Raw genomic sequence first — 55,302 nt, 5'->3', positions numbered from 1 at the left:
CAGCAAATCCCGAGCCGATCAGAGCTCACCGACCGAACAGGAGGCCACCCCCGCGGCACTGACCGCCTGAACCATCACATCGAAGAATCACACGACGACGTCGTACACCACGCCCCTGGACTTGACCGCGCGGACTCACGGCCGGGGTCATGGCTGATCGAGTGATCATCACCATGGGAGTAGTGCACACCGACATCATCCCAATCGCACTGATGCTCACCCGCAAGGGCGGCACCTGCGTAGTGACCGGCATGACGCCGATAACGGAATTCTCGGTACCCATGTCGCTCGCCGAATTCGTCACATCACACAAGCAGCTCAAAGGTGTGTTGTACGGCGGACTGAACCCACGGGCGAGCATGCCAAAACTACTTTCGATGTATCAGTCGGGGTCGCTGATGCTCGACGAACTCGTGACGAAACGCTACCGGCTCGAGGACATAAACGACGCTATCGACGATCTGCGCAACAGCCGCAATATCCGCGGTGTGATCGAGTTTCCTGCGTCTTGATCGTCGCGTGCACGGTCAGGTCGACGGTGCGATCGACTCACGGATCGGCACACTGAGCGCCGCCGGGCTTCTCATCGCAGTCGTCACGAAGTGAGCGACGAGGCAGGCCATTTCATGCGCCTCGATCGAGCCGAAATAGTACAAGAACTGATCAGCACATACGCAGCGAATGACCTCCACGGGCGCGGTGAGAAGGACATTTTCATGCCGTGGCGGCTGACGAACACGCCGCGACTGCGCGCCGCAAGTACGGCCAGGCAATCTCAGGTGGCAAGCCGCCACACAATGGTGTGAGGTTCAGGATCTCGCCGTTGCGGATCCGCTCTGCGGCCTGTTCGCGCGTCAGGATCACATGGCTAGGGCTCGTGCGCAGTTCCTCGACCGTCGTCGCGGTGGAAATGTTTGCGGATGCCTCGTTGTCGGGATTCCACTCTGCGTACGCCATGGCGTCGTGCAGAAGATACTTGCCGATCTCTGCCCACGCCTCATCAACATCGTTTGCGACGAAGCAGACGGTGGCGGTTTGCCGATCGGGGCCCGAGAAGAATCCGGGTTGATGGCCGGCCGTACGACACGCTTCCTCGTAGGCGTCGCGCATCCCAGGCAGCACACCGTTCGCCAACATCCCAAGCCCGTACCTGCCGGCACGTCGCGCGGCAGCAAGGCTTGCGCCACCCCACATCATCGTGGGTCCTCCATCTCGATACGGCTGCGGCGTGACGGTCATTCGCCGACCGGCCCACTCCACGGTTTCGCCCGCCAACAGTCGTCGCAATACCTCGATCTTCTCGTCACACAACCGCCCACGGGCGGCGAGCTCCAGCCCGAAATGGGCGAATTCTTCAGCGCGATAGCCGATTCCGAAGACGTAGGTGGCACGCCCTTTGCTGACATGGTCGAGTACTGCCATGTCTTCTGCCAGCCGAGCCGGGTCGTAAAAAGGCAATATCACGGTGATGATAATCGGCACGGCGTGCGTCCGTGCTGCCAGCGCCGCACTGAGCACCAGCGGCGAAGGCAGGTAACCATCCTCGGCGCAATGATGCTCGCACACATACACACTGAGGCAACCGTGCGAATCTGACCACTCAGCCATCTCCATCGCGGCAGCGTAAAGTTCGGAGGCCGGCGCGCCGATGGAGGGCGCGCGCATGTCGAACCGCAGCGTGAACACGTGGTCTCCTCCTGTGTAGGATGGCGATTTTGATGCCTCTCAAAAACAACGAACTATCGTTCTCAACGAAACACTAGTGTGTTGCCGCGAGAGTGCGGCCGGTTTCGTCACTTCCATGCGGTGACGAGGACCAACTACGCCGGGCTGATGCCCGACAGAGTGAGGAGTTCTACGTGGGCACTAGGTTGGACGGCAAGGTCGCTCTCATCACCGGCGCAGCTCGCAGACAGGGACGTGCACATGCCGAGCGCATGGCCGACGCCGGCGCCGACATCATCGCCGTGGCCATCGCCCAGCCGATTGCGCCGTTCGTGCCCCACGCCCCAGCGAAGATTTCGACACTACAATTCGCTCAGTTAAGGCGAAGGGGCGCCGCATCATCGGCCGCACCGTCGACACTCGGGACTGTCAAGCACTTTCCGAAGCGGTCGCCGGTGAAGTCGACGAACTCGGGCGCCTCGACATTATCGTCGCCAACGCCGGAATCGCCGCGGTTCAGCCATGGAACGAGATCACCCCAGACAACTTCGGCGACACCATGGACATCAACGTGGCCAGCACGTGGAACACCGGCCTGAAGGCACAGCCGTTAATGGTGCACTACGTGACGAGCAAGCATGCGGTGAGCGGCATGGCGCGCGCCTTCGCCGCGGAACTCGGCGTTCACTCCATCAGGGTGAACAGCGTGCACCCTGGGCCGACGGCTACTGCCATGGCGTCGGGCGACATGACCGATGTCATCAATCGCACGCACGGGGCGCACCCCCATCTGACGGGTATGTTGTCAGGATTGCTGCCTGATTCGACGTGTCAGTCGCCCGACATCGCCGACGCCGTCCTGTGGCTCGCCGGCGATGAATCCCGATTCGTCACATCCGCCGCTGTCCCCGTCGACGCGGGCAACACCCAGTATTGACCGCCGACGGGCACAGTGTCCGCAGATCGGTGTGACCAAGAACGGAGCTCACATGGGTACGGCGTTGCTGCTCATGGATATTCAGCACGGTACGACGAGCCGGTACGGAGCGACGCCGGAGTACTTCGACCGGGTCGTGGCTGCACAAGCGAAGGCCGAAGACGCCAACATTCCGGTGATCCTTGTACGGGTCGGCTTTGATCCCGGCTATCCCGAAGTGTCGGACCGTAATAAGAGCTTCACTGCCGTGAAGAAGAGCGGAAACCTCGTGCTCGGCGAACCGTCGACGGAAGTCGAGCCCAGGCTGCTCCGGGGGAAGGGTGAGCTGGTGGTGACGAAGAAGCGCATCAGCGCGTTCGCCGGGAGCGATTTGCCGGAAGTGCTACGCGCCCGCGATGTTGACCATCTGGTGCTCGCCGGAATCGCCACTGGCGGGGTGGTGCTGTCGACCATCCGGCAGGCAGCCGATCTCGACTATCAGCTGACCGTGCTGAGCGATCTATGTCTGGACCTCGATGAAGAAGTCCATCGAGTCTTGATCGAGAAGGTGTTCCCGCGGCATGGCGATGTCGTGACGTCGGCAACATGGGCACCGTAGCCGCGACTTACGTACCGGACCAGCGCGGTGACCGTTTCTCGAAGAAGGCACCTACCCCTTCGACAAGGTCGTTTGAGGTGATCAGGCCGGCGTGAACCTCGTCCGAGAGTCGCCACAGATACGATTCGTCGCCCTTGGCCGCGTTCGCAACCTTGAGCGCGCCCTGAACCGCCAGCGGCGCATTCGCACAGATCTCCTCGGCCAGTGCGAGCGCGGCCTCTAGCACGCACCCAGGTTCAACGAGTCGGTTGACAAAGCCGAGACGTTCTGCGCGTTGCGCGTCGAGCGCCTTGGCCGTAAGCAACAATTCGCGACCAATGTTCGGTGGCAATGCGCGCATGATCCGGAATGCACCTCCGAAATCCGGCATCAGACCCCGCTTGACCTCAGGGAGGCCGAACTTCGCCGCCGTGCTGGCGACGACCAGGTCGCAGCTCAGGACGAGCTCGAGCCCACCACCCACCGCAAGCCCCTCAACCGCGGCGATGAGGGGCTTGCTGCGCTCGCGGGTGATCAAACCCGCTAAGCCACCGCGCGGGGTTGGTTCACCAACTCCCAGACCCAGATCGGCTCCTGCAGAGAAGATCTCTGGCCCGCCGTACAAGATCGCACACCATTGCCCAGGATCGTCTTCGTAAGCGTTGAACGCGCTGTCGAGCCCAGCAGTCACCGACGGATCGATCGCATTGCGTTTCGATTCCCTGCGGATGGTGATGACAGTGGTCTTGTTATGGATCTCAACGTCGACGTTATCCACCGCGTTCCTTCGTGTCCGTCGCAATTGCGAATCTGCAAGTGCTGCACCGGAAACATACGCCATACCGTGCAGCCGCGGGGCCACACGTGAGCGGACAAATACTTTGAGCTGAGCGAGTAGAGTCGATGTTCTTGAATATCGAAACAACGATTGCCAAGAGTGTCACAACGCGGTAGCCGGAGACTCGCGATCAGCAACCGACGCTCCCTGGCCCGTGACTAACACGGACAAGCATCATCGGACCCGCGGGACGGGAATGCGCGTCGCTGAACATCACCCGCCAGACGCCTACATTGAGGGCTTGATCCTCACAGAATCTACTCCACGCTAGTATTTGTTTGTGTCTATATAGATCAGGTGCAATACTGGCGAAATGGATGTTTTCGAGGCGATCGCCGAGCCGAATCGCCGGGTACTGCTGGACACACTGGCGACCGGCGATCGCACCGCCGGTGAACTCGTTGCGGCACTGCCGGATCTGACCCAGCCGTCGGTCTCACGGCACCTGCGCATCCTGCGTGAGGTCGGGCTCGTCGAGGTGCGCCCCGACGCCCAGCGCCGGATTTATGCGCTGCGCGCCGACGGTCTGGTCGCCATCGACAGCTGGATCGAGCGCTACCGCCAGTTCTGGACCGGCCACCTCGACGCCCTCGAGCGACACCTGAACAAGTCCAGGGAGGATTCATGACGAGCCGCGAGGGCCGGATCAGCGTCGAAAATGACCGCGCGATACTGACTTTCGAGCGCCGACTGCCGCACTCGGTCGACCGGGTGTGGGCTGCCATCACCGACCCGGCCGAACGCGGCCAGTGGATGGGCGACACCACCATCGATCCCCGCGAAGGCGGGACGATCGAGATGGTGCCCACCTCCCCGCCGATACCGGGCGACCAGAAACGGATGACCGGGCGGATCCTCGTGTGGGACCCACCTCACGTCTTCGAGCACGAATGGAGTCAGCGGATCGTCGAACCGGGCGTCGTGCGCTACGAGCTGCAGCCCGACGGCGACGGCACCCTGCTGAGGTTCAGCCACCGCGGCCTCGGGGTGCGTAGTGCCAACGGTTTTCGGCCGGGAACCCACGCCTACCTCGATCGTCTCGAAGCACATCTGTCCGGGGCCGAGATCCCCGACTGGCAACAGCGCTACCGCGAGGTGGCCGAGAGTGCATACGGAGGACAGCAATGGTGACACCGCAGATCGTGGTGGCCTATCACTCGGGCTTCGGCCACACCGCCGCCCTGGCCCACGCCGTGGCGCGCGGTGCCGAATCAACCGGTGCGACAGTGCGTCTGATCGCCGTCGATGCCGTCGGCGACGAGGATTGGGCCGAGCTCGACGCCGCTGACGCGATCATCTTCGGCTGCCCGACCTACATGGGCAACGTGTCCGCGGGCTTCCAGAGCTTCGCCGAACGCACCGGCAGGCGCTGCATGGAAGGCACCTGGCGCGACAAGGTCGCCGCCGGGTTCACCAACTCCGGTTCCAAGGCCGGCGACAAGCTGCAGACCCTCAGCGCGCTCACCATATTCGCCGCCCAGCATCATATGCACTGGGTCAACCTCGGCCTGCCGCCCGGGTGGAACACCAGCGGTGCAAGCGAATTCGAGCTCAACCGGCTCGGGTTCTGGCTGGGCGCGGGCGCGTCGACCGATGTCGACGCCGACGCTTCGGCGGTGCACGACGCGGACCTGCGCACCTGTGAACACCTCGGGGCGCGCGTCGCCACGGTCGCCGGGCAACTGCTTGCCGGGCGGGCATTTGCCACCTCTAGGTGAGCGGGGTCATCTCCTGCAGCATGGTCGGCACCAGTTCGCTGACCGTCGGGTGGATGTGCATGGTGCGCGAAATCGCGGTGTAGGGCTTCTTCGCGGACATGATGTCGAGGATGGAGTGGATCACCTCGTCACCGCCCACCCCGAGGATGGCTGCCCCGAGGATCTCCTCGGTGTCGGCGTCGACGACGACCTGCATGAAGCCTTGTGTCTCACCCTTTTCCACCGCCCGGCCGACCCTGGTCATCGGCCGCTTACCGACCAGCGCCCGCCGCCCGGAGGCGCGCACCTGAGCGACCGTCATCCCGGCCCGGCCCAGCGGTGGGTCGATGTAGAGGGCGTAGGTGGGCACCCGATCACTGACCCGGCGCGGGTCGTTGTCGAACAGATTGGCCGCCACGATCTCGTAGTCGTTCCAGGAGGTGTGGGTGAACGCGCCCTTGCCGTTGCAATCCCCCATCGCCCAGATGTGCTCGGCGCTGGTGCGCAGCTGATCGTCGACGACGATGTAGCCCCGGCCGTCGACCTCGACACCGGCCAGCTCCAGGCCCAGGTCGTCGGTGTTGGGCCGGCGGCCCACCGCCACCAGCAGGTGCGAGCCGGCTATAGGTTGCGCACCGGCGGACGGAATGACCTCGAAGCCGTTGTCCCGCTTGGTGAATCGCAGCCCATCGGCGCCGGTGATGACGGTGATGCCCTCTCCCGCGAGGATCTCCTCGATGGCCGCCGAGACATCCTCGTCCTCGCGTGGAGTCAGCCGCGGGCCGCGTTCGAGCACGGTGACCCGGGCACCGAACCGGCGATACATCTGGGCGAACTCCAGCCCGATGTAGCTACCGCCGATGATCACCAAGTGCTCGGGAACCGTGTCGAGCTCGAGAATGCCGACATTGGTCAGGTAGTCGATCTCGGACAGGCCGGGCAGGTCGGGCACCACCGCGCGGCCGCCGACATTGAGGAAGATCCGGTCGGCGGTCAAGACTTCGTCGCCGACGCGGATGGTGTGCGGATCCTCGAAGCGGGCGTGGCCACGGATCAGCGTTGCGCCGGGCATGCCCTCGATCCACGACTCGACTCCGCTGCGGTCGCCGGACACGATTCCGTCCTTGCGCGCCTTGACCTTTGCCATGTCGATGGACACCTCGCCGGTCAACACCCCGTAGTCGGCGCCGCGACGCGCGGCGTGGGCGGTGTGCGCGCTGGCCACCAGAGTCTTGGTCGGGATGCAGCCGGAGTTGACGCACGTTCCGCCGACGAGTTTGCGTTCGATCACCGCGACGGTCTGGCCCGCGTCGGTCAACCGCCCGGCCAACGGCGGTCCGGCCTGCCCGGCGCCGACGACGATCGCGTCGAGGTGTGTCACAGGACGCTGGTCAGATAGACGACGAGGAAGCCGCCGCCCACCGCGATCACGTCTTCGACCAGCGCGACGGGCAGATCACGGCCACCGTTGGCCTTGACCAGCCGCGACCGCGCCTCATAGCCGCCGAGGGTTCCCAGCACCGCGCCGATGACGCCGGCGCCGAGACCGCCGAGCGTGTAGCCCCACGCGGTTCCGATGGCCGCGCCGGCGAAGCCGCCGGTGATGAGGCGGGTGGCGAACTGCGCCGTCGTCTTGCGGCTCGGCGTCTTCGGCAGCTGGTCGGTGACCAACTCGACGACCAGCAGGATGGTCAGGACCGTCACGGTGATCCAGTTCCCCAGCCACGACACCCAGGTGTCGGACAGGTTGAGCCAGCCGAGGAATGCTCCCCACGCCACCACCGCGGGGGGTGTCAGAGCGCGCAGACCGGCAACCACACCGATCAGCAGAGCCAACAACAAAACGAGAACGTGTGTCATGGCGGTCCTTTAGGCCGGCGGCAACTAAAGGGACGCTAACATGCACCTGCGCCGTGCACCGGGCCAAGCTCAGAAGCGGCAGAACCTGATGTCGGAAGCCAGAATCGCCTTGGCCCCGATGGCCGCGAGCTCGTCCATGATCGCGTTGACCGCACGCCGCGGCACCAGTGCCCGCACCGCCACCCAGTCCGGGTCGGCCAGCGGCGCGATGGTCGGCGACTCCAGGCCGGGAGTGATCGCGGTGGCGCGGTCGAGCACCGAACGCGGGCAGTCGTAGTCGAGCATCAGGTACTGCTGACCGAAGACCACACCCTGCACGCGCGCCGCCAGCTGGTCGCGCGCGGCCCGGTTCTCGTCGTCGCCGTTGCCGGCCCGCTCGATCAATACCGCTTCCGAATCACACAGCGACTCACCGAAAGCCACCAGGTCGTGCAGTCGCAGGGTCCGTCCGGAACCCACCACGTCGGCGATCGCGTCGGCCACACCGAGCTGCACCGAGATCTCCACGGCACCGTCGAGCCGGATGACAGTCGCCTCGATTCCTCTGCTCGCCAAGTCTTTCCGGACCAGGTTCGGGTAGGCGGTGGCGATCCGCTTGCCGGCCAGGTCCGCGACCGTCCAGTCGCGTCCGGCCGGCGCGGCGTAACGGAACGTGGAGGATCCGAAGCCGAGCGCCAGCCGTTCGTCCACCGGGGCGTCGGATTCGGCGGCCAGGTCCCGGCCGGTGATGCCGAAGTCGAGCTGACCGGAGCCGACGTAGATCGCGATGTCCTTGGGTCGCAGGAAGAAGAATTCGACGCCGTTGGCCGGGTCGATGACGGTGAGGTCCTTCGGGTCGGTGCGCCGTCGGTAGCCGGCCTCCGACAGGATCTCGGCGGCGGACTCGGACAGTGCCCCCTTGTTGGGGACGGCAACGCGCAACATGTCAGCCACCTAGAGCTTGGAGTAGATGTCGTCGAGGGTCAGGCCGCGGGCGAGCATCAGCACCTGGGCCCAATAGAACAGCTGGCTGATCTCTTCGGCCAGCGCCTCGTCGGACTCGTGTTCGGCGGCCAGCCACACTTCGCCGGCCTCTTCGAGGATCTTCTTGCCGAGGGTGTGCACGCCGGCATCGAGCGCGGCGACGGTGGCGCTGCCCTCGGGGCGGGTGCGGGCACGCTCCCCCAGTTCAGCGAACAGTTCCTCGAAGGTCTTCACGGCCTGCGATTGTTCCATGCGGGCCGATGCGCCGTCACGGCGGTTTCCGCTCGGCTACTAGGCTGGCGTCTCGTGCGAGCATCCCGGACATCGACGGTCGTGACCGCGGCTGCCGTCGCGCTGACCGCCTGCTCGAACCCGATCGTCATCACCAACGACACTCCCCAGCAAACGGAATCGGCTACGGCTACCATAACTTCAGTGCGGCCCAGCAATGACAAATTGGTCAATGCTTTCGACTATTACCTCAGGATCGACGACATCCGCTCGGGCTACTACTTCACCAGCCCGAGCGGTAGCTGGCGCTGCGTGATCGTCCCCCGCACCTGGGCCGGCTGCCAGTCGAGCAGCGGAACCGGACGCATCGGCGTGACGGGTGCCCCGCAGACCGTGACCGATGACACCGGGCACACCGTCGTCCCCAATTCGATCGTGGTGCGCACCCAGGGTGACCCGCAGTTCGCCGCGGTGCCGGCCGATCAGGTCAAGCAGCCGACAGGAACGGCGAAGACCTTGCCGTTCAACAAGATCCTCGCGGCCGCAGGTTTCCGGTGCAATGCCCAGCAGGAGACCGGCATCTCCTGCCTGAGTGAGGAGACGGGCAAGGGCTTCACGTTCTCGAACACCGGGGTGAACTGGCAGTACACCGACGTCCCGTGATCAGGCGGGCTTGTCCTCGTGCAGAAGCTCGGCGTGCATGTCCTCCAGCGAGACGCCCTTGGTCTCCATGACCCACTTCCACACGAAGACGCCGGACAGCACGGCGCACAGTCCGTAAAAGCCGTAGGCAAGCCCCAGGTGCTCGCGCAGGCCCGGGAACGTGACGGTGATCAGCCAGTTCGCGGCCCACTGCCCGGCCGCGGCCAGACCCAGCGCGGCGGCGCGGATGCGGTTGGGGAACATCTCACCGAGCAGGACCCACACCACCGGACCCCAGGACATGCCGAACGCCACCACGAACAGGTTGGCGGCGATCAGCGCGATCACCCCGGACGCACCGGGAAGGTTGGGCTTGCCGTCGACCAGGGTGGCGTTGGCGAAGATGACCGCCATGGTGATCAGGGTGACCGCCATGCCGGACGAACCGATCAGCAGCAGCGGCTTACGGCCGATCTTGTCGATCAGGGCGATCGCGATCAGTGTCGTCGCCACGTTCACCACGGACGTGATCACGGTGTAGACAGCCGACTGGTCGGCATCGAATCCGACGGCCTGCCAGAGCACATTGGAGTAGTAGAAGATCACGTTGATGCCGACGAACTGCTGGAAGATCGACAGTCCCAGACCCACCCACACGATGCCGTAGAGACCGCCGGTCGGCGTGCGCAGATCCCGCCACGACGGCTTGTCCTCACGTTCCAGCGTCTGCTGGATCCGGCTGATGGTGATCTCCAGGTTCTTCTCCCCGAGCAGCATGGTCAGCACGCGACGGGCTTCGGGAATCTTGTGGCTGGCCACCAGATACCGGGGCGATTCCGGAATGGTGAACGCAAGCGCCCCGTACAGGACCGCGGGAGCCGCCATCGCCAGGAACATCCAGCGCCAGGCGTCGAGTCCCAGCCACAGTTCCTTGTTGGGGCCACCGGCTGCGTGCTGCAGAAGCCAGTTGATGGCAAAGGACAGGAAGATGCCGGACACGATGGCCAGCTGCTGCAGAGATCCCAACCGGCCCCGGATGCGTGGCGGCGACGTCTCGGCGATGTAGGCCGGCGCAATCACCGAGGCGATACCGACGCCGATGCCGCCGACGATCCGGAAGATGACGACCGTGGTGACATTGGGCGCCAACCCCGTGCCGATCGCGCTGACGAGGAAGAACACCGCGGCGATCTTCATGACCGAGATGCGGCCGATCCGGTCGGCGATCCGCCCAGCCGACATCGCACCGGCCGCGGCACCCAGCAACGCCGACGCGACGGCGAAACCGAGCTCGGCGTTACCGATGCCGAAGTCTTCCTGGATCGAATCGACTGCGCCGTTGATGACCGCGCTGTCATATCCGAAGAGCAAGCCGCCGAGCGCCGCCACCGAGGCGATCCGGACAGCCGTGCCGCCCGAATTGAACTCCGCGTCCTCGAGTCCGGTGGGTGAGTCGCTGGTAGGGCCTTGGCCGGCCATGAGGCGTCCTTTCCGCAGCACTGCGAAACCTGTTGGCAACTACGATCGCACAGTCAGCGATGCGACAGGGCGATATCGGCCAGCAGTTCAGGCCGAGCGTCCGTCGAGCTCGAGCTGCAGGTCGGCGTAGATCTGCCGCAGCTGGGGAATACCCAGTGCGGCCAGTGACGAAGCGCGGTGCCGGCGATGCGTGACGGGCACCTCGACCTCGTTGGGCACCACCAGCACTGGGCACCCGGCCGCTTCGGCGGCCGCGGTGCCGGTAACCGAATCCTCGATCGCCAGACAATCCCCCGCGTCGAGGCCGAGCAGTTCGGCGGCGCGCAGGTAGATGTCTGGAGCGGGTTTGCCCTCGGGCACCTCGTCACCGCATACCGTCACCGAAAAGTAGTGCCTGCCAATGCTATTGAGCGCATTCTCGGTCAATTCGCGGCGGGTGTTGGTCACCAGCGCCATCGGCACGTCGGCGGCCAACAGGGCATCGAGTAGTTCCCGTGCGCCCGGGCACCACGGCAGCCCGGTGGTGAACAGTTCCCCGACGTAGTCGTGCATCCAGTCGGCGACCTCGGCCATGTGCCCGGGATCGGGGTCCAGACCCAGATCGTCGAACACGATGCGGATCACACCGTCGGCCGAGCCGCCCACCGTCGCATCGCGGACCTCGGGCGCCAGCACCCGGCCACGACGGGTGTAGAGCTCATTGATCGCGACATCCCATAGCTTTTCAGAGTCGACGAGGGTGCCGTCCATATCCCACAAGACCGCTCGCACGCCCACGATTGTGCCATGCAGCCGGCCATGACTTCGAATCCACGCGAGCCCGAGCAAACAGGTCACTAGGGTGGCGACTATGCAACTCGGAATGGTCGGCTTGGGCCGAATGGGGGCGAACCTGGTTCGACGGCTGATGCGGGACGGACATCGTTGCGTGGTCTACGACGTCAACCCCGCGGCGGTCAGCGACCTCGAGGCCGACGGTGCGACCGGCGCTGCCGGCCTCGAAGACTTCGTGGCCAAACTGGACGTCCCGCGCGCCATCTGGCTGATGTTGCCCGCCGCGATCGTCGAGGAGACCCTCGATGCGCTCGTCCCGCTGCTCGCACCCGGGGACACCGTGATCGACGGCGGCAATTCGTACTACCGCGACGACATCACCCGGGCGCAGAAGCTCGCCGAGAAGGGATTGCACTACGTCGATTGCGGTACCAGTGGCGGCGTGTGGGGCCTGGACCGCGGCTACTGCCTGATGATCGGCGGGGAGTACGACGTGGTGGCTCGCCTCGATCCGATCTTCAAGACCATCGCCCCCGGGGTCGGCACCGCCGAACCCACCCCGAGCCGCCCGGCCGACGCCGTCGGCACCGCACCCGAGGGCTACCTGCACTGTGGTCCCAACGGCGCCGGGCACTTCGTGAAGATGGTGCACAACGGTGTCGAGTACGGGATGATGGCCGCCATCGCCGAAGGCTTGAGCATCATCAAGCACGCCAACGCCGGACAATCGGACCGCGCCAACAAAGAAGTCGACGCCGAAACCACTCCCCTGCGCGATCCGTGGGCTTACCAGTACGACATCAACGTCGGCGAGGTCGCCGAGGTCTGGCGCCGCGGATCGGTGGTGGGCTCCTGGCTGGTGGACCTCATCGCCGACGCCTTCGCCGCCTCGCCCGACCTCGACCAGTTCTCCGGGCGGGTGTCCGATTCCGGCGAAGGGCGATGGACAGTGCTGGCGGCCGTCGATGAGGGCATCCCCGCTCCCGTCATCACCACCGCGCTCTACGAGCGGTTCCAGTCACGGCAGCTCGGCGAGTTCACCGACCAGATCTGCTCGGCGATGCGCAGCGAGTTCGGCGGCCACGCGGAGAAGAAGTGAAGCCGGTGAGCGTTCAAAAACCTTCTCCCGCTGATGTTCTGGTGATCTTCGGCATCACCGGTGATCTGGCCAAGAAGATGACCTTCCGGTCGCTGTACCGCCTGGAGCGCCGCAAGCTGCTCGACTGCCCGATCGTCGGTGTGGCGATCGACGATTGGTCCGTCGACACCCTCCGCGAGCATGCCCGGGCCGCCATCGAGGGCACCGGTGAGCCGGTGGACGACGCCGTCTTCGCCCGATTCGCCGCCCGGCTGTCAATGGTGTCCGGCGATTTCGCCGACTCGGCGACCTACGACAAGGTGGCGGCAGCGATCAGCGGACGGGCGCATCCGGTGTTCTATCTGGAGATTCCGCCGTCGTTGTTCGGCCGCGTCGTGGATGGCCTGGCCGGCGCAGGCCTGACCGAGAACGCCCGGGTCGTGGTGGAAAAGCCGTTCGGACACGATCTTTCGTCGGCCAAGGCGCTCAACGATCAATTGAGTGCGCACCTGCAGGAGTGGCAGATCTACCGCATCGACCACTTCCTGGGCAAGGAACCGGCGATGGACATCCGCTACATCCGGTTCTCCAACTCGATCATCGAGCCGCTGTGGAATCGCGACCGGATCGAGGCTGTGCAGATCACGATGGCCGAGAACTTCGGCGTCGAGGACCGCGGCCACTTCTACGACCCGGTCGGGGCGCTGCGCGACGTCGTGCAGAACCATCTGCTGCAGTTGATCGGACTCATCGCCTCCGAACCGTCCAGCGGCGGGCCGGATGGTTTTCGGGACAAGCGGGTCGAACTGTTCAAGAGCATCCGTCCCGTCGACCCCAAGCACTACGTACGCGGCCAGTACGCCGGCTATCTGGATATCGACGGTGTCGCGCCCGGTTCGCAGACCGAAACCTTCACGGCGCTGAAGTTGCACATCGACAACTGGCGCTGGTCGGGTGTGCCGTTCTTCATCCGGGCGGGCAAGGCTCTTCCGGTGCGGGCCACCGAGATTCGGGTGATCTTCAAGCGTCCGCCGGCGTTGCCGTTCCTGCCGAAGATCGGCGAACAGAACGAGTTCATCTTCCGGATCGACCCCAACCCCGGCGTGGATTTCGTGCTGCAGGCCAAGGAATCCGGCGCCGACAAGACCCGGGCCGTCAACCTCTGCCTGGTGTTCAGCGACGAAATGGCCGAAGCGCCAGAACCTTACGAGCGCCTGCTCGGGGACGCCATGCGCGGCGACGCCAGCCAGTTCATCAGGGAGGACGGTGTCGAGGAGACCTGGCGGATCGTGCAGCCGCTGATCGAGGCACCGCCACCGGTCGAGGTGTACCAGCCGGGCTCGTGGGGACCCTCGGGCGCCAACGCGCTGGTGGCCGGATACCCGAGCTGGCGTCAGCCCTGGCTGCCAGCGCATCCGTGACCCGGCGGGCCCGTCAGTCCTCCGGGTTGTAGCCCAGGTTGGGAGCCAGCCAGCGCTCAGCCTCCTGCAGCGTCCAGCCCTTGCGCCTGGCGTAGTCGGCAACCTGATCCTGGGCCAGCCGGCCGACCACGAAGTACTGCGACTGCGGGTGCGAGAAGTACCAGCCGCTGACGGCGGCACCGGGCCACATCGCCATCGACTCGGTCAGCACGATACCGGTCCGCTCCTTGACGTCCATCAACGTCCAGAGCGTCGCCTTCTCGGTATGCTCCGGGCACGCCGGATAGCCTGGGGCCGGCCGGATTCCGACGTACTTCTCACCGATGAGGGCATCGTTGTCCAGCTGCTCGTCGGGCTGATATCCCCAGAACTCCTTGCGGACCCGTTGGTGCATCCGCTCGGCGAACGCCTCGGCGAGCCGATCAGCCAGTGACTCGAGCAAAATCGCGCTGTAGTCGTCGTGATCGGTCTTGAACTCGGCGATCTTCTCACCACTACCCAGCCCCGCGGTGACCGCGAACGCACCGACGTAGTCGGCCAGACCGGTGTCTTTCGGCGCGACGAAATCGCCGAGCGACCGGTTGGGGATGCCGTCGCGGTGCTCGCCCTGCTGACGCAGGTTGCGCAAGGTGGTGAGCACCTTGGTGCGGCTCTCGTCGGTGTAGACCTCGACATCGTCGCCGACGGCGTTGGCCGGGAAGAACCCGATCACCCCGTTGGCCGTCAGCCACTTCTCTTTGATGAGAGTGTCGAGCATCTCCTGGGCGTCGTCATACAGCTTGCGGGCGGCCTCGCCCGATGCGGGATTGTTGAGGATGTCGGGGAAGCGGCCCTTCATTTCCCAGGCGTTGAAAAACGGCTGCCAGTCGATGAATTCGCGTAGCTCGGCGAGGTCGTAGTCGCGAAACTCGCGCACGCCGAGGCCCTGCGCGGGCACCGGCGGTACGTAGCCGTCCCACTCGATCGGCGTCCGGTTGGCGCGGGCCTTCTCCAGTGTCAGCATCGGCCGCTCGTTCTTCTGGGCGTGCCGTTCCCGCAGGGATGCGTAGTCCTTCTCGGTGGCCTCGAGCAGGGCGGGCCGCTGCTTGTCGTCGAGCAGCGCGGCAGCCACCGGCACCGAGCGGGACGCATCCTTGACCCAGACCACCGGGCCGCTGCGTCGCGGCGAGATCTTCACGGCCGTGTGAGCGCGCGAGGTCGTCGCGCCACCGATCAGCAACGGGATCTCCAGCCCCTGACGCTCCATCTCGACCGCGAAGTTGGACATCTCGTCCAGCGACGGGGTGATCAGCCCGGACAGCCCGATGATGTCGGCGTCGTGCTCCTTGGCCGCGTCGAGGATCTTCTGGGCGGGCACCATCACACCGAGGTCGATCACTTCGAAGTTGTTGCACTGCAGCACAACTCCGACGATGTTCTTACCGATGTCGTGGACGTCGCCCTTCACCGTCGCCATGATGATCGTGCCGTTGGTGTCCTTGGAGCCGGCGGTGCCGTTCTCTTCCTTCTCGGCCTCGATGAACGGCAGCAGGTAGGCCACCGCCTTCTTCATCACCCGCGCCGATTTCACGACCTGGGGCAGGAACATCTTGCCGGAGCCGAAGAGGTCGCCGACGACGTTCATACCGTCCATCAGCGGGCCCTCGATCACCTCGATGGGGCGCCCGCCTGCCGCGGCGATCTCGGATCGCAATTCCTCGGTATCGGCGTCGACGTGCGCATCGATGCCTTTGACCAGGGCGTGTGTGATCCGCTCCCGGACCGGCAACGATCGCCACTCCGCAACCTGTGAGTCTTCGGGTCCGTCCGACTTGTTGAACCGTTCCGCGATCTCCAGCAGCCGCTCGGCCGCGTCCTCGCGTCGGTTCAGGACGACGTCCTCGATGCGGTCGCGCAACTCGGGGTCGATCGAGTCGTAGGGCACCAGCGCGCCGGCGTTGACGATGCCCATGTCCAGGCCGGCCTTGATGGCGTGGAACAGGAACACCGCGTGGATCGCCTCGCGAACGGGGTTGTTGCCCCGGAACGAGAACGACACGTTGGAGATACCGCCGGAGATGTGCACTCCCGGCAGGTTGGCCTTGATCCAGGCGCAGGCCTCGATGAAGTCGATGCCGTAGGTCGCATGCTCCTCGATACCGGTCGCCAGCGCGAAGCAGTTCGGGTCGAAGATGATGTCCTCGGCCGGAAAGCCGACCTGTTCGGTCAAGATCCGGTACGCACGCCCGCAGATCTCTTTGCGGCGCTCCAGGTTGTCGGCCTGCCCCTGCTCGTCGAAGGCCATCACGACGACCGCGGCGCCGAACTTGCGGCACAGCCGCGCCTCGCGGATGAACTTCTCCTCGCCCTCCTTCATGGAGATCGAGTTGACGATCGGCTTGCCTTGGACGTTCTTCAGGCCGGCCTCGATGACTTCCCATTTGGAGGAGTCGATCATCACCGGCACGCGGCTGATATCCGGCTCGGCCGCGATCAGCTTGGTGAATCGGTCCATCGCGGCGACGCCGTCGATCATGCCCTCGTCCATGTTGATGTCGATGACCTGCGCACCGACCTCGACCTGCTGCAGGGCTACCGACAACGCGGTGTCGTAATCCTGCGCCTTGATCAGGTTGCGGAAGCGGGCGGAGCCGGTGATGTTGGTGCGCTCACCGATGTTCACGAACAGGGAGTCCGCGGTGATGTTGAGCGGCTCCAGGCCCGAAAGTCGGGTGGCGACCTCGATCTGCGGGACCTCGCGCGGCGGCTTGCCCTCGACGACCTTGGCGATCTCGGCGATGTGTGCCGGCGTCGTTCCGCAGCATCCGCCGACCATGTTGACCAGACCGGCCTCGACGAAGTCGGCGACGTAGCCGGCCTGACGCTTCGGGGACTCGTCGTACTCGCCGAAGGCGTTGGGCAGACCGGCGTTCGGATAGCAGGACACGAAGATGTCCGCGATCCGGGACATCTCGGCGAGGTAGGGCCGCATCTCCGGCGCGCCCAGGGCACAGTTGAGACCCACTGCGATGGGCTTGGCGTGCCGGATCGAATTCCAGAACGCTTCGGTGACCTGACCGGACAACGTCCGCCCGGACGCGTCGGTGATGGTGCCCGAGATGATCACCGGCCAACGACGGCCTCGCTCCTCGAACAGTGTCTCGATGGCGAATATCGCGGCCTTGGCATTCAGCGTGTCGAAGATCGTCTCGACGATGAGGAGGTCGGCACCCCCGTCGACCAGGCCCTTGGCCGCGGTGAGGTAGGCGGCGACCAGCTGGTCGTAGGAGACATTGCGAGCACCGGGGTCGTTGACATCCGGCGAGATCGACGCGGTGCGCGTCGTCGGCCCCAGGGCACCGGCGACGTAGCGAGGCTTCTCCGGGGTGCTGAACTCGTCGCAAGCCGTGCGGGCCAGGGCGGCGCCCGCAAAGTTCAGCTCGTAACTGAACTCCTCCATGCCGTAGTCGGAGAGCGAGACCGCATTCGCATTGAACGTGTTGGTCTCGAGGATGTCGGCGCCCGCCTCGAGGTATTCGCGGTGGATGCCGGAGATGATGTGTGGCTGGGTGAGGGTGAGCAGGTCGTTGTTGCCGACGAGATCGCTCGGCCAGTCCCGGAACCGCTCACCGCGGTAGCCGGCCTCGTCGGGCCGGTCCCGCTGGATCGCGGTGCCCATGGCACCGTCGATGACCATGATCCGCCGGCCCAGTACTGCCGTCAGTGCGTCGGTGCAGTCAGGGCGGATGTTCGGCACGAATGTGTTCAACTCTGGGGAGCTCACGTACGTTCCTTCCATGACGGAAGGCGTCCTTAACTCTGCCGAGCGTGGCGGATTCCAGCAGGCCCAAGGCCCCCGGATAACCGTTGCAACGCCTCTCGACCGTGACAGTCTACGTGGTCAGCCGATCGACGTCTGGATGCCCGACCCGTCGCCTTAACCACGACGGTTAACGAGATTGCGGCCGAAGGTATTTCACTTCACGAACACCGGCCGCCGGGAACCCACGGGCCATAACACGACACACCACGCCCACGGTAGTCGGACCGACATGGCTCATTGGGGCGGAGCAGGCCTTACGCTGAACTTGTGACCCCGTCGAACTCCAGCGGCGCGAAAGGCCCGGATCTGCCCGAACTGCACAACACGATCATTGTTGCGGCTTTCGAAGGCTGGAACGACGCCGGTGATGCCGCCAGTGACGCGCTCGAGCACCTCGACGCGATCTGGGAAGCCGACACGATCATCGAGATCGACGACGAGGCCTACTACGACTACCAGGTGAATCGTCCGGTGATCCGACAGGTCGACGGCGTGACGCGCGAGCTGGTGTGGCCGTCGATGCGGATCTCGCACTGCCGGCCGCCCGGCTCGGACCGCGACATCGTGCTGATGCACGGGGTGGAACCCAACATGCGGTGGCGCACGTTCTGCGCCGAACTGCTGGCCATTGCCGACAAACTGAACGTCGACACCGTCGTGATCCTCGGCGCCCTGCTGGCCGACACCCCGCACACCCGGCCGGTACCGGTGTCCGGCGCTGCCTACTCCCCCGAGTCGGCCAAGTTCTTCGGGCTCGAAGAGACCCGCTACGAGGGGCCGACCGGCATCGCCGGCGTGTTCCAGGACGCCTGCGTGGCGGCGGGTATTCCGGCGGTGACATTCTGGGCCGCAGTGCCGCACTACGTGTCGCAGCCGCCCAACCCGAAGGCCACGGTCGCGCTGCTGCGCCGCGTCGAAGACGTGCTCGACATCGAGGTGCCACTGGCCGATCTGCCCGCCCAGGCCGAGGAATGGGAACAGGCCGTCACCGAGATGACCGCCGAGGACGAGGAGATCGCCGAGTACGTGGCCTCCCTCGAACAGCGCGGTGACGCCGACGTGGACATGAACGAGGCGCTGTCGAAGGTGGACGGCGACACGCTGGCAGCCGAGTTCGAGCGGTACCTGCGCAGGCGCGGTCCCGGCTTCCGGGGCTAGGCGGCGCCCGCGTCGTCTGCCGGCGGGTCCGTGTCGTTTTTCAGTAGTCGTTCTGGATGATGGAAGTCGTTGGTGCCACCGCGCAGCGGGACGTCGGGTGGTGGGCTCCAGTGGGTTTGACCGTCGGGGATTTGGTGGGTTTCCCAGCCGTGGTTTTCGACGAGGAGGTTGTCGCATTTGCAAGCCAGGGTGAGGTGGTCGATATCGGTGGTGCCGCCGTGTTTCCAGTCTGTGGTGGCGTGATGGACCTGGCTGTTGTAGCCGTTGACCGTGCAACCCGGTGCGGTGCAGCCCCGATATTTGGCCAGCAGCATGATCCGCTGATCAGCCGACGCCAAGCGTTTGGACCGGCCCAGCCACAGTGATTGCCCGGTGATGCCGTCGAACACCGCCAGATACTTGTTCGCCGGAGCGTTCATCCGGATCAGATCCGAGATCGGGATCAACGTCCCACCCGCGGTCACCGCGTGGCCGGCACCCTTCTGCAGGTCTTGCAGGGTCGTGGTCACAATCATCGTGACCGGTAACCCGTTGTGCTGACCGAGTTTCGGATCCCCCAGACGGTCACGCACCAGCCGCGACAGAGCATCATGCTGGCGTTGGCTGTGGCTGCGCAGGTCGTCGGGCTCGGGGGCGGCGAGTTTGGCGAACACGGCATCCAGCTCGGCGCGCAGCTGCGGGGTGGCCACCACCTTCCCCACACTCATCCCGTCGGGGCGCTGCCCCCCAGTCCACAAGAAGCCGCGCTTGCGGGCCCGGTCTTCCTCGGAGAACTTCCCGTCGGGGTTGAGGTGCGTCGCGAGTCGATCGGCGACTTTTTCCAACTGATCGGGTCGCATGGTCTGGGCGTGCTGGGCCAGGGTGCGTTCGGCCTTGTCCACCTCGACCGGCCCGACGTGATCGGGCAGGTCACGGAAGAACTTCTGAATCACCCGCACGTGCTCAGCGTCGAGAAGGCCGGCATTCCAGGCCTTCCCCGTCTCGGGCAGCAGCGGTGCCAGCGGCTCGCCGGTCAACGTGGCCCGCGGCGAGAGTTGTTCGGCATCCCGGATGCGGCGCTTGGCGGCCGTGCGGCTGATCCGCAACACGTCAGCCAGCACGAACGAAATCGGCGGGCAGCCCTCATAGCGCTCCAGGCGAGTGGTCTGGGCGTGGGACACCGCGACCTGGCGGCGCACCGCGCTTTCCAGCCGCTCGAGGGCCGCGAAGCGTTCCGGCGCCGGCAGCTCCTCGATATCCGCGGCAGCCACGAGTTCGACCGCGGCGTCGAGCGCATCTAACGCCACATTGATCGAACCCATACTTCGAACACTAGTGCGAACCACCGACAAGAATCGCCGTCAATGGGTGGTCCTGCCGACTGGTTGGTAGGGCTGCGCTAACGTGCAGTGGATACCGCCGAGTAACAACGAATTGAGGTTGCGCTCGTGAAACTGGCACTGAGCGACGAGGACGCGAAGTTCCGCGACGAGTTGCGCGAGTTCTTCACCACCCAGATTCCCGCCGACATCCGGGAACGGGCCCGCACCGACAGCCTGAACTTCCCGGATGACGCGATCACCACCCAACGCATCCTGAACAAGGCCGGCCTGGGCGTGCCAAACTGGCCCGTCGAATGGGGCGGCAAAGACTGGACGCCGCTGCAGCGCCAGATCTGGGCCGACGAGATGCGCCTGGCGTGCGTCCCCGAACCGCTGGCCTTCAACGCCAGCATGGTCGGACCGGTGATCGCCCACTTCGGGTCGCAGGAGATCAAAGAACGCTTCCTGCCCCCGACTGCCAACCTCGACATCTGGTGGTGCCAAGGCTTTTCCGAGCCCGAAGCCGGTTCGGACCTGGCATCGTTGCGGACCGTCGCGATTCGTGACGGCGACGAGTACGTGATCAACGGGCAGAAGACCTGGACGACACTCGGCCAGTTCGCCGACTGGATCTTCGTGCTGGCCCGCACCAATCCCGACGCGCCGAAGAAACAGGCCGGAATCTCGTTCATCCTCGTCGAGATGAACACCCCGGGCATCACCATCCGCCCGATCAAGCTGATCGACGGCAGCTACGAGGTCAACGAAGTCTTCTTCTCCGACGTCCGGGTGCCCGTCAACCAGCTTGTCGGCGAAGAGAACCAAGGCTGGACCTACGCCAAGTTCCTGCTGTCCAACGAGCGCACCGGTATTGCGCGGATCGGCACCACCAAGCTGTGGCTCGCCGACGTCAAGGAGCACGCCGCGCAGACCAAGGTCGGCGCGGGCAGTCTCCTCGAGGATCCGCTGTTCGCGGCCAAGGTCGCCGAGATCGAAAACGAGCTGCTGGCACTGGAACTCACCCAGTTGCGGGTCAGCGGTGACGAGGCGACCGGCAAGCCGAACCCGGCGTCGTCGATCCTGAAGCTGCGCGGTAGCCAACTGCAGCAGGCGATCACCGAGCTCGCCGTGGAGGTCGCGGGCCCGGATGCGCTGCCGTTCGACGGTGGCGCCGATATCGAATCGCCGCTCTGGGCACAGCACGCTGCGCCGAAGTACCTGAACTACCGCAAGACCTCGATCTACGGCGGAAGCAACGAGGTTCAGCGCACCATCATCTCGTCGACGATTCTGGGACTGTGACATGAATTTTGACCTGACCGACGAACAGGAACTCCTGCGCGACACCGCTCGCGAGGTGTTCTCCCGTACCTACGACATCGAGACCCGCAACAAGATCGTCGATTCCGAACTCGGCTGGAGCCGCGACGTGTGGCGCCAGCTGGCCGAAATCGGCATCCTGGGCCTCGGTTTCGAGCCCGAAGAGTCCGGCCAGATCGAGATCATGGTCGTGATGACCGAGCTCGGTCGACGGCTGGCACCCGAACCGGTCGCCACCGCCGCGCTGATCCCCGGCGGCCTGATCGCCGATCTCGGCTCCGATGAGCAGCGCGCACTGCTCGACGAGGTCGCCGAGGGCGAGAAGCTGCTCGCCTTGGCCCACTCCGAGAAAGGTCTGCGCGGACTGGACGAATTGTCAACCCGCGCAACCAAAGACAATGACAGCTGGACCATCACCGGACGTAAGAACCCGGTGCTGGCCGGCGGTAGTGCCGACGTCCTCGTCGTCACCGCAAGCCTGCCCGACGGCGGGGTCGGAGTCTTCCTCGTCGACGCCGCGGCGACCACCCGCCGTCCGTACCGGACCTTCGACGGGCACCGCGGCGCCGAGATCGACTTCACCGACGCGCCGGCACAGCAGCTCGGCGACGGTGATTCCAGTGAGCGCATCCATGCCGCCTTGATCCGCTATTCGTCGGCGCTGTGCGCCGAGGCTGTCGGCGCCATGGATGAATCGCTGCGCCTGACGACGGAGTACCTGAACGCCCGCAAGCAATTCGGCGTGCCGCTCAAGACCTTCCAGACGCTCACCCAGCGCGCCGCAGACATGTACGTCTCGCTGGAACTGGCCCGCAGCATGAACTACTACGCGGCGATGTGCATCACCGACGGCCGGCTGGACCCCGTGGTCGCGGCCCGGTCCAAGATGCAGATCGGACGTTCGGGGCGCCACATCTCACAGGAGTCGATCCAGATGCACGGCGGTATCGGTGTCACCGCGGAGTATCCGATAGCCCACTACGCCGCGCGGCTGACGGCCATCGACCAGACCCTGGGCTCGGCGACCGATCAGTTGCGATTCCTGTGCAAGCAGGTCGGCGCGTACGGCGTCGTCCAGCTGTAGGCCCTAGAGCGATACACCCAACAGAGCATCGACGGCGGCCGCCAGGGCGGCGGGGGCGGTGTCGTCGTGCCCGCCGTACTCCAGCGCGTCGGTGACCCAACCATCAATGGCGGCAAGCGCTTTGGGGGTGTCCAGATCGTCGGCCAGGTACTGGCGCAGCCGCCCGACGACGTCGGCGGCATCCGGTCCTGCCGACAGCGCGGCGGCCGAGCGCCAGCGATGTAACCGGGCATTGGCCTCGTCGAGCACCGCGTCGCTCCAGAACCGGTCGCTGCGGTAGTGCCCGGCCAGCAGTCCGAGCCGGATGGCTGCCGGGTCGACACCCTGGGCGCGCAAACCGGAGACCAGCACCAGATTGCCGCGACTCTTGGACATCTTGTGCCCGTCCCAGCCGATCATTCCCGCATGGACGTAATGCCGCGCGAATCTGCGCTCGCCCGTGACGCATTCGGCATGCGCAGCGGAGAATTCGTGGTGCGGGAAGATCAGGTCGCTGCCGCCGCCCTGAACATCGAACCCAAAGCCGATGCGGTTCAACGCAATCGCCGCACACTCGACATGCCAGCCGGGCCGGCCCGGACCGAACGGGGCGGGCCAGCTGGGCTCGTCGGGGCGAGCTGCGCGCCACAGCAGTGCGTCGAGCGGATCCGCCTTACCCGGGCGGTCGGGGTCGCCACCGCGCTCGGCGAACAGCCGCGTCATCGTGTCGCGGTCGTACCCCGACTCGTAGCCGAACTGCGTGGTGGCGTCGGCGCGGTAGTAGATGTCGGGGTACTCGGCATCATCGACCACGTAGGCCGCACCCGAGGCCAGCATCTTCTCGACCAGCTCGACGACCTCGCCGATGGTGTCGGTCGCCGCGACGTAATCGTGCGGCGGCAGCACCCGCAACGCCGTCATGTCCTCGCGGAACAGCTGGGTCTCCCTGGCACCGAGTTCCCGCCAGTCGATGCCGTCGCGATTGGCCCGCTCGAACAGCGGGTCGTCGACGTCGGTGATGTTCTGCACGTAGTGCACCTGGTGCCCGCCATCGAGCCAAACGCGGTACACCAGATCGAAGGCGAGGTAGGTCGCGGCATGGCCGAGGTGGGTCGCGTCGTACGGAGTGATCCCGCAGACGTACATCGTCGCGGTCTCCCCCGGCGAGGTGGGGCGGAGCTGGCGGTCGGCGGTGTCGTAGAGGCGTAGCGCCGGCCCCCTACCGGGCAACTGCGGGATATCGACGGCCGGCCACGACTGCATGGCCTCGACTCTAGGGGGTTCGCTGTTCACTGCACTCCAGTGGTGAGGGGGCCGGCCTTCTCGCCACACATTGACAACGGGGCGGCCCGTTTGATTCCCGGCTAGCTGGCCAGCCACATGGCGTCGAGCAGCAGATCGGCGACTTCCGGCCGGCACATCAGGAGATCCGGAAGGTAGGGGTCGGGCTGGTTGTAGCGCAGCGGCGACCCGTCGATCCGGGTGGCGTGCAGGCCCGCGGCCTGCACCACGCCTGCGGGTGCGGCCGAGTCCCACTCCCACTGGCCGCCGGCGTGGATGTAGGCGTCGGCGTCGCCACGGACGACGGCCATCGCCTTGGCACCCGCCGATCCGATCCGGAGAAACTCGATGTCGAGGCGGTCCCGCAGCCGCCACAGCACCGCGGGCGGGCGGTTGGAGCTGGCCGTGATGCGGATGGGACCGGGCCGCGGCGGCGGCGGCGCGGTCACGGTGTCCGACCGGAAGACCTCGCCCATCGCCGGAAGCGCCACCGCGGCGTCCGTGATCGAGCCATCGGGTCCGCCGGTCCGCTGCCACAGCGCGACGTGCACTGCCCAGTCCGGACGCCGCGGCATCGAGAACTCGCGGGTGCCATCGAGCGGATCGATGATCCACACCCGGTCGTTCTTGAGCCGTTTCAGGTCGTCGTAGGCCTCTTCGGAGAGCACCGCGTCGTTGGGTCGTTCGGCGCGCAGACGGCGCAGGATCTGCGCGTTGGCCCGCACGTCACCGGCATCACCGAGGGCGGGCGGGAAGTCGAAACCGACCTCTTCGCGAACCGCGAGCAGCAACCGGCCCGCCTCTTCGGCGAGGTCGGCGGCCAGCGCCGCGTCGGTCATGGACATCACGTCAGTATCACTGGTCAGAACGCCGGCCACGGAATCGGGCGGTGTCGATCGGGGCCGGGCATCACCGGCTCGCTCAGCAGCGTCCGGACCCGTTTGCGCAATGCGGCGACCTCGGCGGCGGTGATGTGTTCGCGCAACTCGTCGGCGAGCGGGCCCGCCAGCTTCTCGCCGAGGGCGGCGACCGACTCGAGCGACTGGTCGTCGACCGGCTTTCCGGCCCAGCCCCAGAGCACCGTGCGCAGCTTGTCCTGCGCGTGCAGCGACACCCCGTGGTCGACCCCGTACACCCGATTGTCCACGCCGCTCAAGATGTGGCCGCCCTTGCGGTCGGCATTGTTGACGATCACGTCGAAGATCGCCATCCGTCGCAGCCGCGGGTCGTCGGCGTGCACCAGCGTGACGTCATTGCCGGCGTAGTCGTAGGCGTGCAACACCGAAAGATAGCCCGGGGGAATCGATCCCGGCGGGCACAGGTCGACAAGGTCCGGGCCGGCCGGGCGGCTCTCGTCGCTGTCGCCGGGCTGGTCGACCCATAGCTGCAGCATGCCGGGTCCGGCTGGTCCGTCGCGAATGATGGTGTACGGCACGATGTTCCAGCCCAACGCCGTCGACACCAGGTAGGCGCCCAGCTCGCGGCCGGCCAGTGTGCCGTCCGGGAAATCCCACAGCGGCTGCTCACCGGCAACCGGCTTGTACACGCAATGCACAGCATGGCCTGACCAGGTCGCTTCGCAGAGGAAGGTGGCGTTACTCGCCGAGCGGATACGCCCGAGAAGAGTCAGTTCGCCGCAGCGCAACGCCTCGCGGGCCGACGCCTCGTCGCACCCCGTCACGACTCGAAATCGTCGTCGGTCTCGCCCCAGGCCCCACGCCGATATCCGTTGGTACGCACACAGATGTGGCCGTCGGGGTCGAGCGGCTCGTCGCAAAGCGGGCACGGCGGACGGCCGGCCGAGATGACGCGGGTGGACCGGGAGGCGAACTGGCGAGCCGACTCGGGCGTCAAGAAGACCCGCACGGCGTCAGGACCTTCCTCGGCGTCGTCGAGCACGACCGATGCGTCGAATTCGGTTTCGGAGACCGCGAGCAACTCGACCACGACGGTCTGCGCCTCGGCGTCCCAGCCCAGACCCATCGTGCCGACCCGGAACTCCGCGTCCACCGGTGTGACCAGCGGGCTGAGATCCTCGATATCGGTCTCCGGCGGCAGCGGCGTACCGAACCGGCGGTTGATCTCGACGAGCAGCGCGCCGATCCGCTCAGCCAGCACCGCGACCTGTTGTTTTTCCAAGATCACCGAGATCACCCGGCTGTCGTGGACCGCCTGTAGGTAGAAGGTCCGGTTTCCGGGCTGCCCGACAGTCCCGGCCACGAATCGGTCGGGTGTGCGGAAGACGTGAATTGCGCGGGGCATGTTGGTTCCAAAATACCGGCATCAGGAGCTGAGTCGTAATTCGGCGGCGTCGAGTCGACGATGCCGCCGAGGAACGAGGCGGAGGAGGAGCAAGACATCGGCGCTAGTCCGTCGACCCGCCCACGACGGCATCGCCAGCGGATTTGTCGTCGGCGGTGGGCGGCGGCGCAGACAGCGCCGACGCGAGTTCGGCGCCGGTGTGGTTGACATGCACCACAAATGGGCGCATCGGCGTGTAGCGGATCACACTCATCGACGCCGGGTCGGCGGTGATCCGCTGGAAACTGTCCAGATGCGCGCCGAGCGCATCGGCGACGACGGACTTGATCACGTCACCGTGCGTGCAGGCGATCCACAGCACGTCGTGGCCGTGCTCGTCGGCAAGTCGGCGGTCATGCTCGCGGACCGCCGTCACCGCGCGTGCCTGCACCTGCGCCAGTCCCTCACCGCCCGGGAAGACGGCCGCGCTCGGCTGCTGCTGCACCACCGACCACAGCGGCTCCTTCATCAGGTCCCCCAGCGCCAGCCCGGTCCACTGGCCGTAGTCCACCTCGGCGAGCCGATCGTCGATCACCGGCTCCACGCCGAGTTCGGCGGCCAGCGGCTCCACGGTGAGTCGGCAGCGTAGCAGCGGCGACCGCACGATGGCCCTGATCGGCAGACCCTTGACCCGCCCCACCAATGCTTGCGCCTGGTCCTGACCCTTCTCGTCGAGTTCGACGCCTTCGGTCCGGCCGGCCAGCGTATGCGCGGTGTTCGATGTCGAGCGGCCGTGCCGCAGCAGGATGACGGTCACGCGGCCGCCACCACGCCCGAGGCCAAGAGGCCCATCACGACCAGCGCGAGCACCACCCGGTAACCCACGAACCAGTACATGACGTGGTGCGCGACGAACCGCAACAGCCAGGTGATCGCCGCGAAACCGACGACGAAGGCGATGACGACGGAGACCAGCAGCTGCGGACCGGTAGCGCTCATCCCCTCGGTCACCGGGTGAAATGCGTCGGGCAGCGAAAACAGCCCGGAGGCCAACACCGCTGGAATGCCAAGCAGGAAACCGAATCTCGCTGACAACTCGCGGTCCAGACCCAAAAACAGGCCAGCACTGATCGTCGACCCGGAGCGCGACACTCCGGGCACCAGCGCCAGACACTGGGCAATGCCGACCAGCAGACCGTCCTTCCACGTCAATTGCTCGAGATGCCGGGTCTGCCTGCCGAAGTACTCGGCGGCTGCGATCACCCCGGAGAACAGCAGCATCGCGGTGGCGATCACCCAGAGATTACGGACCTCGCCACGGATCAGCTCCTTGAACGTCACGCCGAGGATCACGATCGGCACCGTGCCGATGAGGACGTACCAGCCCATCCGGTAATCGACGTTGTCACGGTGCGCCTTCACGAAGAGCCCGTTGAACCAGGCCTTCAGGATCCGCCAGATATCTTTCGCGAAGTAGATCAGGACCGCAGCCTCGGTGCCCAGCTGCGACACGGCGGTGAACGACGCTCCGGCATCCCCGGTGAAGAACACCCCGGACACGATCGCCAGGTGGCTCGATGACGAGATGGGCAGAAACTCGGTCAAACCCTGCACGACCGACAGTACGACGACCTGCAACCACGACATCGGCTCCACGGGCCGACCGTACTGGATGGATCTGGAAGATCAGCGCGCGGCGCGAGCGACGGGCTGGGCGGCCGCCACGGCATCACGCACGGCGGCCGTCAGGCTGCGCTCATCATCGATGTCGAAATCGGTGAGGCTGCGGGTCGCGGTAGCCACCACGTCCTCTTCATGGGGCACCGGACCGGCAAGCCGCGGGTGGTAGACCTCGACGAGTAGCTGACCACGGTGCACCCGGAACGAGAAGCTGCGACCATCGCCGAGGTGGCCAAATCCGTTGGCGAACACACCAGTGGAAATGTCCTCGATAGCAAACTCGCGTCTGTCGGACTGCGGTGTCACGGCCAAGGTCATCAAGACACCATAACGCGGGTTACGGCCCGAGAAAAGACAAAGTGGTCAATTTGTCTCCACCCGGCACCTCTAGAATTCCTGATCGACAGGAGGCGACTTGTTCGCCTGATCTTGAACACATCCGAGGGCTACCCGTTGCCAATGCGTGTAAACAGGGGCGGTTTGCGCAGGTCGACCGCCGTCTTGTTGGCGCTGGCGGCCCTCGCGACCGGATGTTCGGAGAATCCGCTCACCGCTCCGCCGCCGACGATCGAGCCCGCTGCTCCCGCGGTGTCCCCGCCGCCCGCAACGCGGCCGGCGGGTGAGTTGATGCCGCTCGGCGGCCGCCCGGAAGCGGCGATCTTTGACGAACGCAGCGGGTCACTGGCCGTCCTGGCCCCGGGACCCGACCCGCAGTCACCGGCGACGCTGACCCTGTTCGCCGTTTCCGGCGGTACCCGCGAGCTCACCTTGCCCGGCCCGGCGACGGCGCTCGCCGGTGACGGCAAGGGCTCGGCATACCTGGCGACCCGGGGCGGCTATTTCACCGTCGATCTGGCCGCGGGCGCGGCGACACCGGTGTCGATCGCCGAGGAGGCTGACACCGATTTCACCGCCATTGCCCGGCGTGCCGACGGCCGGCTGGTCCTCGGCAGCGCCGACGGCACCGCCTACACCCTCGGGTCGGAGACCACGGTGGCCGAAAAGGTGAAGATCTTTGCGCGGGTCGACGCGATCGTCACCGAGGGGAACAACGCCGTCGTGCTCGACCGCGGACAGACGTCGGTGACGGCACTGAACAGCGATGGGCGCACCCAGCAGGCGCTACGCGCCGGCGAAGGGGCCGCCACGATCGCGGCCGATCCCACGGGCCGGGTGCTGGTGGCCGACACCCGCGGTGGCCAGCTGTTGGTGTTCGGTGTCGACCCGCTGATCGAACGGCAGGCCTACCCGGTTCCGCAGGCGCCCTACGGCTTGGCCGGATCGCGCAATTTGGCGTGGGTTTCTCAGACCGCGGCCAATATGGTTGTTGGTTACGATCTGACGACTGGAATACCCGTGGAGAAGGTGCGTTACCCGACCGTGCAGCAACCGAACTCGCTGGCTTTCGACGACACGTCCGACACTCTGTATGTCGTGTCGGCGACGGGTGCCGGCGTACAGGTGATCCGCAACGCGGCCGGTGCCCGGTGAGCACGGCGCACCGAGGGCGGATGCCAGCGAGCTGGGAAAACGAACTGTCGGACGACTACGAGTGGATCCCGCTTCGGCTGCCGCCGGACGTGACCCGCATCAGCGCTTCGACGCGACTGTCCATCGAGGCCGAATACCGTGGCTGGGAGCTGACCAGAGTGCGCCTGTACACCGACGGAAGTCGACGAGTTCTGCTGCGGCGCAAGAAATCTCGACTCAACGGTCAGACCTCCGACCAGCCCGGGCTGTGATGTACGCAGCACTGCGGCGGGCATTCTTCCTGGTGCCGGCCGAACGTATCCACACCCTGGTGTTCGGCATGCTGCGCGCCGCGACGGCCACCGAGTTGACGCGCCGGCAGTTGCGCCGCCGACTGGCGCCACAGGATCCGGTACTGGCCAGCACGGTGTTCGGGGTGCGGTTCCCTGGACCGCTCGGGCTGGCCGCCGGTTTCGACAAGGACGGCCTCGGCCTGAACACCTGGGGCGCATTGGGATTCGGCTACGCCGAGGTAGGCACCGTGACCGCTCAGCCACAGCCGGGCAACCCCCAGCCGCGACTGTTCCGGCTGCCCGACGACCGCGGACTGCTCAACCGGATGGGATTCAACAACCACGGTGCCGGCCACCTCGCGCTGCAGCTGGCACGCAACCGTCCCAAGGCGCCCATCGGCGTGAATATCGGCAAATCCAAGATCACCCCGCCCGAACTCGCCGCCGACGATTACCGTTCCAGCGCAAGGCTTCTCGGCCCGCTGGCCGACTACCTGGTGGTCAATGTCAGCTCCCCCAACACTCCCGGGTTGCGTGACCTGCAAGCGGTCGAGTCGCTGCGGCCGATCCTGTCGGCCGTGCTGGAAGAGACCACGACTCCGGTACTGGTGAAGATCGCCCCCGACCTGTCCGATGACGACGTCGACGCAGTCGCGGACCTGGCCGTTGAACTGGGGCTGGCCGGGATCGTGGCCACCAACACCACGATCTCGCGGGCCGGCCTGCGCACACCCGGGGTCGACGACCTCGGGCCGGGTGGGATCTCCGGACCGCCTGTCGCACATCGATCCCTGGAGATCCTGCGCCGGCTGTATGCGCGGGTCGGCAGGGATGTCGTACTGATCAGTGTGGGCGGCATCGAAACCGCCGACGACGCATGGGAACGCATCACCGCCGGTGCGTCACTGCTGCAGGGCTACACCGGGTTCGTCTACGGCGGTGGCTTGTGGGCCAAAGAGATTCACGACGGCATCGCCACGCGGCTGCATGCGGGCGGCTTCGGTTCGCTCAGTGAGGCGGTCGGGTCGGCACGCTAGCTCCGGCGTCAACAACGAGAATCCTTCGGCGGCAAGGCGAGGTCGATCAGGTAGGCCGCCGCGTAATCGTCGACGCAGGCGTTGCCGTGAAACACGACAGTGTGTTGCGTGCCATCGAAGGTCAGCAACGCGCCCCCGAACTGCTCGGCCAGCTCGACACCGGCCCGGTACGGCGTAGCCGGATCGCGCGTAGTGGAGACCACCAACACCGGCGGGAGACCGGGCGCCGACACGGTATGCGGGCCGCTGGATGGCGGCACCGGCCAGAACGCGCAAACGTCCAGCGGCGCATTGCCGGTGAACTGCCCAAAAGTGGCGAAGGGCGCCACCTGTCGCAGCTGCCGGTCTTTGTCGACGGCCTTTGCCCGGTCGGTGTTGGCCGGCGCATCGACGCAAGTCACGGCGTTCTGGACATCGTTGATGTTCGTGTAGTGCCCGTCACTGTCGCGGGTGAAGTACGCGTCGGCCAGTTTCAGGAGCACGTCGCCGCGACCCTGGTCCAGCTCGGACAGCCCGTAGCGCAGAGTCGACCACATCTTCGGCGAGTACAGCGCCATGATCGTGCCCGTGATCGCGTCGCTGAAACCGAGTCCCCGGGGATCCTCGGTGTCAGCGGGCCTGGTCACCAGCGGGTCCACCAACTGGTGGTAGACGTCGACGGCTTTGGCCGGGTCGGTGCCGAGCGGGCACCCGGAGTCGTGGACGCAGTCGGCGACGAAGGCGTCGAAGGCCTTCTGGAATGCCGCCGCCTGGTTGATGCTGGCCTGGATCGGATCGGCGTTGCGATCGACAGCACCGTCGAGGATCATCGCCCGGACCCTGTCGGGATAGGCCTCGGCGTACGCCGAAGCGATTTCAGTGCCATACGAATAACCCAGGTAGTTCAGCTTCTCCTCGCCCAGCGCGACGCGGATCCGGTCGAGGTCCCGCGCGACGTTGACTGTCCCGACATTGGCCAGGAAGTCGGCACCCATTTTGTCCAGACAGCGCCCTGCGAACTGTTTCTCGATGTCCTCGATGTGGGCGACACCGGACGGGCTGTAGTCGACCTGAGGATCGGCACGATTGCGGTCATTGTCCGCATCGGAGTTGCACCACAGCGTCGGAATCGACGCGCCGACCCCGCGAGGGTCGAATCCGACGAAATCGAACTGCCGGCGAACGTCCGGCGGCAGCGCACCCACCAGCTTGACTGCCGCATCCACTCCTGACCCGCCCGGCCCGCCGGGGTTGACGACAAGTGAGCCGATCTTCTGGCCGGTCGCAGGAAACCGGATGAGCGCGAGACGGGCGACGTCGCCGCTGTCTTCGCCATAGTCCACGGGCACTTCGACCTCGCCGCACTCGGCACCGGCCGTGCGGCACGGCGACCACTTCACCGGCGCCGGAGGCCCCAGCGCAGGCGTCGTTGCCTCGGGCTTCCCGCCGACTGCCGTACTACAACCGGCGACCAGCGCGATGACGGCCAGCGCGCCGAGGAGCCTAATGTTGCTCGTACGTACCGTGAATGACCGCGCGCGCAATTGCGTTCATGAACAGGTTGAAGCCGAGGTAGGCCGGGCTGGCGTCCTCGGTGAGCTCCAGCTTCTCCACCTTGAGCGCGTGCACGGCGACGTAATAGCGGTGGTAGCCGTGACCCTGCGGGGGCGCGGCACCGAGGAAGCGGCGGATGCCCGCGTCGTTGACGAGGGTCAGGGCGTCGCCGGGCAATAGCGAGCCGTCACCGACGCCGGACGGCAGTTCGGTCACGGTGGCCGGCAGGTTGGCGACGGCCCAGTGCCAGAAGCCCGAGGCGGTCGGCGCGTCGGGGTCGTAGACGGTGACAGCGAAGCTGCGGGTCTCCTCCGGGAATCCCGACCAGCTCAGCTGCGGCGAGACGTCCTCACCGCCGGCCCCCATGATGCCGCTGACCTGAGCGTTCTTCCACGGCTGCCCGTCTTCGAAATCGGTACTGGTCAGCGTGAAGCTGGGCAGCTCGGGCAGGAACTCGTACGGGTTGTAGGGAAATGCCATGTGACGGGCTTCCTTTCGGTGTCAGCAGTTCTTCAAGAAGTGTTCGAGCACTTGTGTGCCGAAGTGCAGCGCATCGACCGGCACCCGTTCGTCGACGCCGTGGAACAGCGCCGCGAAATCCAGCTCCGGCGGAAGCCGCAGTGGGATGAATCCGAAACACCGGATACCAAGGCGGGCAAAAGCTTTCGCGTCGGTTCCGCCGGACAACATGTAGGGTACAGTCCGGGCTTCCGGGTCGACGGCCAGCAGTGCATCGTTCATCGCGTCGACCAGGTCACCGTCGAATGTTGTTTCGTAGGAGGGCAGGTCACGCTCCCAGGACCGGGTGACGTCGGGGCCGATGAGCTCGTCGATCTCGCGCTCGAAGGCCTCCTTGCGCCCCGGCAGCACCCGGCAGTCGATGACCGCCTCCGCGGTCTGCGGGATGACGTTGGCCTTGTAGCCGGCCTTGAGCATGGTCGGGTTGGCGGTGTCGCGGAGCGTCGCACCGACGATGCGGGCGATCCCGCCGAGTTTGGCGATCGTGCCGTCGAGATCCGGTGAGGCCGGGTCGAAGCTGTAGCCGGTCTCCTCGGCGACCGCGGTGAGGAACTGCTCGACGGAATCGGTGAGTACCAAAGGAAATTGGTGACGGCCGAGGCGGGCGACGGCCTCGGCGACGGCGGTGACGGCGTTGTCGTCGTGCACCATCGAGCCGTGGCCGGCCCGGCCGCGGGCGGTCAACCGCATCCAGGACAGCCCCTTTTCCGCGGTCTCGATCAGGTAGAGCCTGCGCTCGCCACCGTCCTTGTGCCGCACGGTGAGTGAGAAACCGCCCACCTCGCCGATGGCCTCGGTGATGCCCTCGAACAGGTCGGGCCGGTTGTCCACCAGCCACTGCGCTCCGTAGGTGCCGCCGTGTTCCTCGTCGGCGACGAAGGCGAAGACCAGGTCGCGGGGCGGGATGATGCCGGCCCGCTTGAAGTGCCTGGCGACGGCGATCATCATGCCGCACATGTCCTTCATGTCGACCGCGCCGCGGCCCCAGACATAGCCGTCGGCGACGGCGCCGGAGAAGGGGTGCACACTCCAGTCGGCCGGTTCGGCCGGGACGACGTCGAGATGGCCGTGGATCAGCAACGCGCCGCGGCTGCGGTCTGACCCGGGAAGGCGGGCGAAGACATTGCCCCGGCCCGGTGCGCCGGATTCGATGTACTCGGTTGCGTAGCCGACCGCACTGAGCTGCTCGGCAACCCAGAGGGCACACTCCGCTTCGCCCTTGGTGGTGGCCAGGTCACCGGTGTTGGAGGTGTCGAACCGGATCAGGGCGCTGACGAGCTCTACCACCTCGTCGACGGGTTGTGTCACAGTCCCCTTTCCTACCACTGGCGCGGCGAGGCCGTGGGTGCGGAGGTCGCGCATTATCACAAGATTCCCTCCAACCACTCGCGCAACACGCCGATATAGGGTTTGATTTACCGGGTGACCCCCCGTCTCCCCGCGATCGCGGCGCTGTTGTGCCTGTCGGTCAGCGGCTGCTCGGCGATCACGGCAGGTAACGCGATGCCCACTTCGCCGGCACCGCTGACCAGCCCGGACGCCCTGCCGACCCTGTTGTTGTCGGCTCCCGACGTGGGCGCGGCGCTCGCCAGCGACGATGTCGTCGTCACCACCGACGTCAGCAAGGCCTGGAACGACAGCGCCCACTTCGCCGACGTGAATTGCCTGGCCATCGCCGGTGCGGCTCAGCAGGGCGTGTACGCCGGCAGCGGGTCGACGGCCGTGCACGGCCAGGTGCTGCGCGATCCGCCGACCTCGCCGGAGTGGTCGCACTACGCCGTGCAGGCGGTGGTGTCGTTCCCGACCGCGCAGGCGGCCGCGGACTTCTTCGCCACATCGCAGCACGGCTGGGCGGCGTGCTCCAACCGGCAGCTGGACTACGCGCAGCCGATCGGTCCGCCGCAGGTCTGGTCGGTGGGCCAGACCAGCACCGACGACAACGTGCTCGCGGTGTCACGGGTGCAGCAGAGCCCGCAGCGCTGGGCCTGCCAGCGGGCGCTGACGGTGCACAGCAATGTCGCGGTGGACGTCGAGGCCTGCAGCCTGGACGGCCCGACCGCGGCGGCCAGTGCCATCGCCGGACAGATCGCCGGACGACTGCCCACGGCCTAGTTTTGGGCGCCGCCGCGTCGAACAGGCGCCAACCGTAGCCGGGCAATCGGGCCCATTTGGGGCTGGAGTGCTCAATCCGTTAGCCTTAAGCGCCCATTGCGGGTCCGAGTGGCGGAATGGCAGACGCGCTAGCTTGAGGTGCTAGTGCCCTATTAACGGGCGTGGGGGTTCAAGTCCCCCCTCGGACACTTTTTTCTTCATCGGGAGTCACGGGCTCGAGTCCCCTTCGCCTCATAAGATGTCTAAACGGCATTCGCCGCGAGGTCAGCCTGATGGCTCGGCTGATCGGCGAAGGCGATCTTCTATCGGCTGCGCAATCAGCGCACCTTGCGGGGTGAGATCCAGCCAGCAGAACCACGACCAGTGATCCGGATTATCGAAGTGATCGATGTAGGCGGTCCGGACGCGCTGCAAAGACTCCTGCCGGGACATTGACCACGGGACGAAGTAGGCGTTCTCACCAGTCAGGTCGCCAATGTCGAATAGACCTTCCCGAGTCAGTTCGTCGATCAGGTCCAAAGTCGATTGACGGACTCTCGGCAATGGACAGTCAGGGTGTACGTCGACAACCGCTTGGTGAACACGTTCGAGCGGGACCCAGTCAACGAGGCCGAGAAGCAAGACCTCATCGCGCGGCGGTCGAATCCCTGCAAAGCCACTAATCGACACACCATTGACCGTAGACCGACGCGCGACAACGCGAATGCCTTGATCGCCAACCCCGGCGGGCCAGGTCGGAGTCAGGCGCTCGAGTCCCTTAGATGGACCCCTAGCTTCACCTCATCGTTGCTTGCCGACATGTCGGGTATGACAGCGTGCGAGCCGCCGCGAACCGCTGGCTGTATCGACCGCCGCTATCCGCTTCTCGCCGATTATGAGCAGTTCTTCATGGGCACGGCATGGGCATGCGGACTGCGGGCGGCGCAACGCCCTATTGGCGAACCGATTTGATCAGGTTGGACCACAACGTATTCCGTAACAAGACGCATGCCAGGTTGTCGATCTACAACCCGGTTACGAATCGATGCCGCCAGCACGGGTGGTGGTGCCCCGGACGGCGGAGAGCGCATCCCCCAGCGTCCACACCGCGACACCGATCAGCGCGACGTCCTTGATCAGGAACTGACCGGTCGACGACAGCGCAGGAAAGCCGCCCGCCGATTCTTCCCAGACGCCAGGCGTGGTGAACAGGAAGCTGATCGTGGCGAGGAATAGGCCGGTGGCCATCACGCTGCCGAGCACCGACAGTTTCGGCGACCACGGTTTGACGGCGAGCAGTATGGCCGTCGCCAGTTCCACGACGCCCAGCACCGTCGAGAACGCATCCACCGACAAGATGCCGTAGATCCAGCTCATGAATGGGCTGTTGGCCACCAGCGGCTGAATACCCTGCGCCTCGTAGCTGGTGAACTTCAGCGCCCCGATCCAGCTGATGACGACCACCAGGCCGTAACGGGCGGCCAGCGCACCGACGTGCGAAACCGCGGAAGCTGTTGCGCCGACGGGCGTCGACAATTGAGTGGCTGCCATGGTGAAACCTTTCTGGAGTGAGTCCGTACGACCGATGGGTGCGCAGGAGCCCGCCATGCGTTACAGCCACCGCCCGGTGTAACGGTGCCGACCGGACACCCCACCACCAGATGGCACGACGAGGAGGAGACGCCAGATGAGCCAACCCGAACATGACTTCACCGGGCTGCGTGCACTGTTCATCAATTGCACGTTGAAACGTTCACCCGAGCCGAGCAATACCCAGGGTCTGATCGACATCAGCACGTCGATCATGGGCCGGCACGGCGTGGCAGTCGAAGTCCTGCGAGCCATCGACTTCGACATCGCCACCGGCGTGTGGCCCGACATGCGCGAGCACGGGTGGACCACCGACGACTGGCCGGACATATTCGAAAAGGTCCTCGCCGCAGACATCTTGGTCCTGGCCGGCCCGATCTGGCTCGGCGACAACAGTTCCGTGATGAAGCAGGTACACGAACGGCTGTACGGCGGATCGCATCTGCTCAACGACGCCGGCCAGTATCTGTACTACGGCCGCGTCGGCGGTTGTCTGATCACCGGCAATGAGGACGGGGTCAAGCATTGCGCGCAGAACGTCCTCTACACACTGCAGCACATCGGCTACACCATCCCGCCGCAGGCCGACGCCGGATGGATCGGCGAAGCCGGCCCTGGCCCGTCCTACCTCGACCCGGGCTCGGGAGGACCCGAGAACGACTTCACCAATCGCAACGCCACGTTCATGACATGGAATCTGATGCACCTGGCCCAGATGCTCCGACGTGCTGGTGGCCTGCCCGCATACGGCAACGTTCGATCGGGATGGGACGCCGGCTGTCGCTATGATTTCGCCAACCCGGAATACCGTTGAGCGGATAGTATTCCGTCCCGATGACCGGGACGGAGTTCGACGAGTCGACGTTGCTCGCGTCGTTGCGGGCCGGCGACGAAGCGGCGTTTGCCACCTTGGTGGACCGCCACACCCCGGCTTTGCTGCGGGTCGCACGGGGCTACGTCCGAACCAACGAGGCCGCCGAAGAGGTGGTCCAGGAGACCTGGATCGCGCTGATCAAGGGCATCGCGAAGTTCGAGGGCCGATCCTCGCTTCGCACTTGGCTTTTCACCGTGATGATCAATATCGCCAAGACCCGCGGCATCCGGGATCGCCGCATCGCCGATGCCGAGAGCTCGGCGTTCGGCGGCGGTACCGTCGACCCGACACGATTCCGGCCCGCAACCGACCCCGACTGGCCCGGCCATTGGCGGGACCGCAGTGCCCCGACCCCGTTCCCCGATACCCCCGAAGGGTCGGTACTCGCAGCGGAGCTGATCGCGCTGGCCCGTCGCGAACTCGACAAGCTGCCCGATCGTCAACGTACTGTCGTGACACTGCGTGACATGTTGGGATTCGACTCCGATGAGGTGTGCGAACTCCTCGATCTGTCCGTCGCGAATCAGCGGGTCCTGCTGCACCGCGGTCGCGCGGCGATCCGGCAAGCGCTCGAGGACTATCTCAAGGAGGCGCCGTGAGTACCGAACCGATGAGTTGCAACGAATTGGTGGAACTCGTCACGGCCTACCTCGACGGGTCGCTCGACCTACCGACCAGGGCCCGATTCGATATGCACCTGCTCGAGTGCGACGGATGCGGGTCCTACCTTCAACAATTTCGGGCCACCATCGACACGGTCGGCAAGATCGGCGGCGAGCATCTCGATCCCGAATTCCGGACCAAGCTGCTGGCCGCTTTCCGCGACTGGCGCTAAGTGATTCCCCGGCCGCGCGTAACGCCGCGCGGCGTGCCGGTCACTAAAAGTCGGACCATCGACAATAGGAGTCCGACGTGAAGATCCCCCTGACCGCCGCAGCGATCGGCCTGGCCGTCAGCGCGGCACTGGGTACGCCCGGCGTCGCCGCGGCCATTCCCACCAGCGACTCGGCCGCCGACGTCGTCGAGGCATTGCACAACCAGGGCTACAACGTGTTGTTCAACAGCCCGTCGACGATGCCGCTGCCCGGCTGCACCGTCAACGGTGTCCACGGGCTGACGGTCATGATGATCCCCGACGGGAGCTTGATGCTCCGGACCAACCCGGGTAACCCCGGTGTCGTCTACGTCGATCTCACCTGCCCGAACAAGAACGATTAGGTCAGCGGGGCGCGGCCCCGGGTCTTGGCCAGGCTGGCCACGGTGGTGACGAGCAGCACCACACCGATCACGCCGATCGACATGCCCGTCGAGATCTCCGGCACCCCAACGTGCTGACCGTTGTTGATGAACGGCAGGCTGTTTTCGTGCAGCGCGTGCAGCAGCAGCTTGACGCCGATGAACGCCAGAATCAGGGACAGCCCGTAGGACAGGTAGACCAGCCGGTCCAGCAGACCACCGATCAAAAAGTACAGCTGTCGCAGGCCCATCAACGCGAACGCGTTCGCGGTGAACACGATGTAGGGCTGCTCGGTCAGGCCGTAGATCGCCGGGATCGAGTCCAACGCGAACAGCAGATCGGTGAATCCGATTGCGATGAGCGCCAACAACATCGGCGTGACAACTCGTTTGCCGTCGAGCGTCGTGAGGAACTTGTCGCCGGCGTACTCCTCGGTCGTCGGGACGAACCGGCGGACCAGCGCGATGATCCGGCTGTCGCGCTTCTCTTCGACTTCCTTCTCGTGGCCGGCTTCCTTAGCAAGCTTGATTGCGGTGAGCACCAGGAAGATTCCGAAGAGGTAGAACACCCAGCTGAAGGTGCTGATGGCTGCGGCGCCGACGGCGATGAAACCCGCCCGCATCACCAGTGCCAGCACGATCCCGATCAGCAGCAGCTTCTGCTGGAACTGTCGTGGCACCGCGAACGTCGCCATGATGACCGTGAACACGAACAGGTTGTCGACGCTCAAAGCCTTCTCGGTGACGTACCCCGCGAAGTACTCACCGGCGTATGAGCCGCCCCACAACCACCACACGACGAAGCCGAACACCACCGCCAGGCCGATGTACACCGACGACCACGTCGCGGACTCTTTGAAGGTCGGTTCGTGCGGCACGCGCACGTGCGCGTAGAAGTCGAATACGAAGAGCCCGAGAATCACGGCGCACGTGACCACCCACACCATCAACGAAACGGTCATCACTCCATTATTCGGTATTAGCCAGGCTTGACGGCGAGCACAGGTTTTGGGCACTCCATCAGCAGTTGCTGCGCGACGCTGCCCAGGAGCAGTTTGCCGACGGGATTGCGGTGTTTGAGGCCGATGACCAACAGCTCGGCCTCGGGCCGCTCCATCGCTTCCAGCAGCGCGTCGGCGGCGTACACCCCGACCGGCTGCGAGAGCTCGTAACGCACGCCGGAGTTCTGCAGCCGTTCCTCGATGTGGCGCACCTGCCCCGGCTGGGCGAACGCGGCGTCGATATAGGAGTCCCCGGGTGTCGAGTTGACCACCAGCAGGTCGGTGTCCCGTCGAGTGGCTTCGGTGATACCGGCGTCCAGCGCCGCCATTCCGAACTGGTCGTTGGTGTATCCCACGACGATCATTTCTCCTCGCGCAAGCGCTCGTCGGTGATCATGTTGTCCGCGCCTTCTCTCTCTGGTCCTTGTCGTCCTCGACGATCAGCAGCGTCTCCTCATCGCGATGCAGCAGGCGCAGCACCAGCGGCACGGCGAGCAGCACCGCCATGCATACGTACGTCACAATGGCGACCGGCTCGGTGAAGAGGCTCGACCAATCGCCTCCGCCGAGCTGCAGGCTCTGGCGCAACTGGCGTTCGATCCGCGGGCCAAGGATGACGCCGATGATCAGCGGCAATACCGGAAGGCCGAACCGGCGCATCATCAGACCGAGCAGGCCGAACAACAGCAGCAGAGCGAGGTCGAGTGGCTGCACATTCACCGCGAACGCTCCGAGCGTGGCGAAGAACAGGATGCCGGCGTAGAGGTACGGCCGTGGCGTACGCAGCAGCTTGGCCCACAGCGGCGCCAACGGCAGGTTGAGCACCAACAACAGGAAGTTGCCGATGAACAGACTGGCGATCAGTGTCCAGATCAGCAGCGGCTCCTTGCTGAAAAGCGTTGGGCCGGGCTGTATTCCATAAGAGACGAAAGCGGTGAGCATGACCGCGGCGGTGGCATTGGTCGGCAGGCCCAGCGACAGCATCGGCACGAGAGTGCCTGCGGCCGAGGCGTTGTTGGCCGCCTCGGGGCCGGCCACCCCCTCAATGGCGCCACGCCCGAACTCCTCCGGATGCTTCGACAGCTTCTTCTCGGTGATGTAGCTCAAGAACGTGGGCAGTTCCGCCCCGCCTGCGGGTAGCGCACCGAACGGGAACCCGAAGGCGGTGCCGCGCAACCACGGCTTCCAGGACCGCCGCCAGTCGTCGCGACCCATCCACGGCCGGCCGACCGGGATCACATCGGCCGGGCGCCGGCGCAGGTGCACGGCCACCCAGAGCGCCTCTCCCACAGCGAAAATCGCGACAGCGATCACCACGATGTCGATACCGTCGGAAAGCTGCGGGATACCGAACGTGGCCCGTGGCTGGCCGGTGAGGAAGTCGATGCCCACGATGCCGATCGCCAGACCGAGCACCAGCGAGATGGCGCCGCGCAGCTTCGACGAGCCCAACACCGCGGTCACCGCCACCAGGGCGAAGAGCATGATCGCCAGATAGGACGGTGCGCCGAGGGTCACGGCGAACCGCGAGATCGCGGGCGCGAACGCCGCCAGCAGCACGGTGCCGATGGTGCCCGCGACGAACGAACCGATGGCCGCGGTAGCCAATGCCTGCGCGGCTCGGCCCGCTTTGGCCATCTTGTTGCCCTCGATGGCGGTGATCACCGACGACGACTCTCCCGGCGTGTTCAGCAGGATCGACGTGGTGGAACCGCCGTACATGCCACCGTAGAAGATGCCGGCGAACATGATGAATGCCGCACTGGGGCTGACGTTGTAGGTGATCGGAAGCAGCAACGCCACCGTCATGGCCGGTCCGATGCCGGGCAACACACCGACCGCCGTGCCCAGCAGCACCCCGATCACGGCGTACAGCAGGTTCATCGGGGTGGCTGCCTCGGCGAAACCCTGCAACAGCCAATTGAAGTTGTCCATCTAGAGAACCCCGTCCAAGATGCCTGCGGGCAGCGGGATTCCGAGCCCGGAGTAGAACGCGTAGAAGCTGGCCAGCGCCAGCACAACACCGATGACGACGTTCCGCACGTAATGCCTGCTGCCCAAAATCGTTGCCGCACCGGCGAAGAACAGTGCGCTGGTGATGACCCAGCCGAGCCAGTTGACCAGCAGGATCATCGCGACGAACAAGGCGATCAGCAGCCCGACGGTGCGCCAGTCCCCCGGCGCCTCCGGATCGATGTCCTCACCGGCGTCGGCTTCGCCCTTGCTGCCGCGCGGGATCGCAACGGCCAGGACCACCGCGAGTACCAGCGCCGCGGCGCCGATGATCGTCGGAAAAAACTTGGGCCCAACGGGATCCACCTTGGCGAAGCCTTCGTCCAAGGTCAGTCCGCTGTAGACCAGGAATCCGCCGACGAGCGCCAGCACAGCGACGACGATGTACTGCGCGTAGTCGGGCGTGCGGGCCTGCACCCGCGGGTTGTCAATGCTCACAGCAGCCCCAATTCGGTCAGGGTCGTCGAAACCCGGTTGTCCTGGTCGGTGAGGAACTGTTCGAACGCCGCACCGGTGACGAAGGCGTCTGTCCAGCCGTTCTTGACCAACGCCTCTTTCCACTCACTCGTGCCGTGCATCTCTTCGAGCGCTTTGACCATCTCGCGCTTGGCATTGTCCGAAATACCCGGTGGCGCAAGGACACCGCGCCAGTTGGCGAACGTGAGGTCGATGCCGGATTCCTTGAGCGTCGGCGCGTCGATACCCTCCACGCGTTCCTCGCTGGACACCGCCAGTACCCGCAGCTGGCCCGCTTCGATCTGGTCGATGAGCTCACCCGGGCTGGAGGTTCCCACGGTGATCTTCTTGCCGAGCAGTGCGGTCAGCAGGTCGCCACCGCCGTCATAGGTGATGAAATTGACCTGTTTCGGGTCGACGCCGACCTTCTTGGCGACCTCCATCGGGAAAAGGTGATCGGGGCCGCCCGGTGACGAGCCGCCGCCGATCGTGACCTTGCTCGGATCTGCCTTCCACGCCGCAACGAAGTCGGCCACTGTCTTGAACGGCGAATCGGCGGGAACGAAGATCGCCCCCGGGTCCTCGATCAACTTGGCGATGGCCGTCGCGTCGGAGGCCTTGATCTTAGACCCGTTGGTATAGGTGGCGCCGACGACGCCCAGACCCATCGTCATCATCAGGTCGTCGTTGCCCCGCTCGTTCATGAGCCGTGCCATCGCGACGGTGCCGCCCGCACCGAGCACGTTGAACACCTCCACGCGACCGGTGATGTCGCGGTCCTCCATGATCTTCACCGCGGTCCGTGCGGTCAGGTCGTAGCCGCCGCCGGGGCTGTTGGGCACCATCATCCGCAGCCTGTGCAGACCAGATGGATCGTCACCGCGCGTCACACCGCAGGCGGTGAGCACCACCGCGACGGCCAGCGCCAGGGCAGCCGCCCGAAAGAATGGTCGTCGACTAGGCCGCAACATCGTCGTCCCCTTCGCATTGATGTGATGCTCAGCAATACTGGCGGATAGGGTGATGCAGGTCACTCTTTGGGACGTAAAGGAAGTTGTGGTCGTTGTGGTCATCACTGGCGCGTAGCAGCCGAAGCTTGGCGGGCCAGTTCCTGGCCTTTCAGATGCTGGTGGTGGCGGTCGTGTTGATCGCGGTGGCCGCGGTGTCGATCACTCAGTCGACCAAGGAGTTCCGCGACGTCCGGGGGCAGCGGATGATCGCGGTCGCCGAGAACGTCGCCTCGACCCCGCTGGTCCGGGATCGCTACGCCGACCCGTTCGCCGCTCGCCTGCTGGCACCCGACGTTGACCGCGCGGTGGCACTGTCCGGCGCAGATATGGCCGAATTGATCGATCCGACCGGAGTCGTCCGGGTCTCGTCGGACCCCTCGCGGATCGGGCGGACCGTCGATTTCGGGCCCAGCCGGGTCGTCGAGGGCCGGGCCTGGTTCGGCGATCTGGACGTTGACGGCCACCACGCGCTGGTCGGCCAGGTTCCGATTCTGTCCACCGACGGTGCGGTGCTGTCGGTGGTGTCGGTGAGCGAACCGTATCCCTCGGTGTGGCAGCTGCTCAGCGGGGCGGGTGAGCGGTTGCTGGTCTACCTGGGCCTCGGCGCGGCACTGGGGTTGCTCGCCTCCTGGTTGCTGTCGCGGCGTATCAAACGCCATACCCGCGGACTGGAGGTCGCCGAGATCGCCGGACTGGCCGAGCATCGAGAAGCGTTGCTGCACAGCATTCGTGAGGGCGTGATCGGGGTGAACACCGACGGCGTGATCACCGTGGTCAACGACAGCGCCCAGGACCTGCTCGGGATCGGCGCCGAGGCCGTCAACCTACCGGTGCGCGACGCCGGCATCGATCCGGCCGTGGCGGCATTCCTGCTGTCCGGCGAGGACGGTCACGACGTCGTGATCGCGACACCCAGTCGGGTACTGGCACTCAACCGTCGGGCGGCCACCAGCCAAGGTCAACGTATCGGCACGGTCACCACGATGCGGGACAGCACCGAGTTGGCGTCGATGCAGGCCCAGCTGTCCTCGCACAAGAGTGTCACCGATACGCTGCGGGCCCAGACCCATGAGTTCGCCAACCAACTGCACACCATCTCCGGGCTGGTGCAGCTGGAGGAGTACGACTCGGTGCGCGATCTGGTCGGGGCGCTGACCCGGCGCCGCGCTGAGATCAGTGATGCTGTCACCCAACGTATTTCCGACCCCGCCGTCGCCGCCCTGCTGATCGCCAAGACGACGCTGGCAGCCGAGAGTGGTGTTTCCTTGGAGCTGGCCGACGACTCCCACCTGGCGGCACTCAGCCCCGCACTGGCCACCGACGTGATCACGGTGCTGGGCAACCTGATCGACAACGCCGTCGCCGTCTCGGAGGGCACGATCGACTCTCGGGTCACCGTACGTGTCGACGACGGCGACGGTCTCACCATCGAGGTCGCCGACTCGGGACCCGGTGTGCCGGAGGAACTTCGGACACAGATCTTCGCCCGTGGCGTCACGTCCAAGCCGGATGTTCCCGGTGGGCGCGGTATCGGCCTTGCCCTGGTCCGGCTGATCGCCGCACAGCACGGTGGCACGGCCGAAGTGCGCGACGCCGACGGTGGCGGTGCCCTGTTCGTCGCGCGATTGCCGCGGATCGAGTCGGTCAGCCATGCGTGAGGTACTGGTCGTCGATGACGACTTCATGGTCGCCGGGATTCACCGCCGCTTCGTCGACCGCATCGACGGTTTCCATACCGTCGACGTCGCCCATACCGGCGAGACCGCACTCGAAGCCGCGCACCGGCTTCGGCCCGACCTGATCCTGCTCGACGTCTACCTTCCCGACATGACCGGCCTACAGGTCCTGCAGACCTTGCGGGCCGAGGGCGACCCGGTTGGCGTCATCATGATCACCGCCGCACGGGAATTGGACACCGTGAGCGGCGCGCTCGACGGCGGCGCAGCCGACTACCTGATCAAGCCGTTCGAGTTCGACCAACTGCGGGCGAAATTGGCGTCATTCGCCGCCCGCGCGGACGCGCTGGGGACCGACCACGGCATCGACCAGAGCTTCGTCGATACGCTGTTCGGAAACTCTCCCGCGCCGGGTGAACAGGCTCGGATGCCCAAAGGACTCGGCGCCGAGACGGGGCGGATGGTGCTCGAGGCCGTGCGTGGCGCGGGTGAGGTGTCGGCGGCCGAATGCGCCGATCTGGTGGGGATTTCCAGGGTCAGCGCGCGTCGCTACCTCGAGTATTTCCTGAGCACCGGAGCGGTGGCGCTTCGGCTGCAGTACGGTGCCGGCCGGCCCGAACGGCGCTATCACACCGTGTGATCCTTCGGCGCGCGCCCGATCAGCCCGGCTGGCATGATCTGACGCTTATGACAGTGCACCACCTTCCGGCGACGGCCCAGACGGTGCACTGGGGTTATTTCGACCCGCGACAGCCGCCCGCACTGACCGTCGAATCCGGTGACCTGGTGGCCATCGAGACGCTCACCCACCACGCCGGTGACGCCCCCGACCTGTTGATGGATGAGCACATTTCGCAGGTGTTCGCCGAGGTCGACGAGCGTGGGCCCGGACCGCACATCCTCACCGGGCCGATCGCGGTGAGCGGGGCGCGACCGGGGGACGTGCTGCAGGTCGACATCCTGGAGGCCACCCCGCGGCTGCCGTACGGCTCCAACCTCGCGGGGCACTGGGGTCACCTGTACGACGAGATACCGGTGGAACGGGTCACCGTCTACGAGCTCGACGTCGACGCGCTGTTGGGACGAGCGCTGTTCGGCTACGACTGGACGGCCACCCCGCTGGCCGACCAACCCGGCACCATCGTCACCCCCGACCCCGCGCGCCGCGAACCCGCGCTGCCCGGCGTTGTCGTGCCGCTGCGCCCCCACTTCGGCACCATGGGCGTCGCGCCGGCCGATCCGGTGCGGGTCTCCTCGGTACCGCCCGGCGACCACGGCGGCAACGTCGACAACTGGCGCATCGGCGCCGGCGGCCGGATGTACTATCCCGTCCAGGTGCCCGGCGCACTGCTGTCGATCGGCGACCCGCACGTCTCACAGGGCGACGGCGAGGTCAGCGGCACCGCGTTGGAATCCTCACTGAACGGGTTGCTGCGCTTGACCATTCGCCGTGATCTGCCGTTCACCGTGCCGGTGCTGGAAACCGCGACCGAGCTGCTGGTGCACGGGTTCGGGGACAGTCTGGATGCCGCGATGAAATGCGCGGCGCTGCGCACGCTGGCGCTGTTGCAGCGACGCTTTGGGTTGTCTCGCGCCGACGCGTACTCGTTGATGTCGGTGGCAGTGGACTTCACCGTCACCCAGGTCGTCGATCAGCGTCAGGGTGTGCACGGCCGAATCGACAAGCGCTGCTTCCCGCACTGGCAGAATCCCGCTGCATGACGGGTATCCGGGCGTTCACCTTCACCCCGGCCGACGGCGTCCCGCCCGCGGTGGCGCCGTTCTCGCACGCGACCGCGGCCGGCCAGACCCTCTACGTCACCGGGCAGATGCCGACCGACCCCGCAGGCACGGTGGTCGGCGACGACGTGGCCACCCAGACCCGGCAGGTGCTGGCCAATCTGCTGCGGGTCACCGAGCTGTGCGGCGGCGGGCTCGCCGACGTGGTGTCGGTGCGGGCGTTTCTGCTCGACTGGAACGACTATGCCGCCTTCAACGGCGCGTACGCGCCGTGGTTTCCCGATCGGCTCCCGAGCCGGACCTGCGTCGGCACGACGGGACTGGCCGTCGGCGCGCTCGTCGAAATCGACTGGGTGTGCTGGCGCGCGGACGGGTGGGGTCAGGCCTGATCGCGGTAGCGGTTCAACCGTTCGCCGATCGCGATGGCAGACGAGCGAACCCGCTCGCCGAGCCGGGTGATCGCGGCCGAGTCCAAGGTGGCGAACGGTGCCGCGGTCACCGACATGATCACCGCACCGTCGGAATCGGTGATCGGCGCCGACACGGTGGCGATGCTGTGCGTGGCACCCTCGCCCAATTCGCTTGGCAGCACATCGATCACGCTGAGGTCGGCGAAGGCACGGGCCAACTGCGCGGTGATCGCGTCCACTTCGCCGTCGCCGGAGAGCGCCTGTAATGCCGAGTAGACGCGCAGATACTCGCGGGTGAGCCGCTCCACCACGAAGCCGCGGTCGCGGGTTTCGGCGAGGACAGCCGAGATTCGCGTCCGCAGCGCATCGCTGGGCTGACCGATCGCCTCGAGCCAGGCCTGCTGCGCTTCCGGATTCGACCACGCCACATAGTCGCGGCCGAACGGCGCGACGAAGGGCGTCTTGGTCCCCCGCCCGATCCGCGGTGCGGTCAGACTCTCCCCGGTGACGTCGATGATCACCAGGCTGTTGGCCTCGCGGCGGGCCAGATAGACCTGTGTACCGGTGGCCGCGGCCAGCTCCTCCAGCTCGCCGCGGAACAGGTCGGCGGGCTTGGCCAGGCTGGCGATCGCCGGGCCCCAGGCGTATCGGGCCGACCGCGGATCGCGGGTCACCCATTCGTGGGCGACCAACGTGGCCAGGATGGCGTGACCGGTGGCCCGGCTGATGTCGAGGCGCCGGGAGATCTCGGCCAGCGAGAACTGCCGCCCGGGGTCGGCGCCGAGCATTTCCATCACGGCGATCACCCGCCCGGTGGGTGGCGAGGACGCTTGACCCGCCGTCTTGGCAGGGTCTACGTTGAGCGTCATATTGCCGAACGGTACGTCGAATATTCGACAGGAACAAGACATGGCGACGCGGTCATCGATGGAGACCCTGAACCTCGACGACCTGACCGACCCCGTCCTGACCGACACCCAACGGCAGATCCTGGACTACACCGAGTCGCGGGAAGTCACCTTCGACCTCGACACGATGCTCGCCGACGCGGTGGATCAGGCCGGCGCCGACGACCTGGCCGACGACGACGGTTTCGCCGGCCGGCTCGCGGCGCACGTCGCGGCCATCGAGTCCGACACCGGCCTGCGCCAGCTCAGCCGAAGCACCCTGCGCGCCAGAGTGGTTCGCAAACTGCGTACCCGGCTGTCGCTGACCGATCTGCTCAAGCGCTACCCCGAGATCGAGGCGATCCCGATCGAGCGGCCGCTGATCGTGGTCGGCATGCCACGCTCGGGCACCACACACCTGGTGAACCTGATCGCGCAGGACCCGCGCCGCCGGGCCCTGCCCTACTGGGAGAGCGAGGATCCGATTCCCGCGCCCGGGCAGGGGCCTGACGTGTTCGGCGTCGACCCCCGCTACGCGCGGGTCAAGGCCGAGCACGAGGCGCTGATGGCCAGCACGCCGTATGTGGCCGCGATGCACGACCGCTTCCCGGAGGCCATCGAGGAAGAGGTGGAGCTGCTCGATCTCGACATGGCCGGTTACGTCCTCGAGTGGCATGCCCGGGTGCCGGGGTGGCGGGACTACTACCTCGGCCTGGACCACACCCGCCACTACGCCTACCTCAAGAGGGTCCTGCAGGCGCTGACGTTCCTGCGCGGCCCGCGGACCTGGGTGCTGAAGTCGCCGCAGCATGCCGAACAGCTCGGCCCGCTGATGACGACGTTCCCCGACGCCACCGTCGCGTTCACCCATCGCGATCCCGTCGCGGTCATCCAGTCGGCGATCACGATGATGGCGTACTCGGATCGCTTGCGCCGCAACAGCATCGACCCGGACTGGCTGGTCGGCTACTGGAGTGACCGGATCCACCGTCTGCTGAGTGCCTGTGTACGCGACCGCGGGCTCGTGCCTGCCGAGCGCAGTGTCGACATCGGGTTCCATCACTTGAACGGCAACGAGATGCCGGTGCTTTCGGACCTCTATCAGCGCGCGGGTGTCGACATTACCCCCAAGGTGGCCAAGCGATTTCAGGAATACATCGACAGCAACCGCCGCGGCGCCAAGGGCCGGATCCCGTATGACCTGAGAGGTCACTTCGGTGTCGAACCGCAGGAGTTGCGCTCTCGGTTCGCCTTCTACTTCGACCGTTTCGACGTCCGCCCCGAGATCTAGAGGTCGCCGTGCAACCCATCTACCGCAGCCGCCCCGGCGCCGACGCGATGGCACCGGCCTCGGCCGAACAGGCCGAACACGTCGCGCCGGGTATCTGGTGCTCACCGGGTCTGACCAATTCCTACCTGGTGACGACGTCGGACGGCCGCGTCGTCGTCAACACCGGCATGGGATTCGAAGGGCCCGTGCACCGGGCCGTCTTCGACGCCGTCGACTCCTCGCCGGTGCGCTACATCTTCATCACCCAGGGCCACTACGATCACGTCGGCGGCCTGGACACCCTGCGCGATGCGGATACCAAGGTTGTGGCGCAAGCCCATTGGGAGTACTGGCGCGACGACAACGAGCGGCTACTGCCTTACCGCGCCAGCCGCAGCGCCTTCGCCTTCTCCGGCCGACTGGCTGACGGCATCGCGCACATCCAGCAGCGCTTCGGCAAGAAACTCCCCGCGCAGAGCAGCGCCACCGCCGACATCGTCGTCGAAGACCGATTGTCGCTGACGGTCGGCGACCGCCGCTTCGAACTGATCGCCACCCCGGGTGGGGAAACCACCGACTCGATGGTGATCTGGCTGCCCGACGAACGAGTCTGCCTGTGCAGCAATACGTTCGGGCCGGTCTTCGGCCACATTCCGAACCTGGTCACGGTTCGCGGCGATCGCTACCGCGATGCGCTGACCGTCATCGACACCATCGAACGGGTCCGCACCCTGCAACCCGAGGTGCTGCTCACCGGGCACTTCGACCCGATTCGCGGGGCGGACCTGATCGACGCCGAGCTGACCAGGCTGCGCGATGCCGTCCGGTACCTGCACGACCAGACCGTCGCAGGCATGAACGCGGGCAAGGACGTTCGCACCCTGATGCGCGAGATCACCCTGCCCGACCATCTCGAGGTCGGCCAGGGGTACGGCAAGCTCGCCTGGGACGTCCGCGCGATCTGGGAGAACTACTCCGGCTGGTTTCACCACAGGTCGACCACCGAGCTGTACCCGGTAGGGCCGGAGGCCGTCAGCGCCGACCTCGTGGAACTGGCCGGCGCCGACGCGCTGACCGAGCGCGCCCGTGCGCATCTGAGCGACGGCCGCCCGCTGGAGGCCATCCACCTCGCCGAGCTCGTCACCCAGACCACCCCGGAGCACGCGGACGCGCGGGCAGTGCTCAAGGCCGCCCACGAACACCTGCTGGCGGGCAGCGTCAACTTCTGGGAGACCGCGTGGCTGACCAAGCAGATCGAAAGGTACACATGACCGGCCAGCTCAGCTTCGATTTCACCGGCACCAGAGCGTTGGTCACCGGGGCGACCAGCGGGATCGGGCACGCCGTCGCCGTGCTGTTCCGCGATGCCGGCGCCGACGTCATCGTCACCGGCACCAAACCCGCTGCCGCCGACTACGACAGCGACCTGTCCGGGATGACGTACCGCCAACTCGTGCTCACCGACAATGCATCCATTGACAGCCTGGCCCAGGACATCGCCGAGCTCGACGTCCTGGTGAACAACGCCGGCGCCAACTTCCCCGGCGGCCTCGACGAGTCCACCCCCGACGGGTTCGCCGCCTCCGTCGCGCTGAACCTCACCGGGCCCTACCGGCTCACCGTCGCGCTGCGCCGGGCACTGAAGACCTCCACGGCCGTCGGCGGGGCCAGCGTGGTCAACCTCGCCTCGATGTCGGCGCTGCGTGCGGTCACCATGGTGCCCGGGTACGGGGCCGCAAAATCCGGCGTCATCAACATCACCCGCAACCTGGCGGTCAAATGGGCCAGACACGGGATCCGGGTCAACGCGGTGGCGCCGGGCACCATCGAGACCGCGATGACCGCTCCGATGCACGCCGTGCCGGAGATCGTCGAAGCAGAGATCGCGCACATCCCCGCCGGGCGGATGGGCACCGTCGGCGAGGTCGCGCCCGCCATCGCGTTCCTGTGCACGGCGGGCAGCAGCTACATCAACGGCGCGGTGCTCGTCGTCGACGGCGCCTCGGACTGCGTCTAACGGGCGTCCTGCCGTACCGTGTTCAGGTGCCCCGCCAGGTCCTGTTCATCTACAACGATCCGATCGCGCCCGAGGCTTTGCTCGGCGAGACGTTCACCGAACTCGGTTTCGACGTCGACACATTCGAGGTGGTGCCGGCGAAGCGCGCGTCCGACCCGGTCGTCCACGTCACTTTCCCCGACCCGACCCGCTACGACGTGATCGTGCCGCTGGGGTCGCGGTGGTCGGTCTACGACGAAACGCTGCCATGGGTGGCCGGTGAGATCGACACCGTGCGGCGTGCGGTCGACGCGGGCGTCGGCGTGCTCGGGGTGTGCTTCGGCGGCCAGCTGGTGGCCACCGCGCTCGGCGGTTCGGTGCAGCGGTCGCTTGCCCCGGAGGTCGGCTGGCACCGGGTCAACAGCAGCGACCCCGATCTGGTGCCGGACGACGGTCCATGGTTCCAGTGGCACTTCGACCGGTTCACTCCCCCACCGGATGCCGTTGAAATCGCCCGAAATAGCTGTGCCACACAGGCTTTCATCCACGGCAGCGCGATGGGCCTGCAGTTCCACCCCGAACTCGACCACAAACTGCTGGAGCTGTGGATCGACGACGACCGCAACCGCGGCGGCGGCGATCTGGTCAAGCTCGGGCTGCGCGCCGACGACCTTCGGGCCGATACCACCACCCACGTCGATGATGCCGCGCGCCGGCTCCGGCGACTGGTGCGCGGCTTCCTGGACAAGGTCGCCGGCTAGGCCGACATGGGCCCGATCCGGTCCGGCATCGCAGCCACACTGGCCGCGATGATGGTGCTGACCGCGTGCGGGCCGCCGCACAATCCGACGACGACCACCCCCACCACCTCACCGAAGGCCGACGCGATCGCGACGATCGTGCGCGAAACCATGACGCGGGCCCATCTCAGATCGGTGCTCGTGCGGGTCACGATCGATGGCAAGGAGGTGGTGACCCGCGCCGACGGCGAATCGATGACCGGAGTTCCCGCCACCACCGCGATGCATTTCCGCAACGGGGCGGTGGCGATCTCGTACGTGGCCACCCTGCTGCTGCGGCTCGTCGACGAAAAGAAGGTCAGCCTCGACGACAAGCTCTCCCGATGGCTGCCCGACGTGCCCAACTCGGACCGGGTCACGCTGGGCCAGCTCGCACAGATGACGTCGGGCTACGTCGATTACGTGATCGGCAACGAACCGATGAACACCGCGCTCTACCGCGATCCGTTCCGGCAGTGGACAACCGACCAGCTGTTGACGTATGCCGTCGGAAAGCCCCTGCTCTACGAACCGGGCACGAACTGGAACTACGCCCACACCAACTACGTGCTGCTGGGCCTCGCGCTGGAGAAGGCGACCGGCCAGGACATGCCGACGCTGCTGAACCAGCAGGTGCTCGGGCCGCTGGGCCTGACCAACACGGCGAATTCGTTCACCCCCGATATCCCGGAGCCGGTGCTCCACGCCTTCAGCTCAGAACGCCGCCAGGCCCTTCACATCCCGGCCGGCACACCGTTCTACGAAGAGACCACGTTCTGGAATCCGTCATGGACCATCACCCACGGTGCGATCCAGACCACCGATATCTACGACCTGGCGGCGACGGCCGAAGGGATCGGCTCGGGCCGGCTGCTGTCCCGCGACTCGTATCGGGCGATGATCTCCACAGCGCTGCGCGGTAAGACCACCACACTGCCGGGCTGTACCACGTGTGCGGTCCTAAATGATTTCTACACTTACGGATTGGGCATCGTGATCTCCGGGAACTGGCTGCTGCAGAATCCGCTGTTCTCCGGGTACGCCGCCCTGGCGGCCTACCTGCCCAGCCGCCGCATCGCCATCGCCGTTGCCGTCACCTACGACCAGGACGCCTTCGACGGGCAGGGCGACTACGCCAACGAGGCCGACACGCTGTTCCGGCAGATCGGTGCAGAACTGGCCCCCGACGACGCACCGCCGGTGCGCCCCGCGAAGTAGGGCCGATTCAGCCGGCCCTTTACCCGCACCCAACCGTTCACCTACTCGCAACTTGAGATGACTAGCGTTCCCGCCATGTCCGCCGCCGCGCAACAACTGGACCGGTTACAGAGCGAAGTCGACGCTCTGCTGTCCACCCTTGCTGATGCCGAGGCCAGATGGCGGCCATGGACGGCTCCGGTCGACACCGAAAATCATTGCAGTGCAATTAATTTGGTGCACTATTGGGCGTTGCGCCAGGCCGACCTCCGCGATCTTCAGGAACGGCTGACCGGTTTCGGGCTGTCTTCGCTGGGTCGCAGTGAGGCCCACGTGCAGGCGACCCTGCAATTGGTGTCAGCCGCGATCGCAGCGATGCGCGGCCACGGCTGGGCGCCGGCCGAAGGTCCTTGCGTGGCTGTCACCCAGGGCACACAGCTGCTTCAGCGCAATGCCGTCGAACTGCTCGGCCCGACCGCCGAAGACCGGGCGGCGCGGATCATGGTCACCCTGCCTTCGGAGGCCGCCGCCGATGCCGCCCTGGTGGCCACGCTCGTCGATGCCGGGATGCGGATCGCCCGGATCAACTGCGCGCACGACGACCCGACGGCCTGGAAAGCCATGGCCGCCAACGTCCGTTCGGCCGCCGCGGCCGCCGGACGCCCCTGCCTGGTGGCGATGGACCTGAGCGGGCCCAAGCTACGCACCGGCCCATTGGAACCGGGCCCGCAGGTGGTGCGCCTGCGGCCGACCCGCAACGCGCATGGTCAGGTGGTGGCGGCCGCCCGCGGATGGCTGACATCGGCGAAACGGCCGGGCCGTCCGCCTGAACCCGGCTTGATCACTCTTCCGGTCGACCCCGAGTGGCTGGCCCGCCGCACCGAGGGTGACGAGCTCGTACTGCGCGACACCCGCGGATCGAAGCGGCGGTTGCTGCTCGCCGCGGCCGCCCCCGGGGGCTTCGTCGTCACCACCGAGAAGACGACCTATGTGGGCACCGGAACCGTGGTGAAGGCCACCGGCGGCAAAGACACCACCGAGGTCGGTGAACTGCCCGCCGTCGAGCAGGCCATCCGGCTGGCCGCCGGTGACGTCGTGCGCGTGACCCGCGACTGCTCGCCGGCCCCGGTCGACGACGACCGGGCGCCCAGGATCGGATGCACGTTGCCCGAGGTCTTCGACAACGCCGAAGTCGGTGAACGGATCTTCTTCGACGACGGCAAGATCGGCGGGGAGGTGATCGACGTGGCCGCCGACAGCATCGATGTCCGCATCGACCATCCCCCGCACGGCACGGCAAAGCTGCGCTCCGGCAAGGGGATCAACGTACCGGATACCGATCTGCCCATCTCGGCACTGACCGACAAGGACCTGGCCGATCTGGCCATGGTGGTCGAGCTGGCCGACTTCGTCCAGTTCTCGTTCGTCCGGGAACCCGCCGACGTCATCCGTCTGTTCGATGAGCTGGACCGCCTCGGCGACCACGATCTCGGCGTGGTGCTCAAAATCGAAACCCGCCAGGCCTTCGAACATCTGCCGCAGTTGTTGCTCACCGCGATGCGCCGCCGCCGGATCGGAGTGATGATCGCCCGCGGGGATCTGGCGGTGGAGACGGGCTACGAGCGGATGGCCGAGCTGCAGGAGGAGACGCTGTGGCTGTGCGAGGCGGCCCACCTGCCGGTGATCTGGGCAACCCAGGTGCTCGAACAGCTGGCCACCACCGGGCGGCCGTCACGCGCCGAAATCAGTGATGCGGCAATGGCCGAACGCGCCGAGTGCGTGATGCTCAACAAGGGGCCGTACATCGCCGACGCGGTGGTCACCCTCGACGACATCCTGGGCCGGATGGCCGGCCACGAGTACAAGAAGAGCCCGCTGCTGCGCAGCCTGCACTCGTGGCGGGGGGCTGCGCAGATCAACCCGGGCTAGGAACCGTGGCCCAATTGGTGAGCCAGAGCCTCGGAGATCGTCGGCTGGCGGAATCGGTGTCCCAGGGTCTGCAGTTTGGTGGGCAGCACGCGCTGATCGGCCTCGGCCAATTCGCGGGCACCCTGTCTGCCGAGCAGGATTCGCGGGCCGATCGACGGCACGGGTATTACCGCAGGGCGGTGCAGCGTGGCCGCCAGCGCCTCGGTATATGCGTTGTTGCGCACCGGGTTTGGCGCAACGGCATTGACCGGCCCGGTGAGCCTGTCGTCGTAGGCCGCCCGGTAATA

General features: G+C 66.2%; 57 protein-coding genes, 1 tRNA gene and 2 pseudogenes (1 of these 60 running past the window's edge). 31 read left to right on the top strand and 29 right to left on the bottom strand.

Annotated elements, in window-relative coordinates:
* Positions 1–134 precede the first annotated feature (134 nt).
* Positions 135–512, top strand: a pseudogene (locus tag HPC46_RS19430) (alcohol dehydrogenase); the annotation flags it as partial.
* A gap of 202 nt (positions 513–714) precedes the next feature.
* On the opposite strand, the gene HPC46_RS19425 reads toward HPC46_RS19430, so the two are convergent.
* Positions 715–1,686, bottom strand: a complete 972-nt coding sequence (locus HPC46_RS19425) for an LLM class flavin-dependent oxidoreductase (RefSeq protein WP_179472838.1) — start codon at positions 1,684–1,686, stop codon at positions 715–717.
* A gap of 173 nt (positions 1,687–1,859) precedes the next feature.
* Between HPC46_RS19425 and HPC46_RS19420 the strand changes: the two are divergent.
* A pseudogene (locus HPC46_RS19420) lies at positions 1,860–2,602 on the top strand (SDR family NAD(P)-dependent oxidoreductase).
* A 52-nt stretch (positions 2,603–2,654) separates the two neighbouring features.
* On the top strand, positions 2,655–3,200 hold the full coding sequence (locus HPC46_RS19415) for a cysteine hydrolase family protein (RefSeq protein WP_179472836.1): 546 nt from the start codon (positions 2,655–2,657) through the stop codon (positions 3,198–3,200).
* A 7-nt stretch (positions 3,201–3,207) separates the two neighbouring features.
* Here HPC46_RS19415 and HPC46_RS19410 read toward each other — a convergent pair whose 3' ends face one another.
* Entirely contained in the window at positions 3,208–3,957 is a 750-nt protein-coding gene (locus tag HPC46_RS19410; protein ID WP_325096703.1) for an enoyl-CoA hydratase-related protein, read from the bottom strand.
* A 373-nt stretch (positions 3,958–4,330) separates the two neighbouring features.
* Between HPC46_RS19410 and HPC46_RS19405 the strand changes: the two genes are divergently transcribed.
* The 3 genes from HPC46_RS19405 to HPC46_RS19395 are packed head-to-tail and all read left to right on the top strand — an operon-like array spanning position 4,331 to position 5,735.
* Positions 4,331–4,645: an ArsR/SmtB family transcription factor gene (locus HPC46_RS19405; protein ID WP_179472832.1), complete on the top strand. Its 315-nt coding sequence runs from the start codon at positions 4,331–4,333 to the stop codon at positions 4,643–4,645.
* Entirely contained in the window at positions 4,642–5,148 is a 507-nt protein-coding gene (locus HPC46_RS19400) for an SRPBCC family protein (protein ID WP_179472830.1), read from the top strand. The genes HPC46_RS19405 and HPC46_RS19400 overlap by 4 nt, the downstream gene beginning before the upstream one ends.
* The gene (locus HPC46_RS19395; RefSeq protein ID WP_179472828.1) at positions 5,142–5,735 is read left to right on the top strand and encodes a flavodoxin family protein; all 594 of its coding nucleotides are present in this window, start codon (positions 5,142–5,144) and stop codon (positions 5,733–5,735) included. The genes HPC46_RS19400 and HPC46_RS19395 overlap by 7 nt, the downstream gene beginning before the upstream one ends.
* Here the strand turns inward: HPC46_RS19395 and HPC46_RS19390 are convergent.
* From HPC46_RS19390 to HPC46_RS19375, 4 genes are all read right to left on the bottom strand, one after another.
* Positions 5,728–7,095: an FAD-containing oxidoreductase gene (locus tag HPC46_RS19390; protein WP_179472826.1), complete on the bottom strand. Its 1,368-nt coding sequence runs from the start codon at positions 7,093–7,095 to the stop codon at positions 5,728–5,730. The two genes, HPC46_RS19395 and HPC46_RS19390, sit on opposite strands and share 8 nt — an antisense overlap.
* The gene (locus HPC46_RS19385) at positions 7,092–7,574 is read right to left on the bottom strand and encodes a DUF4126 family protein (RefSeq protein WP_179472824.1); all 483 of its coding nucleotides are present in this window, start codon (positions 7,572–7,574) and stop codon (positions 7,092–7,094) included. The genes HPC46_RS19390 and HPC46_RS19385 overlap by 4 nt, the downstream gene beginning before the upstream one ends.
* Before the next feature lie 69 nt (positions 7,575–7,643).
* The gene (hisG, locus tag HPC46_RS19380) at positions 7,644–8,498 is read right to left on the bottom strand and encodes an ATP phosphoribosyltransferase (protein WP_179472822.1); all 855 of its coding nucleotides are present in this window, start codon (positions 8,496–8,498) and stop codon (positions 7,644–7,646) included.
* Positions 8,499–8,507: 9 nt separating this feature from the next.
* Positions 8,508–8,789 (bottom strand): phosphoribosyl-ATP diphosphatase, encoded by a 282-nt coding sequence (locus tag HPC46_RS19375; protein ID WP_005144419.1) that lies wholly within the window; start codon positions 8,787–8,789, stop codon positions 8,508–8,510.
* Between the two features lie 183 nt (positions 8,790–8,972).
* On the opposite strand from HPC46_RS19375, the gene HPC46_RS19370 reads away from it, so the two are divergent.
* Positions 8,973–9,431 (top strand): hypothetical protein, encoded by a 459-nt coding sequence (locus tag HPC46_RS19370; RefSeq protein WP_325096702.1) that lies wholly within the window; start codon positions 8,973–8,975, stop codon positions 9,429–9,431.
* Here the strand turns inward: HPC46_RS19370 and HPC46_RS19365 are convergent, their stop codons facing one another.
* Both HPC46_RS19365 and HPC46_RS19360 read right to left on the bottom strand, forming a co-directional pair.
* Positions 9,432–10,889 (bottom strand): sugar porter family MFS transporter, encoded by a 1,458-nt coding sequence (locus tag HPC46_RS19365; protein WP_179472818.1) that lies wholly within the window; start codon positions 10,887–10,889, stop codon positions 9,432–9,434.
* Between the two features lie 87 nt (positions 10,890–10,976).
* Complete coding sequence (locus HPC46_RS19360; RefSeq protein WP_179472816.1) at positions 10,977–11,660, bottom strand: HAD family hydrolase; 684 nt, start codon at positions 11,658–11,660, stop codon at positions 10,977–10,979.
* 79 nt (positions 11,661–11,739) lie between these two features.
* Between HPC46_RS19360 and gnd the strand changes: the two genes are divergently transcribed.
* Positions 11,740–12,762 (top strand): phosphogluconate dehydrogenase (NAD(+)-dependent, decarboxylating), encoded by a 1,023-nt coding sequence (gene gnd / locus HPC46_RS19355; RefSeq protein ID WP_179472814.1) that lies wholly within the window; start codon positions 11,740–11,742, stop codon positions 12,760–12,762.
* Complete coding sequence (zwf, locus tag HPC46_RS19350; protein WP_407665526.1) at positions 12,759–14,162, top strand: glucose-6-phosphate dehydrogenase; 1,404 nt, start codon at positions 12,759–12,761, stop codon at positions 14,160–14,162. The genes gnd and zwf overlap by 4 nt, the downstream gene beginning before the upstream one ends.
* Before the next feature lie 13 nt (positions 14,163–14,175).
* On the opposite strand, the gene metH is transcribed toward zwf, so the two are convergent.
* Positions 14,176–17,940, bottom strand: coding sequence for a methionine synthase (gene metH / locus HPC46_RS19345; RefSeq protein WP_179472810.1), 3,765 nt, complete (start codon positions 17,938–17,940; stop codon positions 14,176–14,178).
* Positions 17,941–18,231: 291 nt separating this feature from the next.
* Between metH and HPC46_RS19340 the strand changes: the two genes are divergently transcribed.
* Positions 18,232–19,122, top strand: coding sequence for a PAC2 family protein (locus HPC46_RS19340; RefSeq protein ID WP_179472808.1), 891 nt, complete (start codon positions 18,232–18,234; stop codon positions 19,120–19,122).
* Here the strand turns inward: HPC46_RS19340 and HPC46_RS19335 are convergent.
* Complete coding sequence (locus tag HPC46_RS19335) at positions 19,119–20,423, bottom strand: HNH endonuclease signature motif containing protein (RefSeq protein WP_179472805.1); 1,305 nt, start codon at positions 20,421–20,423, stop codon at positions 19,119–19,121. The two genes, HPC46_RS19340 and HPC46_RS19335, sit on opposite strands and share 4 nt — an antisense overlap.
* A gap of 126 nt (positions 20,424–20,549) precedes the next feature.
* Here HPC46_RS19335 and HPC46_RS19330 point away from each other — a divergent pair, with 126 nt between their 5' ends.
* Together HPC46_RS19330 and HPC46_RS19325 are read left to right on the top strand one after the other, a co-directional pair.
* On the top strand, positions 20,550–21,725 hold the full coding sequence (locus HPC46_RS19330) for an acyl-CoA dehydrogenase family protein (protein WP_179472803.1): 1,176 nt from the start codon (positions 20,550–20,552) through the stop codon (positions 21,723–21,725).
* Position 21,726: 1 nt separating this feature from the next.
* Positions 21,727–22,827: an acyl-CoA dehydrogenase family protein gene (locus HPC46_RS19325; protein WP_179472801.1), complete on the top strand. Its 1,101-nt coding sequence runs from the start codon at positions 21,727–21,729 to the stop codon at positions 22,825–22,827.
* A gap of 3 nt (positions 22,828–22,830) precedes the next feature.
* On the opposite strand, the gene mshC is transcribed toward HPC46_RS19325, so the two are convergent.
* The 7 genes from mshC to HPC46_RS19290 all read right to left on the bottom strand — a co-directional run bounded on the left by mshC (position 22,831) and on the right by HPC46_RS19290 (position 28,326).
* Positions 22,831–24,069 (bottom strand): cysteine--1-D-myo-inosityl 2-amino-2-deoxy-alpha-D-glucopyranoside ligase, encoded by a 1,239-nt coding sequence (gene mshC / locus HPC46_RS19320; protein ID WP_179472799.1) that lies wholly within the window; start codon positions 24,067–24,069, stop codon positions 22,831–22,833.
* Between the two features lie 101 nt (positions 24,070–24,170).
* Positions 24,171–24,932, bottom strand: coding sequence for a 3'(2'),5'-bisphosphate nucleotidase CysQ (locus HPC46_RS19315; protein WP_179472797.1), 762 nt, complete (start codon positions 24,930–24,932; stop codon positions 24,171–24,173).
* Between the two features lie 17 nt (positions 24,933–24,949).
* Positions 24,950–25,768, bottom strand: coding sequence for an Rv2133c family protein (locus tag HPC46_RS19310; protein ID WP_179472795.1), 819 nt, complete (start codon positions 25,766–25,768; stop codon positions 24,950–24,952).
* Complete coding sequence (locus HPC46_RS19305) at positions 25,765–26,349, bottom strand: Rv2134c family protein (protein ID WP_179472793.1); 585 nt, start codon at positions 26,347–26,349, stop codon at positions 25,765–25,767. Before HPC46_RS19305 ends, HPC46_RS19310 begins: the two co-directional genes overlap by 4 nt.
* A 103-nt stretch (positions 26,350–26,452) precedes the next feature.
* A complete protein-coding gene (locus HPC46_RS19300) occupies positions 26,453–27,145 on the bottom strand; it encodes a histidine phosphatase family protein (RefSeq protein ID WP_179472791.1) in 693 nt (230 codons plus the stop codon).
* Positions 27,142–27,975, bottom strand: coding sequence for an undecaprenyl-diphosphate phosphatase (locus HPC46_RS19295; protein WP_179472856.1), 834 nt, complete (start codon positions 27,973–27,975; stop codon positions 27,142–27,144). Before HPC46_RS19295 ends, HPC46_RS19300 begins: the two co-directional genes overlap by 4 nt.
* Before the next feature lie 39 nt (positions 27,976–28,014).
* Complete coding sequence (locus tag HPC46_RS19290) at positions 28,015–28,326, bottom strand: hypothetical protein (RefSeq protein WP_179472789.1); 312 nt, start codon at positions 28,324–28,326, stop codon at positions 28,015–28,017.
* A 141-nt stretch (positions 28,327–28,467) separates the two neighbouring features.
* On the opposite strand from HPC46_RS19290, the gene HPC46_RS19285 reads away from it, so the two are divergent.
* From HPC46_RS19285 to HPC46_RS19275, 3 genes are read left to right on the top strand one after another with little or no spacing between them, the layout of a single operon-like run.
* Complete coding sequence (locus tag HPC46_RS19285; RefSeq protein WP_179472787.1) at positions 28,468–29,499, top strand: YncE family protein; 1,032 nt, start codon at positions 28,468–28,470, stop codon at positions 29,497–29,499.
* Between the two features lie 20 nt (positions 29,500–29,519).
* Complete coding sequence (locus HPC46_RS19280) at positions 29,520–29,750, top strand: DUF5703 family protein (protein WP_036423004.1); 231 nt, start codon at positions 29,520–29,522, stop codon at positions 29,748–29,750.
* Entirely contained in the window at positions 29,750–30,808 is a 1,059-nt protein-coding gene (locus HPC46_RS19275; protein ID WP_179472785.1) for a quinone-dependent dihydroorotate dehydrogenase, read from the top strand. The genes HPC46_RS19280 and HPC46_RS19275 overlap by 1 nt, the downstream gene beginning before the upstream one ends.
* 8 nt (positions 30,809–30,816) lie before the next feature.
* On the opposite strand, the gene HPC46_RS19270 is transcribed toward HPC46_RS19275, so the two are convergent.
* The 3 genes from HPC46_RS19270 to HPC46_RS19260 are packed head-to-tail and all read right to left on the bottom strand — an operon-like array spanning position 30,817 to position 34,222.
* Complete coding sequence (locus HPC46_RS19270; RefSeq protein ID WP_179472783.1) at positions 30,817–32,331, bottom strand: alpha/beta hydrolase; 1,515 nt, start codon at positions 32,329–32,331, stop codon at positions 30,817–30,819.
* On the bottom strand, positions 32,291–32,821 hold the full coding sequence (locus HPC46_RS19265) for a YbhB/YbcL family Raf kinase inhibitor-like protein (protein ID WP_179472781.1): 531 nt from the start codon (positions 32,819–32,821) through the stop codon (positions 32,291–32,293). Before HPC46_RS19265 ends, HPC46_RS19270 begins: the two co-directional genes overlap by 41 nt.
* 21 nt (positions 32,822–32,842) lie before the next feature.
* Positions 32,843–34,222, bottom strand: a complete 1,380-nt coding sequence (locus tag HPC46_RS19260; protein WP_218894377.1) for a M20/M25/M40 family metallo-hydrolase — start codon at positions 34,220–34,222, stop codon at positions 32,843–32,845.
* Between the two features lie 60 nt (positions 34,223–34,282).
* Here HPC46_RS19260 and HPC46_RS19255 point away from each other — a divergent pair, with 60 nt between their 5' ends.
* Entirely contained in the window at positions 34,283–34,972 is a 690-nt protein-coding gene (locus HPC46_RS19255; protein ID WP_179472777.1) for a sensor domain-containing protein, read from the top strand.
* 102 nt (positions 34,973–35,074) lie between these two features.
* Positions 35,075–35,160, top strand: a tRNA-Leu gene (locus HPC46_RS19250).
* 76 nt (positions 35,161–35,236) lie between these two features.
* Here HPC46_RS19250 and HPC46_RS19245 read toward each other — a convergent pair.
* Together HPC46_RS19245 and HPC46_RS19240 are read right to left on the bottom strand one after the other, a co-directional pair.
* The gene (locus tag HPC46_RS19245) at positions 35,237–35,641 is read right to left on the bottom strand and encodes a hypothetical protein (protein WP_179472775.1); all 405 of its coding nucleotides are present in this window, start codon (positions 35,639–35,641) and stop codon (positions 35,237–35,239) included.
* A 345-nt stretch (positions 35,642–35,986) separates the two neighbouring features.
* Positions 35,987–36,502 (bottom strand): YkgB family protein, encoded by a 516-nt coding sequence (locus HPC46_RS19240; RefSeq protein ID WP_218894376.1) that lies wholly within the window; start codon positions 36,500–36,502, stop codon positions 35,987–35,989.
* 136 nt (positions 36,503–36,638) lie between these two features.
* Here HPC46_RS19240 and HPC46_RS19235 point away from each other — a divergent pair, with 136 nt between their 5' ends.
* The 4 genes from HPC46_RS19235 to HPC46_RS19220 all read left to right on the top strand — a co-directional run bounded on the left by HPC46_RS19235 (position 36,639) and on the right by HPC46_RS19220 (position 38,633).
* Positions 36,639–37,355, top strand: coding sequence for a flavodoxin family protein (locus HPC46_RS19235; RefSeq protein WP_179472773.1), 717 nt, complete (start codon positions 36,639–36,641; stop codon positions 37,353–37,355).
* A gap of 20 nt (positions 37,356–37,375) precedes the next feature.
* Positions 37,376–38,014 (top strand): RNA polymerase sigma factor, encoded by a 639-nt coding sequence (locus tag HPC46_RS19230; protein ID WP_179472771.1) that lies wholly within the window; start codon positions 37,376–37,378, stop codon positions 38,012–38,014.
* A complete protein-coding gene (locus HPC46_RS19225; protein ID WP_179472769.1) occupies positions 38,011–38,250 on the top strand; it encodes an anti-sigma factor family protein in 240 nt (79 codons plus the stop codon). The genes HPC46_RS19230 and HPC46_RS19225 overlap by 4 nt, the downstream gene beginning before the upstream one ends.
* 77 nt (positions 38,251–38,327) lie before the next feature.
* Positions 38,328–38,633, top strand: coding sequence for a hypothetical protein (locus HPC46_RS19220; RefSeq protein WP_179472767.1), 306 nt, complete (start codon positions 38,328–38,330; stop codon positions 38,631–38,633).
* Here the strand turns inward: HPC46_RS19220 and HPC46_RS19215 are convergent.
* From HPC46_RS19215 to HPC46_RS19195, 5 genes are read right to left on the bottom strand one after another with little or no spacing between them, the layout of a single operon-like run.
* A complete protein-coding gene (locus HPC46_RS19215; RefSeq protein ID WP_179472765.1) occupies positions 38,630–39,613 on the bottom strand; it encodes a TerC family protein in 984 nt (327 codons plus the stop codon). The genes HPC46_RS19220 and HPC46_RS19215 overlap by 4 nt on opposite strands.
* A 17-nt stretch (positions 39,614–39,630) precedes the next feature.
* Positions 39,631–40,017, bottom strand: coding sequence for a universal stress protein (locus HPC46_RS19210; RefSeq protein WP_179472763.1), 387 nt, complete (start codon positions 40,015–40,017; stop codon positions 39,631–39,633).
* A gap of 28 nt (positions 40,018–40,045) precedes the next feature.
* Complete coding sequence (locus tag HPC46_RS19205) at positions 40,046–41,587, bottom strand: tripartite tricarboxylate transporter permease (RefSeq protein ID WP_179472761.1); 1,542 nt, start codon at positions 41,585–41,587, stop codon at positions 40,046–40,048.
* Positions 41,588–42,103 (bottom strand): tripartite tricarboxylate transporter TctB family protein, encoded by a 516-nt coding sequence (locus tag HPC46_RS19200; protein WP_179472759.1) that lies wholly within the window; start codon positions 42,101–42,103, stop codon positions 41,588–41,590.
* Positions 42,100–43,092 carry a Bug family tripartite tricarboxylate transporter substrate binding protein gene (locus HPC46_RS19195; protein ID WP_005144479.1) on the bottom strand — a complete coding sequence of 331 codons (993 nt, stop codon included), beginning with the start codon at positions 43,090–43,092 and terminating at the stop codon, positions 42,100–42,102. The genes HPC46_RS19200 and HPC46_RS19195 overlap by 4 nt, the downstream gene beginning before the upstream one ends.
* A gap of 152 nt (positions 43,093–43,244) precedes the next feature.
* Here HPC46_RS19195 and HPC46_RS19190 point away from each other — a divergent pair, with 152 nt between their 5' ends.
* Genes HPC46_RS19190 through HPC46_RS19175 form a run of 4 tightly spaced genes read left to right on the top strand, consistent with a single transcriptional unit; the run spans position 43,245 to position 46,936 of the window.
* The gene (locus HPC46_RS19190; protein WP_233716507.1) at positions 43,245–44,789 is read left to right on the top strand and encodes a sensor histidine kinase; all 1,545 of its coding nucleotides are present in this window, start codon (positions 43,245–43,247) and stop codon (positions 44,787–44,789) included.
* On the top strand, positions 44,782–45,447 hold the full coding sequence (locus HPC46_RS19185; RefSeq protein WP_179472755.1) for a response regulator: 666 nt from the start codon (positions 44,782–44,784) through the stop codon (positions 45,445–45,447). The genes HPC46_RS19190 and HPC46_RS19185 overlap by 8 nt, the downstream gene beginning before the upstream one ends.
* Before the next feature lie 47 nt (positions 45,448–45,494).
* Positions 45,495–46,529, top strand: coding sequence for an acetamidase/formamidase family protein (locus tag HPC46_RS19180; RefSeq protein WP_179472753.1), 1,035 nt, complete (start codon positions 45,495–45,497; stop codon positions 46,527–46,529).
* Positions 46,526–46,936 carry a RidA family protein gene (locus tag HPC46_RS19175; RefSeq protein ID WP_179472751.1) on the top strand — a complete coding sequence of 137 codons (411 nt, stop codon included), beginning with the start codon at positions 46,526–46,528 and terminating at the stop codon, positions 46,934–46,936. Before HPC46_RS19180 ends, HPC46_RS19175 begins: the two co-directional genes overlap by 4 nt.
* Here the strand turns inward: HPC46_RS19175 and HPC46_RS19170 are convergent.
* Positions 46,927–47,826, bottom strand: a complete 900-nt coding sequence (locus tag HPC46_RS19170) for a helix-turn-helix domain-containing protein (protein WP_179472748.1) — start codon at positions 47,824–47,826, stop codon at positions 46,927–46,929. The genes HPC46_RS19175 and HPC46_RS19170 overlap by 10 nt on opposite strands.
* A 40-nt stretch (positions 47,827–47,866) precedes the next feature.
* On the opposite strand from HPC46_RS19170, the gene HPC46_RS19165 reads away from it, so the two are divergent.
* The 6 genes from HPC46_RS19165 to HPC46_RS19140 all read left to right on the top strand — a co-directional run bounded on the left by HPC46_RS19165 (position 47,867) and on the right by HPC46_RS19140 (position 55,015).
* A complete protein-coding gene (locus HPC46_RS19165) occupies positions 47,867–49,135 on the top strand; it encodes a sulfotransferase family protein (RefSeq protein WP_179472746.1) in 1,269 nt (422 codons plus the stop codon).
* Between the two features lie 47 nt (positions 49,136–49,182).
* Positions 49,183–50,385: an MBL fold metallo-hydrolase gene (locus HPC46_RS19160; protein ID WP_179472852.1), complete on the top strand. Its 1,203-nt coding sequence runs from the start codon at positions 49,183–49,185 to the stop codon at positions 50,383–50,385.
* Positions 50,382–51,131, top strand: coding sequence for an SDR family NAD(P)-dependent oxidoreductase (locus HPC46_RS19155; RefSeq protein WP_179472744.1), 750 nt, complete (start codon positions 50,382–50,384; stop codon positions 51,129–51,131). Before HPC46_RS19160 ends, HPC46_RS19155 begins: the two co-directional genes overlap by 4 nt.
* 26 nt (positions 51,132–51,157) lie before the next feature.
* The gene (locus HPC46_RS19150; protein WP_179472742.1) at positions 51,158–51,871 is read left to right on the top strand and encodes a type 1 glutamine amidotransferase; all 714 of its coding nucleotides are present in this window, start codon (positions 51,158–51,160) and stop codon (positions 51,869–51,871) included.
* A gap of 51 nt (positions 51,872–51,922) precedes the next feature.
* Entirely contained in the window at positions 51,923–53,107 is a 1,185-nt protein-coding gene (locus tag HPC46_RS19145; protein ID WP_407665528.1) for a serine hydrolase domain-containing protein, read from the top strand.
* Positions 53,108–53,182: 75 nt separating this feature from the next.
* Entirely contained in the window at positions 53,183–55,015 is a 1,833-nt protein-coding gene (locus tag HPC46_RS19140; protein ID WP_233716501.1) for a pyruvate kinase, read from the top strand.
* On the opposite strand, the gene HPC46_RS19135 is transcribed toward HPC46_RS19140, so the two are convergent.
* Positions 55,012–55,302 carry the 3' end of a TIGR01777 family oxidoreductase gene (locus HPC46_RS19135; protein ID WP_179472736.1) on the bottom strand. The gene runs 1,062 nt beyond the window's last position, so the window shows 291 of its 1,353 coding nt (coding positions 1,063–1,353); the start codon falls outside the window, past its right edge; its stop codon occupies positions 55,012–55,014. The two genes, HPC46_RS19140 and HPC46_RS19135, sit on opposite strands and share 4 nt — an antisense overlap.

Origin of the sequence: Mycolicibacterium vinylchloridicum (assembly GCF_013404075.1) — a bacterium.
In the GTDB taxonomy this organism is placed as follows: domain Bacteria; phylum Actinomycetota; class Actinomycetes; order Mycobacteriales; family Mycobacteriaceae; genus Mycobacterium; species Mycobacterium vinylchloridicum.
The sequence above is the reverse complement of the archived record's forward strand: the minus strand, read 5'-3'. Positions and strand labels throughout refer to the sequence as shown.

Bases quoted from the DNA above. Each gene is read 5' to 3' on its own strand.
- HPC46_RS19415 (WP_179472836.1), top strand. From the start codon at position 2,655: ATGGGTACGGCGTTGCTGCTCATGGATATTCAGCACGGTACGACGAGC.
- HPC46_RS19405 (WP_179472832.1), top strand. From the start codon at position 4,331: ATGGATGTTTTCGAGGCGATCGCCGAGCCGAATCGCCGGGTACTGCTG.
- HPC46_RS19400 (WP_179472830.1), top strand. From the start codon at position 4,642: ATGACGAGCCGCGAGGGCCGGATCAGCGTCGAAAATGACCGCGCGATA.
- HPC46_RS19395 (WP_179472828.1), top strand. From the start codon at position 5,142: ATGGTGACACCGCAGATCGTGGTGGCCTATCACTCGGGCTTCGGCCAC.
- HPC46_RS19385 (WP_179472824.1), bottom strand. From the start codon at position 7,574: ATGACACACGTTCTCGTTTTGTTGTTGGCTCTGCTGATCGGTGTGGTT.
- hisG (WP_179472822.1), bottom strand. From the start codon at position 8,498: ATGTTGCGCGTTGCCGTCCCCAACAAGGGGGCACTGTCCGAGTCCGCC.
- HPC46_RS19375 (WP_005144419.1), bottom strand. From the start codon at position 8,789: ATGGAACAATCGCAGGCCGTGAAGACCTTCGAGGAACTGTTCGCTGAA.
- HPC46_RS19365 (WP_179472818.1), bottom strand. From the start codon at position 10,889: ATGGCCGGCCAAGGCCCTACCAGCGACTCACCCACCGGACTCGAGGAC.
- gnd (WP_179472814.1), top strand. From the start codon at position 11,740: ATGCAACTCGGAATGGTCGGCTTGGGCCGAATGGGGGCGAACCTGGTT.
- metH (WP_179472810.1), bottom strand. From the start codon at position 17,940: ATGGAAGGAACGTACGTGAGCTCCCCAGAGTTGAACACATTCGTGCCG.
- HPC46_RS19335 (WP_179472805.1), bottom strand. From the start codon at position 20,423: ATGGGTTCGATCAATGTGGCGTTAGATGCGCTCGACGCCGCGGTCGAA.
- HPC46_RS19325 (WP_179472801.1), top strand. From the start codon at position 21,727: ATGAATTTTGACCTGACCGACGAACAGGAACTCCTGCGCGACACCGCT.
- mshC (WP_179472799.1), bottom strand. From the start codon at position 24,069: ATGCAGTCGTGGCCGGCCGTCGATATCCCGCAGTTGCCCGGTAGGGGG.
- HPC46_RS19315 (WP_179472797.1), bottom strand. From the start codon at position 24,932: ATGTCCATGACCGACGCGGCGCTGGCCGCCGACCTCGCCGAAGAGGCG.
- HPC46_RS19305 (WP_179472793.1), bottom strand. From the start codon at position 26,349: ATGCCCCGCGCAATTCACGTCTTCCGCACACCCGACCGATTCGTGGCC.
- HPC46_RS19295 (WP_179472856.1), bottom strand. From the start codon at position 27,975: ATGTCGTGGTTGCAGGTCGTCGTACTGTCGGTCGTGCAGGGTTTGACC.
- HPC46_RS19290 (WP_179472789.1), bottom strand. From the start codon at position 28,326: ATGACCTTGGCCGTGACACCGCAGTCCGACAGACGCGAGTTTGCTATC.
- HPC46_RS19285 (WP_179472787.1), top strand. From the start codon at position 28,468: ATGCGTGTAAACAGGGGCGGTTTGCGCAGGTCGACCGCCGTCTTGTTG.
- HPC46_RS19280 (WP_036423004.1), top strand. From the start codon at position 29,520: ATGCCAGCGAGCTGGGAAAACGAACTGTCGGACGACTACGAGTGGATC.
- HPC46_RS19275 (WP_179472785.1), top strand. From the start codon at position 29,750: ATGTACGCAGCACTGCGGCGGGCATTCTTCCTGGTGCCGGCCGAACGT.
- HPC46_RS19265 (WP_179472781.1), bottom strand. From the start codon at position 32,821: ATGGCATTTCCCTACAACCCGTACGAGTTCCTGCCCGAGCTGCCCAGC.
- HPC46_RS19260 (WP_218894377.1), bottom strand. From the start codon at position 34,222: ATGCGCGACCTCCGCACCCACGGCCTCGCCGCGCCAGTGGTAGGAAAG.
- HPC46_RS19240 (WP_218894376.1), bottom strand. From the start codon at position 36,502: ATGGCAGCCACTCAATTGTCGACGCCCGTCGGCGCAACAGCTTCCGCG.
- HPC46_RS19235 (WP_179472773.1), top strand. From the start codon at position 36,639: ATGAGCCAACCCGAACATGACTTCACCGGGCTGCGTGCACTGTTCATC.
- HPC46_RS19230 (WP_179472771.1), top strand. From the start codon at position 37,376: ATGACCGGGACGGAGTTCGACGAGTCGACGTTGCTCGCGTCGTTGCGG.
- HPC46_RS19215 (WP_179472765.1), bottom strand. From the start codon at position 39,613: ATGACCGTTTCGTTGATGGTGTGGGTGGTCACGTGCGCCGTGATTCTC.
- HPC46_RS19210 (WP_179472763.1), bottom strand. From the start codon at position 40,017: ATGATCGTCGTGGGATACACCAACGACCAGTTCGGAATGGCGGCGCTG.
- HPC46_RS19205 (WP_179472761.1), bottom strand. From the start codon at position 41,587: ATGGACAACTTCAATTGGCTGTTGCAGGGTTTCGCCGAGGCAGCCACC.
- HPC46_RS19195 (WP_005144479.1), bottom strand. From the start codon at position 43,092: ATGTTGCGGCCTAGTCGACGACCATTCTTTCGGGCGGCTGCCCTGGCG.
- HPC46_RS19190 (WP_233716507.1), top strand. From the start codon at position 43,245: ATGCTGGTGGTGGCGGTCGTGTTGATCGCGGTGGCCGCGGTGTCGATC.
- HPC46_RS19185 (WP_179472755.1), top strand. From the start codon at position 44,782: ATGCGTGAGGTACTGGTCGTCGATGACGACTTCATGGTCGCCGGGATT.
- HPC46_RS19180 (WP_179472753.1), top strand. From the start codon at position 45,495: ATGACAGTGCACCACCTTCCGGCGACGGCCCAGACGGTGCACTGGGGT.
- HPC46_RS19175 (WP_179472751.1), top strand. From the start codon at position 46,526: ATGACGGGTATCCGGGCGTTCACCTTCACCCCGGCCGACGGCGTCCCG.
- HPC46_RS19170 (WP_179472748.1), bottom strand. From the start codon at position 47,826: ATGACGCTCAACGTAGACCCTGCCAAGACGGCGGGTCAAGCGTCCTCG.
- HPC46_RS19165 (WP_179472746.1), top strand. From the start codon at position 47,867: ATGGCGACGCGGTCATCGATGGAGACCCTGAACCTCGACGACCTGACC.
- HPC46_RS19160 (WP_179472852.1), top strand. From the start codon at position 49,183: ATGGCACCGGCCTCGGCCGAACAGGCCGAACACGTCGCGCCGGGTATC.
- HPC46_RS19155 (WP_179472744.1), top strand. From the start codon at position 50,382: ATGACCGGCCAGCTCAGCTTCGATTTCACCGGCACCAGAGCGTTGGTC.
- HPC46_RS19145 (WP_407665528.1), top strand. From the start codon at position 51,923: ATGGTGCTGACCGCGTGCGGGCCGCCGCACAATCCGACGACGACCACC.
- HPC46_RS19140 (WP_233716501.1), top strand. From the start codon at position 53,183: ATGTCCGCCGCCGCGCAACAACTGGACCGGTTACAGAGCGAAGTCGAC.